Below are 57671 nucleotides of genomic sequence, written 5' to 3' on the forward strand. Positions count from 1 at the left end.
TCAAAACCATTCTCAAAAATTATAGGTATTGTATTCGGGCTCTTGTCTGTAATGGTTTTATTGTGGGCGAGTGTCATATATGGATTAACATACATAACGACTAGCGATGTGATCGATTCTTTCGTACGCTTCGATGAGTCGAATCAACATTACATCATTCAGGACACAAGGATTCCACGTGCATTGATTGCAGCTGCAGTCGGTTCTAGTTTAGCCATTGCTGGCGCAATCATGCAGGGATTGACAAAAAATCCGTTAGCCTCTCCAAGTATTTTCGGTATTAATGCAGGGGCTAGCTTTTTTGTTGTGATTGGTGTGACTTTCTTTGGGATTACTTCGATTACAGGGTTTACGTGGCTAGCATTTTTAGGGGCTGCGCTTGCGGCTGTAGTCGTGTATTCGTTAGGTTCAGTAGGTTCGGAAGGACTGACTCCTGTGAAGTTGACGCTTGCAGGGGCAGCGATTGCAGCTCTTTTTTCTTCATTAACTCAAGGGATGCTGACTTTGAATGAACGTTCTTTGGATCAAGTTTTATTTTGGCTCGCTGGAGCGGTTCAAGGGAGAGATCTCGATTTACTTGTATCCGTTCTTCCTTATCTAATAGTCGGTTGGGTCGCTTCGTTATTCATGGGAAAGAAAATGAATGTTCTGATGATGGGGGAAGATGTCGCAGCAGGCCTTGGTCAAAATACAATTTTGGTCAAGTTATCGGGAGCAGTCATTATCGTGCTTCTAGCGGGAGGAGCCGTTGCGATTGCTGGGCCAATTGGTTTTATCGGTATCATCATTCCTCATATCGCGCGTTGGCTCGTTGGGTACGACTATCGATGGGTGATTCCTTATAGTGCAGTGCTAGGAGCGATGTTGTTGTTGATGGCGGATATCGGCGCACGTTACTTGATCATGCCTCAGGAAGTTCCGATCGGAGTTATGACTGCGTTTATCGGTGCTCCTTTCTTCATTTATATAGCGAGGAGGGGAATCAATGAGTAGACACCGTTCGTTACGAATAGGAAAATCCTCCTTTTTAATAGATACTAAAGCAACAGCAATTATAACTGGATTGACAATCGGGATGGTCCTTCTGATGATCATCAGCTTAGGAATTGGACAATTACAGGTTTGGCCGATCGATGTGGTGAAAGCCGTGTTCGGTGCTGGTACGGATATCCAGAATCTGACGGTTCAACAATTCCGTGCACCACGTATTGTATTATCTGTATTTGCGGGGGCAGCTCTTGCAATGTCAGGAGCAATCTTACAAGGTATCATTCGAAACCCACTAGCATCACCAGATATTATTGGTATCACGTCCGGTGCCGCTTTAGCCACGGTCGGTTTCTTGACTGTTTTCAGTGATCGAGGTAATGCATTGACCGTTAGTATCCACTGGATGCCACTTGCTTCCTTGATCGGGGCGATCGTGATGGGGATATTAGTGTACTCATTAGCCATCACCAGAAATGGCGTCCAGCCGCTGAAATTAGTTCTGATTGGTATCGGTTTGGCTGCAGCCCTTGAGGCGATTACTACGATGCTCATGTTACTTGGACCAATTTTCACGGCAGCAAGAGCGAATATTTGGTTGACTGGGAGCGTGAACGGAACGAACTGGTCGGAAATCCAGACAATTGTTCCTTGGGTGTTAGGGTTGACGCTCATTCTATTCCTCTTGACACCAAGGCTGAACATCCAGGAGCTAGGGGACGAACTGGCGAAAAATGCTGGGGCATTCGTTCAGCGTGACCGGTTGATTCTGTTGTTTGTAAGTACGGCTTTAGCAGGTGGAGCAGTGGCGTTTGCAGGAGGCATCAGTTTCGTCGGTTTGATGGCTCCACATATGGCTCGCCGCTTAGTTGGTTCGGCATTCGGCTCGTTGATTCCTACAGCCGCTTTGATTGGCGGGATCATCGTGTTAATTGCTGACCTGGTCGCGCGTACTGCCTTTGCACCTCTTGAAGTTCCAGTGGGAGTTTTCACTGCGCTAATCGGTGCACCGTATTTCATTTATCTGTTATTCAAAAGTAAAAAGTAACATATTTTTTATTAAAGGGTGTGGGGAACTTGGCAAAATTGACAAAAGAAGAAAAAATAATTATGAAAGACTATTTCCGGATGGTCGATTATGCTGAGGAATTCTCTGCCCAATTATCTGACTTAATGGACGAAGAGAAGTTGAGAGATTATTTACACGAAATCAAGCGTGAATTCGGTACAGATAGTATCTTTGTGGCAGCTTCCCAGTTGATGAAGCGGCTCGGTTATAACTTAGCGCTTCCACCTTTATACATGATGACAGTCAAAAATGTGAAGTTGGATATGCCTCTTGATCAACTTTGGATTGTACCGAATGTTGTGGATGGTAAATGGCTACCCAATTTGTATATGGAAGAAATTAAAGTTGAAGAATTTGGGGAAGACAGGGAAGCTGAACGCCGTGAGTATTGTGAAAATCTCTTTCGTAGATTAGGAGAGTTGGTGCAATTAGTCTCAGATGTAGCGAGAGTTCCGAAACCTACGTTGTGGGAGAACATCGCGATTTATGTTTACTGGATCTATGAGAAGAAGTTGATGGAAGAACCATTCGCACAAATTCAAGGTCGTGTTAAAGAGGACTACGAGTTTTTGTTACGAGGTTTGGGTGCAGAAGCGTTTGACGACAACTGCAACCAGCTGAGGAACTTTTACTGGGGGCGCCGAGTAGAAGCAGATGGTACACGAATCCGCAGAACATGCTGCTTCTATTACGGAGCGAACGAAGAACGGAAACCATGCTCTACCTGTCCGAAAACCCCTGAAGAACTTGCAAGGCCAATACCTTTTGAATAAGTGAAAATCCTGCTACAGCAGGATTTTTTTCGTATTTAAAAAGATTGTTTGGTCGAATCCTCCACGTCACGAGTCGAACCCGCCATGTCACGAGTCGAACCCGCCATGTCACGAGTCAAATCCGCCACGTCGGAGGTTGAACCCTCCATGTCACGAGTCAAACCCGCCACGTCAGGAGCTTAACCCTCCACGTGGGGAGTTGAATCCGCCACGTGAGGAGTTTAATCCACCACAACTAGGGTTCAATCAACCATAACCAAGTTTCAATCCCCACCATAACTATTTCCAACTCTTCAAACCTAGCATTAACCCTGTCACAACAGTACTTCTCACCCATTGTCACAATGGGTGGAAAAACTTTTTAAAATAAATTACAAAAATCTATTTTTTTTGCATGAAAATTATAGTAGAATTCCCGGAAGGATATGTTATAATGTTTAACTGTTGACAAGAGAACGTAGAAATGGGGGACAAAGTATGAGAAACCAACTATCATTTGCGAGAATCAACTTCATCATAGGGATAGCGTTTTTGATCATCTCGTTGATGCAAACTGATCAAATGCATATTCTATCCTTCGCAGTGATTGGCTTATCTCTGCTATTTGTGAGCCACCTTAATCGCAAACCGCGACCACAAGGTTTTGAACGAATGACAAGGGAGTAACCATATGTTTGGAATTATAACAATTATTCTTATACTCCTAGTTGTCTATTTTACTGTGGAGAAAGAATCTAAGAAACTGAAAACAATAGTTAGTTTTTACTTCGGGTTAGTAGCTGCCATCTTTTTTGGCGGGGCAATTTATATAAACTTTAAATATCAGCTCAATACTGGTCCGGTACTTGAGGGCGGATTTCAAGCTTACTTCGAGTGGGTCAGCTGGTTTGCTGTATTATTCATTGTGCCACTAGCAATCTTGATGATTTACAAAGCCCACAAACTACTGACAAAACGATTTGTTGGAGCTTTTTCTCGATACGGATTACTAACGGGGTTCGTGATCATAATCACTCTATCATCATACGCTGCTTTCTATGGGTTTATTTTGACCGTGTATGGATTTGCTCCATAGAATAGAATTAAGTAAATAATCGTACTAACAAAAACACTGCACCCTCGGCGCAGTGTTTTTTAGCACTTATTTATTTTTCTTCTTGGTCATTTCTGTCATTTGTTGCCAAATTGAGCCTTGGGCTTCTTCACCTTCTTGGATTCTAGCGAGAGCCATCTTTGCTTGCATCCGTACTTCAAATTCCGGATCTTCCAGAGCTTCTTCTAGTGCAGGGAGGGCTGATTCATCTCCATATTCATATAAAAACATGGCAGCGCGCCAGCGGACGATTCGGCTTTTATCTTTTAACGTTTTAATCACTTCAGGAATTGCTTCCTTAAATCCTAAGTCTGAGAGACAGTCGCCAGCCGTTCGGCGCACGGTAACGGTCTTATCGTTCAAAGCTTTATATAGATAAGGAAGAACATTTCTGTCTTCAATCATTCCAAGGTAAGCTGTAGCTAGGCGGCGGACCGAAACTTTCGGGTCATCTAAAGCTTTATCTAGCACCGGTAGATCTTCTGTTGATGGATCCATCCGATCAAGGGCTGCATAACGATCTTTCCAGTCTTCAGCATCAAGCATGTCCAGTGTGACCTTTTTCGGTTCAATATCTCGCACTCGCTCATTATTTTTCGCCATATCAACCAAAGTCGTTAACCGATCTTCATTGTATGTTGCTTCGATTTCGGCCACAACATCAGGCCCGATTTCATCCATTTCTCCGTAACGGGGATGTTGTTCTTCCCATTCACGTTCCATCAACATGGCGGAAGAATCCTCCGATGCCTTCATCGCTGCGTCCGTAAATCGTGATGCCAAACCAAAACGCTTTTCAGTCTCATCTTCTTCAAGTTTCACTTGCATCGGGATCCCACGATACTTTTGGATGAATACGTGAACTTCACCAAAAGCCTCTTCTTCTTCATCACCGCTTGAGAAGTCACCCTCGACTGTATCTGCTGATCCAAGTACACGTTTCACTTCTGGCAAAATATCTTCCCAGTCTACTTTAGGGTTTCGTTCCAATGCAATGAAGTCGATGACGCGATATAACTCCTTCACGCCTTCAACTGCAAATAATTCTTTCACATATTGCGGCGCATCACTTAAGTCATCTTTTACAGAATAACTCTCAGTTTGTCCGTCTGGCAGAGTTTCATCCACATTTATTTTCATCGAGTATGGACTCGGTGTAGGTTCGATTGATGTAATTTTCATTTCATAAGCTCCTTTCATAAAACAAGTTTATCTATTATTATAATAACAAAACTCTAACAGAATATTTAACCGCCAAACATTCTGAATTCTCATAGGGGGTCTCTTCGTGTCTATTAAAGGAATCAATCACTTACTATTTTCTGTTTCTGATCTAAATGAATCTATTCAATTCTATAAACGGGTTTTCGGTGCGAAACTATTGGTAGAGGGGCGTAAGACTGCTTATTTTGACTTGAATGGATTGTGGATTGCATTAAATGAAGAAAAAGAAATTCCTCGGAACGAAATTGAACAGTCTTATACGCATACGGCATTTTCTATCGATGAAGACGATCTTATACCTATGCATGAAAAACTCGAAAAGTTAGGGGTCAGAATCCTTTCTGGAAGACCTCGTGATGAAAAGGATAAATCATCGATCTATTTCACCGATCCTGATGGTCACAAGTTTGAATTTCATACGGGTACAATGCAAGATCGCCTTGATTATTATAAAAAAGATAAAACACATATGAAGTTTTATGATTAAGAAATATTACTAAATTTTTACTTAATAGAAGGCACTTTTTCAATACTTCTCAAGTCCCGATCGATCAATGGAACTAATCCACAAATAGCAATCCATCCCCCAGCAAACAAGAATAAATAGCTCACATCAAACAAATCTGCAACATAGCCTCCCGCTAGTGCTAACGGTGGCATAAGGAAATTCGAGAGAGCTCCCACAAGTGTAAAAACCCTTCCTCTGACGTCGTCTTTCACTAGCAAAATGAGCAGTGATGCGAATAAGATATTCACTAGCACTGTTAAGGCTGTCATTATAAGAAAAAAAACGACTCCTATATAATAGTTAGTAGTCAATCCCATCCCTATAAATGCTACTCCGCCAATAATGAATTCTGCCCCGATGAGTAGACCAGGTTTCACTAACGGTAAAAATTTTCCTGCAACTAATCCGATTAATATCCCAACCCCGGCAGCTGAAGCGTTCATGAACCCGTACTGAATCGCATTCGCTCCGTACTGATCGGATACGAGTACTACCATTAGTGAACCTGCAATAGTCGTGACGTTTACTGCCATTACTAGGAAAATTAACTTGAACACAGTTTTATTTTTCTTCAGTGCTGAAAACCCCACCTTTAAATCTTTCCACACAGTAGGCTTCGTTTCTTCCATATTTTTCACTTCACTAGAAACATTCGTGATATTGATGACAAATATCAGTAGAATACTAGCCAGCAAATAAACAGCAGAGTGAGTCAGCATCACCCCTACAAAGCCGATCATACCAATAACAAAACCACTGATGGATTGTCCGATTAATTCACTTGTTTGACTCGTAGAAGTTATGTATCCATTTACCTGAACAATTCGCTTCTCCCCAACAATTCTGGGGAGAAGTTTGTTTTTTGCTGGTTCGATGAAAATCATGCATATATGTTGCAGGATAATAGCTACATAAATAAAAGCTATCAGAATATTTATTTGAAGAGCATAAAAAATACTGAGAAATATGCCTATACCTATCATGAGGGCATAACCGATTTGCATGGAAGTTTTTGGTTCGGTTCGATCGATGAACACCCCGATGAATGGGCCCACTAAGATTCGTGTTAAAGATGTTATTGCTGTGATAGCAGCGGCGGATAGAGCAGAATCTGTAAGTTGGTACACGTACCAGAGGATCGCCAAGTCGAAAATACTGTCAGCTAAGACGGTGAAAAATTGGTTGCTGACAATCAAACTCATATTTCTTTTAAACATAAAAACACCTCATATTTAAAATAACTTAAATATAATTTTAAATATATTTAAAATATAGTCAACCCATTATTTGTTAAATCTAATTTTTTTAAATAGACATACCTATCAAAAATGCTGAATATAATAGAATTAAAATTTTATAATCTACAAAATCCAAGAGTACATAGCTATAACAGTTGGGGTGAATTGAATGGAGCAAAAACCAGTATTGGATGTTGCAGGATTGAAAACTTATTTTTATTTGGATGATCAGATGGTCGCAAAAGCTGTTGATGGGGTGGATTTCACAGTCAATCCAGGAGAAACGGTCGCAATCGTAGGGGAATCTGGTAGTGGAAAAAGTGTTACATCATTGTCGATCATGCAGTTGATCAATAAACCAGGAGAAGTGATTGATGGGACGATCAAATTAGAAGATGAGAATTTATTGAACAAGTCAGCTAAGCAAATGACAAAAATACGCGGAAACGATATCGCGATGATCTTCCAGGAGCCAATGACGGCTTTGAATCCTGTCTATACGATCGGTAATCAAATCATCGAAACGATTAGGAAGCATAAGAAATTCTCTAAAGAAATAGCGCGTGAAAAAGCGATCGAACTATTAAAGGTGGTCGGTTTTCCAAGAGCAGAAGAAACGATGAACGATTATCCTCATCAGTTGTCTGGAGGAATGCGTCAAAGGGCGATGATTGCCATCGCAATTTCATGTGAACCTAAGTTACTCATTGCTGACGAGCCTTCAACCGCACTAGACGTTACGATTCAAGCTCAAATATTAGACTTGCTAGCAGAAATGAAGGAAAAGTTTGAGATGGCCATTCTTCTGATCACTCATGACCTGGGTGTAGTAGCGGAATATGCTGATAGAGTGCTTGTCATGTATGGTGGTCAGATTGTTGAAGAAACCACGGTAGAGAAAATATTTGAAGATACCAAACACCCATATACGATAGGGCTGCTTGATAGTTTACCAAGCCTTGAAAAAGAGATGACTAGACTAGGTGCGATTAAAGGAACCGTTCCAGCTGCACATAGTTTCCCTGAGGGTTGCCGATTCTCTACGAGGTGTCCCCACGTAATGGAACGATGTTATAAAAAAAATCCGGATCTCTTAGATGTCGAGGCTGATCACAAAGCTCGTTGCTATCTTTACGTAGAGGAGGCTACATAACATGCCACTTACTGACCAAAAAGTAGAAAAAAAGATTGATGAAGAAGTATTGGTTCAAGTGAAAAATATCAAAAAATACTTTCCTATAAAAGGTGGCATTTTGAAACATACAATTGGCCACGTAAAAGCAGTAGATGATGTGTCTTTAGATATCAAAAAAGGTGAAACCTTAGGTGTTGTGGGAGAATCCGGTTCAGGAAAGTCTACTCTCGGCAGAGTTATATTGCGTTTGCTTAACCCTACAGAAGGTGAAGTCTTATTTGAGAATCAAGACATTTCCCATTTAAGCAATCGAAAATTAAGAGAGTACCGGAAAGATATGCAAATCGTTTTCCAAGATCCTTTTGCTTCACTCAATTCCAAAATGAGTGTTGGAGAATTGGTTGAAGAGCCATTGCTTGTTCAAACATCTATGACAAGATCCGAACGCAAAGAGAAATGTATCAATCTTTTGGAAAAAGTAGGTCTTCGAGCAAGTGACCGTGGTAAATATCCTCACGAGTTTTCCGGAGGGCAGAGACAACGCATCAGCATAGCGAGAGCCTTAGCACTCAACCCGAAATTCATTATTTGTGATGAGCCAGTCTCCGCATTGGATGTTTCTATCCAAGCCCAAGTGCTCAATCTGATGGCTGATCTTCAAGATGAATTCGATCTTACTTATTTATTCATCGCGCATGATTTGAGTGTTGTTAAGCATATTAGCGACCGGGTGGCTGTAATGTATCTGGGTCGCATTGCTGAAATTGCACCGAAAAAGTCGCTTTACGATAACCCGCTTCACCCATATACACAAGCGTTACTGTCGTCTGTTCCTTCTACAGACGTCAAGAATCGGCGTGAAAAAATCCATTTAACAGGAGATTTACCGAGCCCTTCTGACCCGCCTACAGGATGTGCATTCAGGACGCGATGTCCTCAAGCGCATGATCGATGTGCAATAGAACGTCCTGAATTAAAACATAGGGGAGAAGGTCATTATGTGGCTTGTCATTTATATAAATAAAAATGCTTCATCATCGGAGGTGATCACCTAAAAATAAATCGTTTGTTGTTTTTTGTTTGGTCGAAAATTTAAAGGGGTGAGAATTTGAAGTTAAAAAGAAATTGGCTGTTGATGTTAGCGTTTGTGTTGATGCTTGGTATGGTGTTAGTTGCTTGTAATAATGATGATACTTCAAGCGAAGAAGAGCCTGAAGAGGAAGAAACAGAAAACGAAGAAAATGAGGAAGAAGAGGAAGAGTCTGAGTCTGAAGAGGAAGAAACGGAAGAAGAAGAGGCGAAAGATGATGGTCCTCAGATGGGTGGAACTGTAACTGGCGCGATGGACACTGCTCCAGCTGGAGTTTTCAACCCGATCTTTTATACAGAAGCGTATGAAGCTAACATTTTAGACTTCACTCATGAAGGGCTTCTTTCACAAAACGAGAATCTTGAGTTTGTTGAAGGCCTAGCTAATGACTGGCAAATCAACGATGATCAAACCGAAATCACTCTAACTCTCGAAGAAGGCGTGAAATGGCACGATGGCGAGGAATTCACTGCTGATGATGTAGTTTTCACTTATAAAGCAATTGCGAGTCCTGGCTATGTTGAGGCTGGGGGAGTTCGTACCGAGTATGCTAATAAATTAGTTGGTTATGAAGCGTTTAACACTGGAGAAACTGAAGAGTTTGAAGGTGTAGTTGCTGAAGATGATTATACAGTCACTTTTAAATTCGCAGAACCGAACGTGACAATTTTAAAAGATGTTGCATTCTCGATTATTCCTGAGCACGTTTTTGGTGAAGTGCCTGTAGAAGAAATCCCAGAGCACCCGGCAACACTTAATGCTGGAGAAGTTATCGGAACTGGACCTTTCCAGTTCACAGAAATGCTTGATCGTGAGCAATACGTACTTGCGAAAAACGCTGATTATTGGAAAGGTGAACCATACTTAGACCAGATCGTATGGCGTATCGTCGAGCAATCCGTCATGTTAGGACTGCTTGAAAATGGTGAGATTGACTTTATTTCAGATCCAAACGGGGTGCCTGCAGCAGACTTTGAAACTGTTGATGGCCTAGAACATATCGAAATCATTGAACAGACGGATTTCGGATATCAGTTGATGGGTTATAAGATTAACCACCGATCCGATGCTGAAATTGACAGTGGCGAAATCAATCCTGATAGCTGGGAGAAGAATAAAGATGTAGGTGAGCAATTAGTAAGGCAAGCGATGGCTTATGCAATCGACCGACAAGCCATTGTTGACAACTTATTATACGGCCACGGTTCTGTTATTAACGCACCGATCGCTCAACAATTCTGGGCGTATGATGAAAGTGCAACAACAGCTTATGAATACAACCCTGAAAAAGCAGGAGAATTGTTAGATGAAGCGGGCTATGTAGATACGAATGACGATGGATTCAGAGAAACGCCAGATGGGGAAGAATGGATCGTCAACTTGAACTACCCGACTGGTAACAAGCTCCGTGAAAATTCTGCACCAATTTTAGCTCAATTCCTTGAAGAAGTCGGCATTAAGATCGACTTGAGACAACCGAAGGAAATGACAGCGTATGTTGAAGATTTGATCAATGATAATGGTGATTGGGATCTTTATCTGATTGGTTGGAGTTTAGGCAGTGGAGATCCGGATCCATCAGGATTGTGGAACTCAACAGCAGCCTATAACTTCTCTCGTTGGAACAACCCAGATTCTGATCAATTGATTGCTGATGCTATAAAGGCACCAGATGCGTTTGATCAAGCTTACCGTGAAGAAAAGTATAGTGAGTGGCAGTCTGTTTTCTCTGAAGACTTACCAGCTTTACTCCTATATGCACAAAACAAAATTTACGGTTTCAACAAGCGTATGAATGGTGTTAGTCCAATGCCATACTCATTCAATAACGACCCAGAATTATGGTGGGTTTCAGAGTAAAGACATATAGCACAAAGGAAGAGCGTGCGAACATAGTTCCATGCTCTTTCTTTTAAATAAATTTTGTACAAGTTTTAAGTTTGTTGTTGATTCTAACGAATCGTTTGTCGGCGGACGCGTTCCTGGGGGCACGGATTCAACTTCCCAAAACTCACAATTCGCGAGTTTTGCGTGATTTTCAGCTTGTGCTGATCCCCTAGGAGTCGCCGCCTCTCACGATTCGTATAGTATAGAATCTAATCTTTCAAATTAACAAGTGACTTTAACATACCTAAATAAGATGTTGTTAAAGCTCAAATGAAAAAAAACTAATTAGAAATGTCCGGTTTTAGATCAGGGGGAATCTCATGTACAAATTCATTATTCGCCGCATACTTGTTTTCATCCCGATGCTTTTTGCCCTGACCATTATAGTATTCGGACTCGCTCAATTAGCTCCAGGTGATGCCTTGACGGGGCAATCACTAGCTGACCCAGATGTGAATCCGGAAGTATATGAACAACAACGTGAAGCATTAGGACTGAATGATCCTATTCCAGTTCAGTATGGAAGGTGGATCACCGCTGCTGCCCAAGGGGACTTTGGTAACTCATTGATATTCAAAGGAAGGTCAGTAGCTGATTTAATTGAAGCACGTTTTGCCAACACGCTTTACCTAGGGCTCTTTTCCTTAGGAATCACAATTATTGTCGCTATCCCGATTGGAATTTATTCTGCTAGGCGACCTTATTCATTACTGGATTACGGCGCGACAGGCTTCGGGTTCCTGGGGCTTGCGATACCGAACTTCTTTTTCGGATTAATCGCTATTTATGTTCTATCCATTCAATTAGGATGGTTTCCGGCTCAAGGTACGCTTTCTGCACCAGGAGTGACTGGAATCGAAGCATTCTTCGACCGGATCCATCATATGGTATTGCCTGGTATTACGCTAGGCCTAGCGGGGACAGCAACGTATATGCGTTACATGCGTTCTGAAGTGCTTGATGTGCTAGGAAGTGACTATATTCGTACTGCCAGAGCTAAGGGTATGACTGAACGGAATGTTCTTTATAAACACACCCTTCGAAATGCTCTGATTCCGATTATCACGTTGATGGGATTTGAAATTGGGGTTTTGTTAAGTGGTGCGGTAATTACTGAACAAGTTTTCCAATACCCAGGTCTAGGAACGCTATTTTTGAGTTCGGTCACGAACAGGGACTTTCCTGTTGTAATGGCAATCGCCATGATTTTGGGAGTGCTGATCTTAGTTGGTAACCTATTGGCCGATATTTTTTACAGTATCATCGATCCAAGAATTCGATACGATTGAGGTGAAAACATATGCAGTCGAATCCGCAAGAATCTGTAACTACACAACCAGAGAGTGGACCAGCTAAGTCGCAAGAAAGTAGAAGTCCGTTTCAATTGGCCTTGAGACGGTTCATGAAGAATAGATTAGCAGTGGTTAGCGTGTTCGTGTTATTTGTGATTGTCATCATTTGCATCATGGCTCCCTTGCTGACAGACCACGATCCGGAGAAAACCAACCTTTTACTGTTGGAAAAAGGTCCGAGTGATGAACATCTATTAGGAACTAATGGACAGGGGCAGGATAATTTTTCTCGCTTGTTGTACGGGGGACGTATTTCCTTAATCGTGGGATTTAGTGCAATGTTTTTCACCTTGGCCATAGGTGTCACATTAGGTTCAATCGCTGGATATTATGGGAAAAAAGTCGATAACCTCATCATGCGAGCTGCAGATATTATGCTGATGCTACCTTTCCTTGTGCTTGTCCTTACGATCATGGCAATCATAGATAAAGTGACCATTGGAATTTTTGTGACGATTATTGCACTGACATCGTGGCCGAATCTGACTCGTATTATTCGCGGGACGTACTTGTCGCTACGTGAGCAAGAGTTTGTGCTAGGTGCACGAGCAATAGGTGCAAGTGATTTCAGGATCATATTCAAACACTTTATACCGAATGCCATGGGACCAATCGTTGTTAACGCGACTTTGATGATGGCTGTTTACATTATCATTGAGTCTGGACTCAGTTTTATCGGCTTTGGGATACCGAACCCGACACCGACATGGGGGAATATGATTTCTGAAGCTCAAAATATTCGTATTTTACGCAACCATCCTGAGGCATGGATCCCACCAGGGGTTGCAATATTGATTACTGTCTTGGCCATCAACTTCATTGGAGACGGTCTCAGAGATGCATTCGATCCAAAAAGTAAAGCTAGATAATAAGGTGAGAAAGAAGTCTCCACTAGGTGGAGAAACATACAAAATATCACACTAATTAACAGACCAAATCTCATATGATTTGGTCTGTTGTTTTTTCCTTATATATCAATGTTTATTGGATATAAACACTTGAATTTGCATACAAGATCGCACCTCAAATAACATAGCGCCAATATTGTTGTTAACGTGCTAATTACTAGTTTATTTGGTATGCCATTTGTTATGTCGATTTTATAGACTAATTAGGTAAATGTAATTTTATGTTAAAATAAACGGAGATGTGAAGGTTTTTTCTTAAAATAAAGAAGCAGTTTAATTTAACAAAAGTTTACTGGATATAGGGAGATAAATATAATGATTATAAGGGAAATAAAAACATCTGATGCAGAAAATTTAGCAGTTCTTATACAACAAGTTGAAGGAAGTTCTCAATATATGCTTTGGGAAAAAGGGGAAAGGAATTTTCAATCTGACAATCAACTAAAGATGATTGAGAGTATGAAGGATAACGAAAACTCTACTATACTTGTTGCAGAAGTTGAAAATGGATTAATTGGGTACTTGCTGGTAATTGGTGGGAATACCAAGAGAAATAGACACTCTGGTTCTATCGTTATTGGAATACTTAAAGGTTATAGAGGAAAAGGTGTTGGAACTCTGTTATTCGGAGAATTAGAACAGTGGGCATCTAAGCATAACCTACGTCGATTAGAATTAACGGTAGTTACTCGTAACAAAGCTGGTTTGTCCCTATATAAAAAGATGGGGTTTGAAATCGAAGGAACAAAAAAAGGTTCATTATATATTGATGGAGAATACCTTGATGAATATTATATGTCAAAAATTTTATAATGTATATTTCACTAACGGCTGCTTTAGTTTAATAAGGCAATAATGAAAACGCTTGGGTATTTTATTTACCCAAGCGTTTTTGTTTGGAAATTGTACAGTTATTTGTGGTGATAAACATAGTGTGTTTTAGTTTGTCATTTTAACTGTTATTTTAGATTTTCTCCACGGTATCGGAACTACTTACACTATGTGAAGGGTTCTTTTTTTGATTAGGTCTAGAAGATTCAGTTCAGAGTAGAAGAGTAATTGCGTCGTTATTTAACTGAAAACCTCAATTTTGCAAACTTATAGTGGAATAAATTCATATTTTTAGTTAATATTGCGCCATTAAATCCGATTATTGCTCCATTATTAATCTTTTAAGGAAAACTATTTAAATACTATTACATATTTTTTAAATAAGTTAAAATATAGATAGAATCGAGGTGCTTGGATGCAAACGATCGGAGAACAAATCAAAACTATACGGAAAAATAAAAAATTGACACTGACTCAAGTGGCTGGAGAAAAGATGTCTGCCGCTATGGTTAGTTTGATTGAAAACAATAAAACAAAACCTACCGTTGAAACGCTTCAACATATAGCCCGTACTCTGAACATCGATCCCCAAGAAATTATGGGGGGCATGACGAGAGAAGAGTTGGCTAGTGAAATAGAACAGATTTCGGAATGGACGGAAGATTACGAACTGGAAGGCTTCTTAAAAGCAATTGATCGAATGGAAAATTTGTTACCTCACCTTTCGAACAATTATGAATCTGCGAGAATCTATGAAAAACTAGCCAAAATCCTATACTTTTTGGAACGTTTTCATAAGGATTCATATGAAGAACTATCTATTCAAAATTACTTCGATTACACCAAAAGAGCGAAAGAAATCTATCATAACTTACAAATGAAGACTTATGCACTGGAAGTCGTTTTATTCGAAGCGAATATCGAACACTCTAACGGTAATTTTAAGAAAACCCTTGATATTCTGAATGAGTCAATTGAGTCGCTAAAAAATGAAACTCGTTCTGATATGAAAAGTTTGTATGTGAAATTCCTTTTATTCAGAATCCATGCAGTTTCAGCAAGCGGAGACTTTAAACAAACATTTGATCTTTTAGATGAAGCGATTGAATTTTCCAAGAAGCATGTAATCATGGATGTATTTTATGAATTACATAACACATATGCATTATTGTTGTTCAATGAGAATCAGAAAAAGCAAGCCAATAAACACTTGGAAACAACAGAAAAGTTGATTGACCTTACTGAAAACACTATGTATAGAATCAATACGATGGAGATTAAAATTCATTTTCTAGAGTATTTTGAGAACCAACTTGAAGAAGCCCTAGTATTAGCTGATGAATTAGAAGAGGAATTGAAGCGAGCAGATCCTGTGACTAAGGAAGTTACTGAAGCACTTCACGTTCACTTGTCTGATGCTCGTGCAAGATGCTATACGAAATTAGAGCAACCTCAAAAAGCGTTGCCACTTTTTCAAAAAATCGATGAGAACTTTCATTTTATGAAAGAAAGGCACCCGATCGATAGCTCACTTGATTATCTTACCCCAAGTTATGAAGCTCTCTGTTACCTGCAATTAGGTGAGTTTGATAAGGCTCAAGAATTAGCTGAAAAAGGTGTCGAGCTTCAGCGTGAATTCCCACACTTACAGTATTATCAATTTTCTAAAGAAGTATTGAAGACTGTAAGAGAGAGAGTTTCATTGAAATAAGTAAATTAAAAACCGAGTTCCCTCTACAAGGAACTCGGTTTTTAAGTTTATGTGGTGCTGACTGCATTGGTTCTGCGGTGTTGCATGTAGTTTAATACGAACATGAACCCGACGACCACGAAGCCGATAATGTCAGATGTTACTTCTGGTAGGATTAGGGCAAGTGCCCCTGCCCCAAGAACGATCCGGTAAATAGGATTCATAGGAGTCTTCAAAAAACCTTCCAGTGCAGAGCTTAAAGCTACAATTCCGATAATAGCTGTCACCACAATCAGAACCACGTCCATGATCGGTGGAACTCCGAACTCAGTCGCATTTGTCGCAACCCCTTCTGTATCAATGAGGAGCATTGCGGGATTATAAACGAACAAGTAAGGAATGATGAATCCGGCTAAAGATAGTTTCAATGCTTGGAAGCCGGTACTCATCGGGTTTCCTCCTGATACCCCGGCACCTGCGAATGCTGCTAGGGCAACCGGAGGTGTAACATTGGCGAAAATACCAAAATAGAAAACAAACATATGCGCAACTAATATAGGTACATCGAATGCAGCTAATGCAGGTGCAGCCATCGTCGCAGTAATGATATAAGCCGGGATTGATGGAAGCCCCATACCTAGTAGCATCGAAGCAATCATCGTAAAGAACAATGTCAGGAATAGAGAACCTGAACCTAGGCTAGCGATAGATGATGTCATCACTGTACCGAAGCTTGTCAGGCTTACGACACCGATGATGATTCCTACGACCGCACAGGCGATCATTACAGCTAATGACTGACGAGCACCTTGTGCCATTGCATCTAGAATATCTTTTATAGACATGCGTGTAGATTTACGTAGCGTAGCCACAATGACCGTCAAGACGATAGTGTAGAACGCTGCGTAACCGACAGGAACGTTCTGATATAACATGACAATCAGACCGACGATCGGTAACAACAGATGTCCGCGTTCTTTCATGACCTCTTTTACTCTAGGAAGATCTGCTTTAGGAATACCACGTAAATCTCTTTTTCCTGCGCGGAAGTGAACCTGCATAATTACGGCTAAATAATAGAGGACAGCAGGTATTAATGCAGCTAGCGCAATCGTCCCGTACTGAATTCCAGTTGTCTCAGCCATGATGAAGGCACTGGCCCCCATGATTGGAGGTAGAACCTGACCACCGACGGATGCACTTGCTTCAACAGCTCCCGCAAAGTTACGGTGGTAACCGATTTTTTTCATCAATGGAATGGTGAAAGCCCCAGTTCCTACGACGTTTGCGACCGCAGCACCATTAATGCTTCCCATGAAACCACTAGAAACGACTGCCACTTTCGCTGGACCACCTTGTCGATGACCGGCGAGTGCAAGCGCAATATCGTTGAAGAACTGTCCCATACCTGATTTCGCTAAGAAAGCGCCGAACAGGATGAATAAGAAAATAAAGTTAACCGAAGCCCCGATGGCAGTAGAGAAGAGGCCTTCAGTTTTCAAAAACATTTGACCGAAGATATCGCCTAGATCGAAGTCACGTGTCATCAACCTGAACGGCATGAATTCCATATGACTGATGAAAGGATAGGCTAAGAAGATCAATGCGAAAATCGGTAAAATGATTCCTGTTACACGTCGTGCTGCTTCTAAAACGAGTACGACAGTGATGATCGCGACAATGATATCCATGTTTGTCGGGATACCACCACGTTCTGTGACAATCGCGTTGTATTCGTACATTAAATAAACAGTAGAAAATATACTGAGAGCAAATAAAATCCAATCATAAAAAGGGATTTTTGCTCGATCTTGTTTAGCGAATGTCGGATAAATCAAGAAAATCAGTGCCAAACCAAATGCTACGTGCAAAGACCTTTGCTGCAACGCTGGTAAGGGGTTGAATGTAATGTATAGGTGAAATGCCGAATAGGCGATCGCTAGCATGAATACAAAATAGATCATCTTTTTATTAGTAAAAGATCTGATCTTCGATTCGCGGCTATATTTTTCAAGTATTTTTTTATCTTGTGCACTATTTTCGTCGCTTTGGTCGGAAGGTTGTTCTGTCGATGACTGGGATTCCTTCAGCTTGTTTCTCTTCTGACTCATTTAAACGTCCCTCCAATGTATTCCCAAAGATGAAGCTGTTCGATGGAAATCGATACTGATTCATATTCTTGGGCTAATTTGTATAAGTCGATCGTTTTTTCTTCTGTATGGATCTTCGTTTTAACGTTATTTGAAACGGATATGTTCAACTCAGGTATGGATCGGTTCATTTTCATATGGACATAACCATCATCTGAATGGATCACTTCACCGTCAGCAGGTACTCCTGCACCATACGTTTTGAAATATGTTTCTGAAAGGAAGAGGTCTTCTCCGTCCTTTTCATACACTTCGAACCACTTTTCGTTTTCAACAGAGTGGATCCAAGAAAGCTCGAAGCGGTCTTCTTTTAAGTAAAAAGTTTCCTCGTCGAGATGAACTTGAATAACTGGAATTCTGTACAAAAGAAAAATAAGGAGCACGATGATGCATGCGCTCCCTATCAATCGTTTACTGTTCATTGTAATAGCGTTCTGCTCCTGGATGTAGTGGTGCAATGACACCCTCTTGAGCGTTTTCTAACGAAATGTCAGATGCTGCTTGGTGAGCGTTCTCTAGTTGATCCAAGTTTTCAAATAATGTTTTTGTCAGTTCGTACACATCATCTTCGCTTAAATCAGAGCGAACAACCAATGCGTTCATGATTGCCGCAGTTGGAATAGCTTCCTCGTTGCCGTACGTATCTGCTGGAATTTCTAAAGAAACGAAGTACTCTTTATCTTCAGCAATGCGTTCAACGTCTTCTTGTTCGATACGAACGATTTGTAAGTCAACGGAATTTGCAAGTTCCATGACAGATGCGTTTGGAAGACCACTAGTTAAGAATGCTGCGTCAATTTGTCCAGAACGCAATCCATCTGCTGCCTCAGCGTAGCCAAGGTAATCAACTTCGATATCATCATATGTAATATCGTGGCCTTCTAAAAGAGTACGAGCGTTCACTTCCACGCCAGAGTTTTGGTCGCCGACTGCAACTCGTTTACCTTCTAGGTCAGATAATGTTTCAATTCCAGAATCTGCAGTTGTTACAACTTGTACGTAATTTGGATATAATGTACCGATTTGGCTGACATTGTCGATTGACTCATCGAAGTTTTCAACACCATTTACGGCTTGGCTAAGTACGTCACTCATCATAAATGCCATTTCAACTTTTTCTTCTTTCATTAAGTTAACGTTTTCAACCGAAGCACCAGTAGTCTGTGTTTTAGAGTTAACACCTAGTTCTGATGTATATGTTTCTGCTAAAGTTGTAGCGATAATATTGTAAGGACCTGAAGAACCACCAGTCGCAATCGTAGCGATATTAGTATCTAATCCTTCTCCATTACCTTCTCCTGATCCACCTTCTTCGCCACCACAAGCTGCAAGGGTCATAGCAGTTGTCAGCATAAGAATGAAAGCGGTTAAAATTTTCTTGTTCATCATTTCAATTGTCCTCCTTCTAGATGTATAAATCTTCTGTATTTTAGCAACAGTTTCGAATTATAGCACAGGAGGAGTATGAAAAATATTGTTCATATGCAGTAACATTTCAACGAAAAATTGTGTATTTGCCCAAGGTAAAAAATTGAAGGAGTCGTATAAGCTGTCAGGTTCAACTTTTTCAAATAAATAAAATGCAGATATTGATGATAAATAAGTTATTTCTACATTAAATCAGGGAAAAAGTACTATTACGACATTAGAAGGGGAGTAAACATACATGATGAACACTTTGAAGGAAATACCTGCTAGAACATATATAATGATATTTATCGCTTTGACCGTTATAGGTGGCGGTTTCTATATCTTCTCTGAGTTGGCAGACGAGGTGCTGGAACAAGAAAAGTTCATCATTGATCAATGGGCTTCAGAATTTGTGGCGCAGTTCAGCAATCCAACTCTGTATACTTTTTTGGGATGGGTGACTGAATTAGGTTCGGTTTATACCCTGACGTTTGGTTCAATTGTGCTAGTGGCGATTTTAGCTATTTATTATAAAAGAAGAACATGGAGAATTGTCTATTTTATTATTGCAATGGGAGGTATAGCACTACTCACAACAGGTTTGAAGAGTGCTTTCTCAAGAGATCGACCGAATATCCTCGAGCAATATGACGGCACTGGGCACAGCTTTCCAAGTGGACATTCGACAGCCCCGATGGTTTTTTATGGATTCATCATTTATTTGATCATTCGTAGCCACCTAAACAAAGCTGCCAAGTGGGCCCTCAACACTTTCTTGGTCATATTGATCCTTTCGATCGGATTGAGTAGAGTATTTTTAGGCGTCCACTTTATAACAGACGTGTTCGCAGGTTTCCTGCTAGGACTAAGCTGGCTCGTAACCTGTATATTGATATTAGAATACACCCTTTGGAGAAAAGGGCGAGACATTTAACCGAGGAGAGAGCTCCTCGGTTTTTTTGTTGCGATTTATTTAAGTGAAGCTGAAGGGATGCTTCACCTAAATAATAAAGTCACTTGGGAGACAAATGTTAGTAAAGAAACAGAAAAAATATTGAATGAATAAAAATCACACTCAAAATATTTTGAATTTTATGGTAATATTATAAGGTGTAACCTCACAAAAATGTATTTATATGGAGGGTTTATATGTATTTACAAGATATATTGCCAAAAATGTCTAAGCTTTATCTTGGAAGGATAGTAGATAGTTTTTTAAAAGATGTTCGCATGGAAACAGAAGAAGATATGAGAGATGTAATTCTTCGGAACATCGATGAATTTCAAAACAAAGAAAGAGTAACCCGAAATCTGAATTTCAACAAAGAGAAACGTGATATAGCATTAATCAACGAAATGATTCTCATGTCTTTAATGGAGCAACAGGGTTACTCACTAAGTGAAACGGACCTCTTCAAAATGGTTCACAAACTAGAAACAGAAATAGTAGAGCAAAGCAAGGATGATGATTATATTAATACAGCAATACCTGCGTATGAAGAAAGAGTTTATAGTGCGGTATTAAACGAGTCATGGAAAAAAGATGATTCACTCAATGAACATGAAATTAACATTTTGAATGTCCTTAGACAGGAGCTTGGTTTGACTAAGAGAGACCATCATCTTCTAGAAAGTAGGATCGGCCGTTTTCCACAGAAAGCTAATAAATTACATTCAACTAAACAAATTGAAAGGTCTTTAAAAAATCTTCAATCTCGTGGTGTAATTTTAAGGTTCAAAGAAGATACATCTTATTATATAATTCCAAAAGAAATAGCAAGGGTCGTTCGTTATGAAATGGGTGGTGAGCTAAGGAATGAAGTATATGAATCATTACTAGATGATTTAAACGTTTCACAACTTAAAGCTATCCTCCACAACTTAAATGTAAGTATTGGAGGTAAAAAAGAAGATCTAGTTTCAAGGATAATTAAACATAATATATTACCATCTACAGCTCTTTCGACATTTAGCTCAAAAGAACTTTCTGACATACTTAAGGGTCTAGAAGGTGCAAAAGTAAGTGGAACTAAAGAAGATAAAATCCAAAACATCATCGATTACTATGAAAATCTATCTACGCCAGAATCTTCGGACCCGACCGATGAACGAGCAAGGTTATATGACTTTTACGAAGAACTTGCATCGAGAGATTATAAAGCTTTAAGAGTTAATAAAATAATCGATAAAGATATTAAGACTGAGAGATACTTTGAAGAAGCTACTCATTATTTATTCGAGAAAAAACTAGGTGTAGAGACGACTGACATGAAAGGCTCAAAACATGCAGATGGAAAATTAAGGTATTCTTCCAAAGAAACAATTTTATGGGACAACAAAAGTACGGAGCAACCCTATCATTTTCCGGAAGAACATTTTAATCAGTTTCTTGGATATATTCGCTCAGAGGAAAGTAGAGTTACCTTATTCTTGGTAGTTGTATACGATTATACAAAAGAGGCAGTGGCGCAAGCTCAAAAGCTTAAAGCCTTTTCTGATCAAGATACTGATGTGGCTTTAGTAAAGGCCTCCGATTTAAAATATGTAGCCGAGAATTGGATGAATTATTCTACAAAAAAACAGCCTGTTTTCGATCTTCAAGTGTTTAATTTAACCGGCGAATTAACAAGGAGTATGTTGATTAGTCGCATGGAATGGGCGCTCTAGGATTTATGAAATCGTTTCTAAGCATTACAACCTTCATCATTTCATTCTATTTTTTCTCAAGTTTCTTTTATTCAGTTTTAGCTGATATTTTTACTGAACCAATAGGGATGGCTAGATTCATAGTAATCTTTTTTGGATTTATCATTTCGATTATCATCTCAGGTACCTTTTATCGTTTTCTTGAAGACCGTGAGCGTACATGGTTCCCACCTAAAAGAAGGTTGCTAGTTACTGCTGGTATCATTTTCTTTTTAGTTGCGGTTTTCGGTATCGACTATTGGAATGATTATAGGGAAAAGCCTGTGCTTGCTGCTATGAAGGTAAATGTTGAGAGTGATAGTCCGTTTTATTTGCTTATTGATCGTAACGAGGAAAGACTTAAACTGACATCGGAAAAAGACATCAAGCAGTTTTTTAGCTACTTTGAGGAAGTAACTGTACAGAGGGTAAAAGAAGATGAATGGCAATTAGGTAAGGCTTATAGTTTGCATCTTTATAATGAAAAAAATGGTCATAGATCATTCATCATTTCAAACGGATTTATCATGATCGGTGAATCTTTATATGAAGTGATAGATGGTGATTGGAATCCCATGGGAGTTATGAAATTTTTAGAAGAAAAAACCTGATATTAATAAATCGAAAGGTTGGATATTTCATGTATTCTCTAGGCACTTTACCTTCATTTGTAAAAGAAGAGAAGTTATTGAATGCGATTGGAGAAAATATTATCTTTGCTGACGAAAATTATGATATTGTATGGCTCAATTCGAGTGCGGTCAACCTGTTGAAGAAGGTGATCTCTTTATTCGATGTAGATTCCGTAGAGGACATAATAGGAATTAGTATGGACCACTTTCACAAAGAGCCTGCTTATCAAAGAGAACTTATGGATCCATTAACTACATCACATAAAGCAAGAATTAATATTAAAGATACTTATATTACAGACATCGTTATCAACCCTATTAAAGATAATGATGAGGTAAAAGGTTATGTCGTCATGCTGATGGATGTAACAACCAAAGCCCAAGAAGAGGAAAGAAAAGAAAATCTCATTAAAGAGCTCTCAGTCCCAGTGATGGATATTTGGGAAAAGACTGTTGCGGTACCATTAGTGGGAACGTTCAGTAATAAGAGAATCGATTTTGTCATCTTGAAGTTGCTAAACGTATGTAAGGAAAAGGATACAGATTATTTATTGTTGGATGTGAGCGGTGTTACAGAATTAATTGAGAAGACCGGATCTCAATTAGAGAAGATGATAACTGCCCTGAACACGATGGGTACGGAAGTGATTATAGTAGGGATAAGTCCAAAGTTAGCTATTCATTTAAAAAATTATTCATTTAACGCTAAATTTATATCATCCACAAAGGAAGCAACAAAATATATAATGGCGGTTCAAGATAAAGAGAATCGGACTGAAAAAGTATTGGAAGAAAACTTTTAAAGATTAAAATTAGTCTTTAGTAGGTAAGCATTTCCCCTGCACGCAATCTAACGTGCAGGATTTTTTTTGCAAAAACATCATCCATTTACTTATTATCAACGTATACTTAGTGAATCCCCTATAAATTGAGAAAGGCTGATCACTCACTTATAATAGTATTTATTAACTTTGTGCAAAAAGGAGACTAATATGAGCGATCGGGATTTAGAACTATATGACGCAATCCAAAGCGGCGACAAACGTGCGCTCGGAGAACTGTACGAGAAGTATGAAAAGCTCCTGTATTCTTTTGCTTTTAAGATGACAAGAAATAGAGAGTTGTCGGAGGAAGTGGTGCAGGAAGTATTCATTAAGATTTGGACCAAGAAAGGGATTTACCAGAAAAAGAGAGGGAAGTTTTCTTCTTGGATTTTGACAGTAGCAAGAAATATGGCAATCGATATCATGAGAAAAAAGAAGGTTCAAACCTATACGTTAGAAGAGAGAGATTCGGTGTATAGCGAAGAGCCATTAACTGAAGAGCTGTTCGAGTGGAAAGAAGATGCTGGTAGAGTTCGGGAGGCCATGGGTAGATTGAATGAGGATCAACGAGAAGTCATTCATTTATTCTACTTTGATGCATTGTCTCAACAAAAGATATCCGAACGACTCGGCATCCCACTCGGAACAGTCAAGGGGAGAATACGATTGGCATTAAATCATCTAAAGAAACATCTGGCGACAATCGACGAAAGGGGGGGATCGCGTGATGAATAGAGAAGAATGTAATTGGTTGATAGATTATTTTAACGGGGAGTTATCAATAGAAGAACAGAAACAATTTGAAGAACACTTGAAAAATTGTTCTGAGTGTCAGCAGGAATTGGCTGAGCTGAATGCATTGCACGAAGATCTCCCCTTCGCTTCTGAGCCTGTCGATCCTCCAGAGGGGATGAAAGACCGCGTGCTTGCGAATGTATTCGCAGCTGGTGAAGAAGAGTCGACTAATGAAAAAGAGACTGTAGAAGATAGAACGTCTAATGAAACAGATCAAAGAGTGACATCAATTAATGAACACGAGCCAAGAAGGAAGGTTCAGAAAAAGCAGGGTCTATTTTATACTCTCGCAGCAGTTCTGTTCTTATCGATTGCGGGGAATGTTTATTTTCTGATGGAGATGAGTGATACAGCTGAAGGTCCTAGTCCTGGTGAAGAGACTGAAAATCAGACAGACCGTCTCGTTCAGTCAGTTACTTTAGGCGCTACTGAAGTGATGGACGCGAACGGTCAGGCATCGATTTTAGAAAATGAGAATGGCCGCACTTTATTAGTGCAAGCAGATAATTTAGAGGCTGTGTCTGGTGATCAAGCATACCAAGTTTGGTTATTAGAAGGTGAACAGCCATATCGAGCAGGGACTTTCGTTCCTGGTGAGGATGGAAGTGGAGCCGTCTCATTTGATTTGGATCAACTCGAAGGCGTGAACTGGGATACGGTCGCGATTACACTTGAGCCGACCCCTAATAGTGAGCTCCCACAAGGGGATATCCTGTTAGCCGCCGGTTTGTAAGTGTTGTAACCAGCATCTGCCCGTGTCGCATTACTTCTTATTTGTTGAAGTGATGCGGCTCGAGGCAGATGTTTTTTTATGAAAAGAAGTTTATAATTAGATTGATCTTCTTTATGCCCCCCTATGATCCCCTTCCGAAAAATATCCCCTAAATTTGAATTGAAAAAATGAACTAAGGAGGTTGTTAGGTGATTCTGAAGCAACCTAAGTTTTCTATTTATCAGAAGATGTTAGAGTGTGCAGATTTTCGCATGAAAGATTTGAGCAAGCGTAGTTATGTTGATGGGTTGTTGTACAACGAACGTAGCGGATTGCTCGGCGAGGAAAGCTTGTTGTTTCCGATTAGTAAGATTGATTTTCCGTTTGTCGCGTTGTGTAATTTGCGGCTGATTTTGAAAGGTGTTGTGTTCCAGATGGATACGATTTTGTTGTCGCCGCGTTTCGCTTTGATTATTGAGGCGAAACATTATACGGGGCAGGTCTGGTTCGAATGCGATTTTGACCAAGTTCGGCAAGTGAGGCCAGGCGGTGAGGAGCGAATTTACGATGACCCAGTTCTTCAGGTCGAGGAACAAAAGTATTTGTTGGAGCTATGGTTGCAACTAAATGGATATGAAAACCTCCCTGTCGAAACCGTCGTTGTCATGACGAACCCCAACGCCCAATTGAAACTCCAGAAACCCTCTGAACTCCACAAAAAGAAAGTCATCACCCTTCCACGATTGTCCAAACGATTCCGAGAAATTTCCGATTACTTTGATGAAGAGTTTTATAGCATGGATCAAGTGCGTAGTTTAGGTGAAAGTTTGCTGCGCGCCGACCGCCCATACTGTCCAAATATATTGGAGCGGACTAAATTAAGTTCAGATGATTTTAAGAGAGGCGTGTGGTGTGTGAATTGCAAAGATTTTTGCATGAAGCGCGCGAGGTTGAGTTGGGAGTGCGATAGATGCGGGCTGCGAGATCGAAATGCCCATCTCCCCGCGCTGAAAGATTACTATCTACTGTTTGGGGAGGAGATTAGTAATTCACAATTACGCTGGTGGTTGGGATTGGAATCCTCGGACGTAGCTGGCTATCTTTTAAAAAAGTTGAATTTGAAGAAAAGAGGGCGTGGGAGATCGCTCAAACACCTTCTGGGCTTTGACTACTACAAGGATTTCGACTATATGGATGCCAGAAGGCACGAAAAAGATAGAGGTTATTAGAAAAGTAGATTTGAAAGATGATAGTCTAGGTTATTTTGCAAAAAGTTACGGAATTGGGATTGAATTCACGTGCAAATGTAGAAAGTCACGGGAAAGGGGATCGAATTCACGGGAAAGAAGCAGAAAGCCACGGGAAAATGGGTCGAATTCACGGGAAAGAAGCTGAAAGTCACGGGAAAGGGAACTGAATTCACGGGCAAATCCAGAAAGTCACGGGAATGAGTACCGAATTCACGGGATTGGGTGTCCAAATGAGGATCTACAGCTAGACTTTGTATTCAATAGAACCCCGTCCCACCAACACCTCAACAAAAAATTCAAAAAAATTTTAAAAAATAGTGATCCAATTGATCAACCCCTCCGTATGCTTAGTGAAATAAATAAAAAGGAGAGTGTTGAATAATGAATTGGAAAAGAGGATTAATGGTTGTACCACTTGCAGCGTCGTTGGTGATTCCGGGGACGTTGACGGTAAACGCAGACGATCACGACAGTCAGAATATGGAGCCTACAGTACAGAACGAAGCGATTGACCTTCGAGCGACTTTGGATCACTACTTAAGTGAACACGCGTTCTTAGCAGTTGAAGCTATGCGTAAAGGTGCTGATGGTGCTGAAGATTTTGATGCCATCGCAGCAGCACTCAACGAGAACACGGAAGACTTATCAGGAGCAATTGCTTCAGTATACGGCGAAGAAGCTGGTCAACAGTTCAATCAAATGTGGTCTGAACACATCGGTTACTTTGTTGATTATGTAACGGCTACTGCCGAGGGGGATGAAGACGGAAAACAAGCAGCACTTGATGAACTTGCTCAGTATAAAAATGAATTTTCTCAGTTCCTCGAGACAGCAACTGAAGAACGTCTAGAAGCTGACGCACTTGCAGAAGGTTTGCAAATGCACGTAAACCAACTGATCGGAGCATTTGACGCTTATGTAGCTGGCGATTATGAAACGGCATACGAATATGAGCGAGAAGCAATCGGTCATATGTATATGGTAAGTAAAGGTTTATCAACAGCAATTACGGATCAATTCCCAGATAAATTCAACGAAACGTCACCAACAACTAAAGCTGCGGACCTACGTTCAGACTTGAACAATCTATTATCTGAACACGCTGGACTAGCAGTAATGACGATGCAGAATGGAATTGACGGTTCAGAAGATTTTGATGCTTCAGCTGCAGCACTTAGCAACAACACGAACGATTTAGCAGCAGCGATCTCATCGGTCTATGGTGAAGAAGCGGGACAGCAGTTCAAAGAAATGTGGGCTGCACACATCGGTAACTTTGTTGAGTACGTTCAAGCAACAGGAGCTGAAGATGAAGAAGCGAAGCAAGCGGCGCTAGATGCACTTGATCAATACCGCGCAGACTTCTCAACTTTCCTTGAAACTGCAACAGAAGAACGCCTACAATCTGACGCACTAGCTGAAGGACTTCAAATGCACGTGAACCAATTGGTCGGCGCATTCGATAGCTATGTAGCAGGTGATTATGAGATGGCATATGACAACACTCGCGAAGCATATGCACACATGTTCAACCCAGCTGAAGGCCTATCAGGAGCATTCGTTGATCAGTTCCCTGAAAACTTCCAGGAACAATCACCATCAGATATGCCTAAGACAGGTCTAGCACCAGCAGATGAAGGCATGTCAGCTCTAGGGTTGACTACACTGTTCGGAATCCTTGCATCAATCATAGCAACAGGATTCTATATCAGAAGATCCGAACAATAAATTAAATAATCAAATGTAGAAGGACCGTCCACCCCCGGGCGGTTCTTTTTTGATGAAAATATCCTCAGCCTGCCTTCCAGTAACTTTTCGCATTCCAATATTCCACACTCATCATCCACCCCCCCAAACACTAGCAAAAGCAGCCGAAACTTAGCGCCTGATCATCCTAGTGGACATCTGGTACTTTTTTAACACAAAAGACTAAATAATAAGTCGCATTCTGTCGATAATAGACTTAGTTTATAAACGTGTGAAAGAAAGAGGTGTACATATGGAAAATGTTTCAAAGTATGTTCTGTTTCAATTAGATGATGAACGATTAGGTGTGAATATCAATCAAATTCATTCGATAGAAAGAGTGCCTGGACTAACGAAAATGCCTGAGGCACCGGAATTCGTCAAAGGGATTGTGGAACTTCGTGGTGAGATCACGACGATCGTCGATTTCAAGCAAATGATCCAAGGGGTGGATACTGATTTGACTCAGGAAACCCGCATACTGATTTGTCAGCTAGATGGTTTGAAAATCGGATTGTTGGTTGAAGCTGCCAAGGAAGTGGTTGATATCCCAGCAGATCAACTGGAAGAACCACCGAAAATGGTCGGGGGATTGAAGAAAGAATACATTAATGGCGTGGCCAAGCTGAATGATCGATTAATCATCTTGGTAGATTTGGACCGGATTTTCAGTAAAGAAGAAGTTGAGGAAATTCACGCAGTACAATAGAGATAGAAAGAGGATGAGTATGAATTTTAAAAGTATACGAATGAAAATTTTAGCAGGATTCCTGATCATCATTTTGTTGGTTGTGTCTCTAGGTGCATTTAATTTTTATTCGATCAGTCAAGTGAATACGAACACAGAAGATATCGTGGATGAACAGTTGCCGGTCTTACTCGCAGATGAGAAGCTTGCATTTAATATGGCTCAGCGAGTAGCTTTAGCGAACGCATACATAACATACGGTAGCGATAAGTATAAAAAAGGTTTCCAAGAATACACGGAAGATAGTGTAGAAGCACAAGAATTCCTTTTAGCTGAGAGTGGTTCAGAAAAGGTCGCTTCGCTGATCGAGCAAAGCAAGGAATGGAGACAGTATGTGGAGGAAGAAGTCTTTGCCACATATGACTCGGGAAGTGAAAGTCTTGCTCAAGATTTTATGGAAATAGAAGGGCAATCAAAGGCAAATGACATCATCACTGGTTTCGAAGAGATTTCAAATGAAAGAAGAGCATCAATGGAAGCTGATGGGGAAGAGATCATTGCAAATGGTAATAACTCATTATTGTTGGGAGCAATCGTCACACTCGCTGTCATTGTATTAGGAATTATTATTGCTTTATACACTGCTAGAATGATTACCAAACCACTTAACCAAGTGAAAAATCGAATGCAATCTGCAGCTGATGGGGACCTGACTCAGGAGCCACTTGAGACAAAATCGAAAGACGAGCTCGCACAGTTGATCGTGGCGACTAACGTCATGATGGAAAATAACCGCCAGTTACTTCAGAAAATTTCAGAAGTATCTGAGTCTGTTTCTGCCCAAAGTGAAGAGTTGACTCAATCCTCCAACGAGGTTAAAGAAGGATCTCAACAGATCGCAAGTACGATGCAAGAATTATCTTCAGGTTCAGAAGCACAAGCTGATCATGCAAGTGAATTATCAGAATCAATGAACAGATTTTCTGACAAAATGAAATCAGCGAATCAAAATGGTGAGATGGTTTACGAAAGTTCACAAGAGGTTCTAGGTATGACTGAAGATGGTAGTAAAGTGATGCAAGAATCCGTTCAACAGATGAGTACAATTGATGAAATCGTAAGAGATGCTGTAACGAAAGTGAAAGGTTTGGATAGTCAATCACAAGAGATTTCGAAACTAGTTCAAGTGATTCAGGACATCGCTGAACAAACCAACCTTCTGGCTTTAAATGCAGCGATAGAAGCGGCACGTGCTGGCGAACATGGAAAAGGTTTCGCGGTAGTTGCTGATGAAGTGCGCAAGTTAGCGGAACAAGTGGGGAATTCAGTCACGGACATCACGAATATTGTCGGTAGCATTCAAACAGAATCCTCCACTGTAGTAGGATCTCTACAAAATGGATATGAAGAAGTTGAAAAAGGTACAGCACAAATGAAATCGACAGAAGAAACCTTCGAAGGCATTCAATTTGCCGTTCAAGAAATGGCGACGAATATCAAGAGTGTTACTGAGAGCCTTACAGATATGACGCAAGATAGTCAGGAAATGAATGCATCTATCGAAGAGATTGCTTCGATTTCTGAAGAGTCTGCAGCAGGAGTCGAACAAACTTCAGCCTCAGCTCAACAATCAACAAGTTCGATGGAAGAAGTATCGAGTAGCGCTGATCAACTGACAGAGCTAGCAGAAGAACTGAATGATCTAGTGAAAAGATTTAAAATATAGATTGAAATTAATACTGAATTATAATTGTTAAGTGAAGAAAGCAATTTATTTTTGTTAATTAACTTTTTTTTCAAGAGTGAAAAAGGAGATGATTATACATACACCAGGGAGGATCATCATGAAAAAGGGAAATGGAAAGAATTTAAAAAAGGTTAAGTTAGGTTTGCAGATAAAGATATTTTTAGGTGTGTTTCTCAGCTTATTAATCAGTTCCCCGATATCAGCTTATATAAATTCTTTTATAACTGATATTCTGGATTGGAATGTTGGAGTTTATATAAATACGATTGTATCACTCCTAGTAACTTCGTTAATCATCATGCTATTTGTCCGTTTCATTATTACGAATCCTATTAAAAAGATTATTAACTCTGTCGCGGAGACAACTGAAGGTGATTTAACAGCTGAAATAAACCATAAGTCCAGTGATGAATTAGGTCAATTAGTAGATGCTGTTAACACCATGCAACAAACGTTAAGAAATAACATTGGCAAAATGGTTGAAGAAGTAGGCAAAGTATCAGATGAGGTGTCCGAACAAAGTGTCGAGCTTCAACGCTCAGCAAACGAAGTGAAAGAAGGTAGTACCCAAGTCGCTTCTACTATGCAGGAGTTGTCTGCTGGAGCAGAATCCCAAGCGGAAAACGCCAGTGATTTATCATCTGTCATGATGACTTTTACTGACAATGTGAAAGACGCTAATGAGAATGGGAAGAAGATCCAACAGTCTTCCGGTGAAGTGTTGCAGTTAACAGATGAAGGTAGCTTATTGATGAAAGCATCCGTGGAACAAATGAGTACTATTGAAGGGATTGTCAAAGAATCTGTCAAGAAAGTTCAAGGTTTAGATACACAATCCAAGGAGATTTCTAAACTGGTAAATGTGATTAATGATATTGCTGAACAGACGAATCTATTGGCTTTGAACGCTGCCATTGAAGCAGCAAGAGCTGGGGAACATGGAAAAGGTTTCGCGGTTGTTGCTGATGAGGTTAGAAAGTTAGCTGAGCAGGTGTCAGGTTCCGTAACGGATATCTCTGAAATTGTAGAGAGGATTCAGAGTGAATCCTCTCTAGTGGTAGACTCTTTACAGAGTGGATATGCTGAGGTTGAAAACGGAACTGGGCAGATCAAGTCCACTGGTGAGAAATTCGAAGGAATAGAACTTTCTGTAAAAGATATGGTAGTAGGAATAGAGGAAGTGACTAATAGTCTTACTGTCATCTTAAGGAATAGCGAAGATATGACAGCTTCAATACAAGAAATTGCCTCCATTTCGGAGGAATCAGCTGCAGGAATAGAAGAGACATCTGCTTCTACTGAACAAACTACCAGTGCAATGGAAGAAGTGGTCAGCAGTTCAACGGTATTAGCAGAGTTAGCCAATAACTTAAACATCAAAGTACGACAGTTTAAAGTATAACCAAGATACCTAAAAAAAGGCAATCGCACTCAAGCGATTGCCTTTTTTCTATTCTTTCAGTTCTGTATAGACTACTAGACGATCTTCACGCTCTGTTGTTTCTTCATCATATTCTCCCTCGCACGTAATCAAGTTTAGGAGACTACGATGGGAATAGCCAAAAATCTCTTTCACTGGTGAGTCTTCGCGAGGGTAGACTTCTTTTTCAAACACTTCAAATGTAAGTTTCTCACCATTCTCATCGGTTACAATGACTTCATCTCCAGGTTCAAGCTTGTGTAAATCATAGAAGACAGCTGGATTGACTGTATCATCCACATGTCCAGCGATAACTGAATTACCAGGAGCACCTGGTTGTGTCCCCGGCTCGAACCAAGCGACATTATCAGGGCCATCAGGTACATCCATCTGGCCATTATCTAAAAGCCCGACATGTTCGATGACTGTATCCACACCAATGGCTGGGATTTCAATACGCGTAGGTGCAATGCCTGTACGTTCATCTTTGATAATATCGCTACTTGAAAAAGAACTCTCGACTTTTTCATCTTCTGAAGTATCTTTTTCATCCTCTTTCACAATTTCTTCGGATTCATCTTTCTCAGGCTCTTCATCATTCTGTTCATTAGTGGTAACTTCTGTTTCTTCAGAAGCGCTTTCTGAATCAGAAGAGTCACCTGAATTCGATTGGTTTTGTGCTGAACTCGTACATCCAATTAAAAAAATAAGGAAGAATAATAGACTGAATAAACCTATTTTGCGTTTCATATCACATGCACTCCTCTTTTTCTTGAGATCTATTAAGCATACGATTTCATAAAAGGTTTGGATCATATGATTTTTAAATTGTACCAAGTAAATGGACTATGATATTATGACTGGGTTAAGAAGTGAAAAACAATTTTCCAAAATAAAATGAGAAGCATATGCATGAAAAGCTTTAGTCATATTTTTTAGGAGACTAACGAAAAGTTAGGAGGCACAATGTGTTATCCAAAGAACAATTACAAAAGATTGAACGGCTACAACTAGCAGTAGAAGGTCACGACAAAGTCGAACTGAAACTGAACTGGTATTTCTTGCGTACAAGAACGAGTGAAGAGGACGACTTCTTCTATTATGATGGTGAAAAACTAGTCGGATATCTAGCTTTATATTATATGGGTGGGGACTATGAAATGTGTGGAATGGTCCATCCTGATTACCGAAGAAAAGGAATTTTCGAAGAATTATTCCACCGTGCTTTACACGCTTTAACTGACAGAGAATTCGATAGGCTATTTATCAATGCTCCAGCAGACGCAACCAATGCGAAACATGCATTAGATAAAGTGAATGCTAAGTATGATTATTCTGTCTACCAAATGCGCTGGAAGAAGCAAGAGCTTCCTGAGCCCGACCAATCTGTTAAACTACGTAGAGCTGAATGGAAAGACGCCGAAAAAATGATTGATATCGATGTTCAATCATACTTTTTGGATCGTGAGGGTGCTTACGAACTGAATCACTCCTTGAATCAAGAACAAGGGCAACGAGCATACTTGATTGAATTTGACGGAGAGGATATCGGGAAAATCCGTATTAAAAAAGAAGGTATGGAAAGTTATATTTTCGGGTTTGCGATTTTACCAGAATACCAGCGAAAAGGTTATGGTAAGAAAGCATTGATTGAAGCGGTACGGATGGAACAATGCGAGGGTCAATCCATTTTCATCGAAGTGGAAACCAATAATGAATTCGCTTTGAATCTTTACCAATCAGTCGGTTTCAAAACGTTACAGACACAAGACTTTTACCTATATATGCGAGAAGTTTAAAGAACGAAGAGCCTTAATTCTTAACTAGGATTAAGGCTGTTTTTTTGGGAAATATGTTAGAATATTACTATTGAATAGCTTTTGGAATGAATCGGTGGATATAACATGATGAGGGGTGGGCGTAGGGTGGAACACAACAATCATATTAAAAATATTTTAAAAGAAAGCACTTTATTCCGTTTATACTTTATATTGATGAGTATCCTTGCTGTGGCTTATGTTTCTATAGAGACTTATAAAAGTGAGATTAATAAACCTTTAATCGAAAAATCAGGTTTAACTAAATCAGAATTCTTGGAAGCACATAGTTTAACTATCCTAGCAAATAACGTGGAAATCGCATTAGTTGTTTTAGCGTTGCTCGGTGTTTGGGTGATTTATTTAAAAAAGTACCGTCCTTACATGGGGAGCTTTCTCATCAGTCACATTATTTTTCTAGCAGCGATATTTTTAATGGGTACCGTCGTAGCAAAAATCTTTGATGCGCCCGTTGGGAATTTAACTGAAATCGTATTCTCCACCGCAGGACCTGTGCTTTTACTGCTTATTATATACATCGCCCTGTCGGTAAAGAAGGGGTTGAGTGTTTTAACCAGTAGTTGATCTTTTCAAATCCTTTTGATTACTCTTTGCCACATGATTCCTCCACCAATTCCGATACTTGCATAGATGAAAAGATTCAGACCTATGTCCCAAAACACTGTACGTTTCAAATCGATCAATGCAAAGAAAATCATGATGAAGGATAGCACAAGTAATGGTCCGAACACCCACAGAAAAATATCTATGCGAGTGAAACTTTTTAGTTGAATGACTCGCAGAACCCCCGTTAAAACAAGTACTATGAATAATAAAACGACATGCTGTCCAAAACTCACATCGACCGGCTCCTTTAAAGTAGTACTACCATTTTACGTGAGAGGTCATAAAAAAATTCACCTTCTTAGATGGAAGAAGATGAATTCTTTTTGTGTTGATAAAAATACCACAGGTGAAAAAAGATATTAGCCGCTAAAATACCGTAGACCATACTAGCGATATAAGCATTGAAATAGGATTGGGTAATCCCTTGATTTACAGCGATGTAAAAAATGAATCCGGCTACTGCCCCTGCCGCTGAATAAGAAGTCATTTTAGCTGAATAAATAAAGTATTTTGAACCATTTTTGATACGGTCCAACCATCGATCCAGCAGAATAGAGACAGGTAACCCGAACAAAACATAGACAGGTGCTGAGTAGACTAGTGCAAATGTAAATGTTTCAAAAAAGCTGAAATAATATACATTTTCCATACGGCTGCCCTGTGGGACATAGTTAAGCCCTGATAATATAAGAGCAAATATAACACTTGATATCAATAAAATAATAACCCTATATAGCATGGTAAACTCCTTTATAAACGCCCAGTCCGCTTTTTACCTTCTTCAGTTACAGCAAACTTTCGCTTCATGTTTTTAATCTGATCCGTCTTGCGAAAACGTAGCGCCGACCAATCATCGTCAATGGCAATCTGACGAACAGGTTCAAATCCGTCTGTTGACAGCATGGAACCAACAGAATCACGGCTCGCATCTGATCCTTTATACTTTTTAGATGATTTCTTAGGATAACATAGCCACAATATACCATTTAGAGCCAAGTGTTCAACAGCGAGCTTTGCAAAACGCGCAATTTCCTCATTATTTTCACCAAAAACCTGAATGAATGGATAACGCTCTTTTTCCGGGTTTAAGTGCACTTCCTCAGGGAAGTGAGGCACCACTTCTTGTTTATATGATTCTGGGGCATTCAAAACCAACACAGGTTCTTGTTGAAGTTTAAATTGTAATTTTTTGATTACTGGATGTAGCTCAGTCATACGATTACTCCTTCTCAGAATTCGATTGATCTTCATCCGATTTATTTTTAATACCATGTTGGAAAGCGAGTCCGAAAGAAATCCCTACCCCTATTCCTATTGCGGCCCCAAGAGCCATTGAATCCAGAGCGACCCCCAATGATGTTCCTAAACCTATTCCAATAGCAATTCCCGCACCCATTCCTTGTTTTTCGTTCAAATGATCAGCCCCTCTTTAATTGGCAGTCCCTGACAGAATTATTACCCTAATTGTATCCTTTTCAAGATGAAAGTAAAGATTTGAAAGCAAATTCATTTTGGAAAGGAAAATGTGTAGATACGGTGTGAGTCTGCGATTACGGGCTGTGAGTCTGCATTTATGGCCTGCGAGTCTGCATTTAGCTCAGAAAAGTCTGCATTTACGGTCGATTAGTGCGCGTTTAGCCCAAAAAAGTCCGCGAATAGCACCGAGGAGTTCTCAAATCCAGAAAAGTTACAAATTAATCCAAAAATTAGATTTGAACTGTGTTATCCTTACAATAATTAAATACATAATTATCAGAAAATATGAAACGCTCAACTAACAATATTCGTATTATTATTAGTCAATTAATCATTTATATAGTGAAACTACACGTGAATTTAGAAGAGATTTATACATATTCGCAATTGTTTGAGTTGTAAGTGAGCTTTGAGCTCTATATGGATTAAGGGAGGCTTGTCATGGTAGAAAAATTCATCTTGATTGCAATAGCATATCTCGTGGTTACATATATTCTCGAGCTTGTTCTAGTCAAACTTTTCGACGTTGATAAACCTGAAGAGCGGGACGAAAGGTATGTGAATAATTTCCATCATTACCTTCACAGAGGGTTGTTAGTTTTAAGCTTCCTAATCCTGTTTTTCGGTTTTTATTATGAATCTAAATATGGTTCATTAAGTGTATGGTGGATCCTAGCGACGGGTTTCGCACCTATTTTTGTTGGGCTATTGATCGACTTGGTCATGCAATTAAAATATCAACCCCAATTCAGGAGACACATCTTATCGGCATTTCACATCATTTGGTTAACCGGGACTGTGTTTACTTTTTTCAATATCATCACCTAAAGGAGTTTTGGGTATGAACGTTTTTTACGCAGCCATGATTTCTTTGTTTCTTCTTTCGGTCTACGATTTCTGGATGAAAAAAATTACTGGAATTAAACGACGCAGAGAGTCTATAAATTCCTCACAAGAGAAAACGGAGTCCGTTCTATTGATTATTTTTGCATTCATTTTCATTGCAGCGATAGCAATTCTCCAAGAAAATTTGTTCAGCCTTTTTAACTTCTTCATTTTCCTTGGAGCGTATGGACTTATAATTCAATTGATAAATTTCAGTTTCGAAATGAAATATGCACCACAAGAAAAACGTTATCTAAGATTAATCCCTGACAAGATGCTTTTTGTTACATTCATACTCGTTATGCTCAATTCTGTTTAGGGAAATTAAGGAGTTGATTCAATGTTTTGGCCTTTACTATGGATTTTGGGTTCGTTTATTTTGTCAATCTACATCGTCAATACCATTTTAAGGAATAAATACAACATCCAAAAACGAGATTGGACTGATTTTGATAATAACCACGTCAATGGAACTCATAGAAAAATCTCTTTTTTTATGTTTATTATCACTGCTCTAGTGTTTATAATTGTCGTTTATTTGAGGTTTCCAAAAGATCCTACATATATCTTTTTTGGTTTTGCGATTGTGACTCTGTTATTAAATGAAACACTGAAAGTCTATATGGAATGGAAACACCGAAGACAAGAGAAGCACTACATCTTGGATGCTAGTAATCTAGTATTATCTCTGATTTTCACCGTGATATTCTATGTTTATGCAATCAGCAATTTCCCATCCCCCTACTAATAAGGAGCAACATTCATGAACCTACAGCTCATCGGTCTATTCAACATCATTACTCTAGCCGTCATCGGCTGGATCTCATCAACCAACATATATCTACTCATCTTGACCGCGGCCCAACTCATTTACGTACCAATGATCTTACACCTTTTACTTCGTGAAAATGGGGGTGTCTTCTCCAAATGGTTACCGAGAATCACGATTGGCGCCATGACAGCGGTAGTTGCAACACTCCTAGTCGGAGATGACGTCACCACCACTTGGTTGGCTATGGCTTATTGGGTCTTCACCATGGCGGTTGCATTATTTGGGATCAGCCGTCTGTTGCAACCTCGTTACCGTCGTATCGAAGAAGTGATGATCAATATCGGCATGATTTATCTTGTCATTGGGGGAGGGTGGTTCCTTGCCTCAGAAGCGGGAATTGATACGGGTTTCTCACCAATCATTACATGGCTGACGGGTGTTCACTTTCACTATGCAGCATTTCTTTTTCCGATATTCACCGGGTTCCTTGGACGACTTCATCAAAGTAAATTGTACCGTCGAGCGGCGATTGTAGTTGCTATCGCTCCTATTTTCGTAGCTCTAGGAATCACGTATTCTGTCACGCTTGAACTGATTTCTGTTTTGTTATACATATTTGGGATTTATAGCTTGATTTTGGTCGCTTTCCGTACGAAATTTGCGAATCGACTTCAACGTTGGTTGTGCCGCATATCTTTTTCAGCTCTAGGTGTGACGATCCTTTTTTCACTAATGTATGCGTATGGGAATTGGTCGGGTCAATTTACAATCACAATCGATTTCATGCTGCAATTCCATGGGGTGACGAATGAGCTAGCCTTTGGACTATTAGGTGTGATTGGGTGGTCGCTAGCGGTGCCTTCCGCAAAGCCTTTTGAACAAAAGATTCCGGTCAGTCATATCAGAGGTGGATGGAAAATTGGTGAAGGGGTTGTTCGAAAACATGAAGATTCATCGAAGTCATATGCTGGTCTCGTGGATGATATGGCGGTTTTTTCTGAACAAGCGAGAGAAGAGAAATCTGTGATTGATGACTTTTATGAAAACACAGTAAATTACCGTCTTTACGCACGTGTGAAATGGCTAAATTGGTTTAAACCATTTGCAGCTATTTTTCGTCTTATCAGTAAAGGGATGCAGCAATTGAATCTACCTTTGAGAAGTGAGCGTGTCGAAATGACCGGTGATATCTTAGCAATTGATGATGCGAAAGACAGTCGCCAAAACGTCCGAGCATGGATCAGGAAAGTCGATGGTGATACGGTTTTCGTGGCGCTGTATTCGATTCATTCAAACAACGGTATCACATTTACGAACATTGCTCTTCCTTTACCTTTCTCCACCATGGTCGGTGTGTTGAGACATTCTAAAAAGGGTAAAGGTATACAACTGACGAGTAAAAAATCAACTGACGATGCAGGAATATATTTGGCAGGTAAAAAGATGTTTTTCCGCTTACCGATTGACGAAACATTCTATGTTGAGGAATCGGAAAAAGGGCATCTGACCGCCACTCATCGAATGTGGATTTTTTCAATTCCATTCTTAAGAATTGAATATGATATAGAACGAAAACGAGGGGAGGAGATTTGATGATTCATAGTGTGAATCCTTATCTGATATTCGAAGGAAATGGAAAAGAAGCGGCTTTATTTTACGAAGAAGTACTAGGGGCGGAACGAATAGGGATGCAGATGATGAGTGAATTACCTCAAAGTGAGTATGGGCCGTTTTGCGATGGTGAAGATCAGCTCCTTCATGCCCACTTGCGAATTGGGCAAACAGATTTAATGCTCACAGACGGTCAACCTGGAGAGCGATTGGCTGTTGGGAACAATGTCACCGTGGCAGTCGCTGCTGATGACAGAGAAGAAGCAAGGCAGTTATTCGACCGATTAGCAGAAGGTGGCGAAGAACTTATGGCCCTTCAGGAAACGTTTTTCAGTCCCGCCTATGGCCAGGTTACTGATCGATATGGGGTCACTTGGCATGTATCGACGCACGCACAAAAAGAAGAATCGATCGATGAAGTAAATTTGTAGAGGGAAGGGAAACTTTCATGCGTTCTGAAAAAGAAATGATGGATATGATTTTAGGGTTTGCTGAAAAAGATGAACGAGTTAGGGCTGTGGTGATGAATGGGTCACGCACGAATCCCAATGCCAAACGAGACATCTTTCAGGATTACGACATTGTTTATGTAGTCACTGATGTAACCCCGTTTACTGCTGACCATAGCTGGATAGACCTTTTCGGTGAAAGGATCGTCATGCAAATGCCTGATTTGAATGATTTTTCGGGGGCTCCTGGAGAAAATGGAAGATTCGCTTATTTGATGCAGTTCGCAGATGGTAACCGGATTGATTTGACGTTGATTTCCACGGCATTAATTGACGAACATATCGGGCAAGATCCACTTGAAATGATTTTATTGGATAAAGACGAAAGATTGCCTGACTTACCACCACCGACAGACCGAAGCTATTGGGTGAAGAGACCGACTGAAGAAGATTTTCGAGGCTGCTGCAATGAATTTTGGTGGGTGACTCCATATATCGCCAAAGGATTATGGCGAGGAGAAATTCTATATGCAAAAGGCATTATGGATGGACCGATCCGTTATGCATTCAATCAAATGCTCGATTGGAAAGTCGGAATAGCACACGATTTCCAAGTTTCAACCGGGAAATTCAGTTCGTATCTGAAGGATTACTTAGATGAAGAAACTTGGAATAGAGTGTTAAGGACGTTTTCTTCGGCGGAAGCAGAAAAGATATGGAATTCACTGTTCGTAATGTGTGAATTGTTCAGTGAAATTGCACAAGAGAATGCGAAAAACCTTGGCTTTTCTTACAACCGAGAAGAGGAGAGGAAAGTGAGAACGCACCTACACCATGTTCGTAAGCTCCCAGACGATGCGACTGAGATGTACTAGGTTCTTTGGGTGTTTCGCCAATTAGTAGGGCGATGAGTTGAACTGAAATTTACTTTTCGTGCAGTTTGAGAGGTTACATATTTTAATAACGATAAAAGGAGGGATCTTGTTGGGGGGGCTTCTCGTTTTATTTGCGTTTTTCGTAGTTGTCATGTTGGTCATGATTAACTCGAAACTTAATAAGTTGATTCGTCATCATAAAGTGGGCGAAATTGAAAAGTTAAGTGATGATGAAATTGAAAAAGAATTGCAGCGATAGGCTTAAATCTAAGGGAAGCAGGTGGCTTATACTAGATACCTATCTTTTTTTCATTCATAATGGTAATAACTACTAGCTTTTATGACAATAATCGAGGTTTTGTTGGAGAGAGGGAAACAACAATGAGCAAAGTCTATAAATTCATTCGAATCGTTCTCATACCAGTTATTTTGACACTTTTGATTGTTATTCCTAACTACGATGATTTGCATTCTGAATCATTTTATTACTATACATTGATGGGGCTCATTCCTGCGCTCCTTTTCCGTGAAGTTTGGAGAAAGATGTTCGATGAATGGTTTTATGAGCGTTGGAAAACTGAGAGAAATAAGCCGATGACCTATCATTATGCAAAAGGGGCAGCTATTGGCTTGGGCCTTATTTTTATTGTCGCTTCTTGGTACCAATATGTTTTCAATGGTTTGACCCCATGGGATATTATCATACGCTTGAGTGACGTTGGTTGGGCGCTGATGATACCCGCGATATTAATTTTAGGTGGCTTATTAGGTTGGATCCAGAAGCCGTCCCAAGAGCGTAGATTCAGGAAAGTGGAGAAGCGGATGGCTGAGGATAAGGAAAAAGATTAGATAAAGCTGAAACGTATCCTTTCGTCGAACGTAATGTTAATAAGACATTATGTACGATTGAAAGGGTATTTTTATGTGGAGAAAATGGTTCGAATTCATATTCACGTTAGGTTTGCTGGTTTTACTTTTAACAATTCCTGATCGAAATGAGGTAGCATATCCTGTCATTTATTATGTGACAGTGATTGTTCTCTATGGGATCGTTTTGGTTCAAATTGTGCGCAGTAGGAACAGTGATCTAAAATTTTTTTATAAATGGAAAAGAACGAGGGATTACCGATTCTGGTATCATTTTATTAGGGAATTCTCGAAAGCTTTTCTCGGTGTTTTAATTTTTGGAGTTTTTCATGCGTGGGTTCTCCATGGAAGAAACCCATTCGAGGTAATTTTTATTTTTTATGTGGCACTGATTATGGGTGTACTTGCTGGGACTTTTTCCTGGCAGTTAAACGAAAGTAAATATATTAAAATCTATGAAAGCCTCAAAAAAGAAGGGTACTTTGATCAGTCGCGGTAATGTATGAAAGGCTCGTAATTTGTTAAAATGATAAAAAGCATACTTGGTGAGGAAGTGTTTATATGTCTTCGAACAACGGTTTCGATGGTAAAAAATTAGTTTGGGTCATTATCTTTTCAGTAATTGCAGTAACTATTATCACTTATGGAATGTATTACTATATGCAACAGAATGAAATGATCGATGAAGATCTTAAAGAATCTGAAACTGTAAATGTATATAGTTAGTTTAAACCCCCTATGTTACAGGGTAAAATAGTACTAGAAGATTTCTATAGGGGGTTAATCCAATGAATATTCATCAAGATGGTAATGAGTTTTACTATGGTGATCAAGATGACAAAAAAGCTGAAATTCATTTTGTCGAAAGAGATGAGGACCATTTAGAAATTGATCATACGTATGTAGCGGAAGAACTACGTAACCAGGCGATTGGACAAGCTTTAGTGGAAAAAGTTGTGCACTACGCACGTGAAGTGGATAAGAAAATCATTGCGACGTGCCCTTACGCAAAAATGCAACTTGAGAAAAATGAGGATTATCACGATGTTATTTCGCTAGACGGAGTAGAAGGGGCTGAGTAAAGCCTCTTTTTTATGTAATAACTGATAGTTTGTATGGTAAAATTAGCTCAAAAGTGTAAATGGTGAGGAGAAGTATGATGGGTTTACCTACATGTGATAGTTGCGGCCATCAGTGGTCTTGGAAGAACGCATTCAAAATGAATTTTCGTTTTGGTGGGGGCACGAGATGCAACAATTGCGGTGAAAAACAGTATATGACGACAAAATCTTTTTGGAAAACATGGATGATTTTGTTGCCGATATTCTTGATTGTTCCGACTTTCATAGCTATAGAAATCGCGGCTTTTGTTGTGATTCTGCTTGCTATCGGAATACTTTGTGCAACGCCTTATTTTCTTGAATTATCGAGTGAAGAAAAACCGATGTGGTAATAATGAAGGCGACTCATTTGTTGAGTCGCCTTTTTTGGTGCAATGAAAACTTTTTTTATATTTGAATTTAACCGAACCTAATTTACGTTTATCCGAACTAAACTAAAAATAATTGAACCTAATTTCGGATTAACTGTACCTATCACCGAAACAACTGAACCTAACTTGCATTTAACTGAACCTATTTTCAAAACCGCTCAAATTAAATCTTTTTTATTTCAAAAAGTTCTCTTGCACATATTCTTTCACGGCTTCATTTGTGGATTGGGCTAAAATCTTAGGACTAGCGGTTTTCGTCTCCTTGTAGCTAAGTTCTTTCAACTGGGCGCGTGCTTCTAATATTGATGAAGCACTCATGCTGAATTCGTTTAACCCTAACCCTAGTAATACAGGTATAGCAACTGTATCCCCGGCCATTTCACCGCACATGCCTGTCCATTTTCCTTCTGCTTTCGCAGCTAGAATGACTCGCTCGATTAACCTTAGCACTGCGGGATGATAAGGCTGATACAAGTACGAAACGTTCTCGTTCATGCGGTCTGCTGCCATCGTGTACTGGATCAAGTCGTTCGTTCCGATGCTGAAAAAGTCGACTTCTTTTGCGAATTGGTCAGCTATCATTGCAGTGGACGGGATTTCTACCATGATTCCGACTTCTATTGAGCCGCTGACTTCATGTCCTTCGCCTAAAAGATTCTGCCGTTCTTCCTCTAGTAATGCTTTAGCTTCACGAAATTCTTCTAATGTAGCGACCATCGGGAACATGATTTTCAAATTCCCGTAAGCGCTAGCTCTCAACAATGCACGCAACTGGGTGCGGAATAAGTCTGTGCGTTCAAGACATAGACGAATCGCACGGAAACCTAAGAATGGATTTAGTTCTTCAGGTAAATCTAAATAAGGTAGATCTTTGTCTCCGCCGATATCGAGCGTACGGATGACGACGGGGCGTCCAGCCATTTTTTCTAACACTTCGCTGTACGCCTGGAATTGTTCGTCCTCAGTCGGAAGGCGATCGCGATCCATGTATAAAAATTCAGTGCGGAATAAGCCGATGCCTTCAGCACCATTCGCTAGGGCTACATCGATGTCTTTCGGCGAGCCGATGTTAGCTGCGAGTTCCACCTCGTGCCCGTCCTTGGTGGTTGATACATCGTCTACGAGTTGTTGTAATTCTTCCTCACGTTCACGCTGTTCTTCCACCTTTTTTTCATAAAAAGAAGTTTGCTCTTCGCTAGGGTTAAGCAATACTTCGCCTTCTGCTCCGTCTAAGATTAATGGCGTTCCAGCTTCGATCTGCTCAGTAGCGTCACCGGCACCAACGACTGCAGGGATGCCCATTGAACGTGACATGATCGCGGAGTGAGAGGTGCGCCCACCGATGTCGGTCACAATTCCTTTGACAAAGGCTGGGTTGAGCTGTGCTGTATCAGACGGTAGCAAGTCATGTGCTACTAGAATAACTTCTTCTGTAATGTCGCTAGTTGAAGCGAGTGGTAAATCCAATAAATAGGATAAAACACGTTTCGAAACATCTCGAATATCAGCTGCGCGTTCTTTCATATATTCATTATCCATCGATTCGAAGATGGTTACGAACTGATCGGCCGTATCTTGCATCGATTTTTCGGCGTTAGTGCTGTCACTCTCGATCTTTCCTTTGACTGTGTTAAGTAACTCCGGATCTTTTAATACTAAAATGTGGGCTCCAAAAATTTTCGCATGTTCCTCGCCCATTTCTTTTTCAACATGAGCTTGGATTTTTTCCAAATCAAGAGTCGCTCGTTCAATTGCTTGGTTGAAGCGTTCTAACTCTTGAGCGTGATCTTCAACTTTATGTTCTGGAATCTCTATATTAGGGTTTTGCACAACGAAAGCTTTTCCGATGGCAACGCCGTTCGAAGCGGCAATCCCGTTCAATTTTGTCATTGGTCGATCTCTCCTTCCAGTCTGAATTTTATATAAACAATCACAAATGAGCAATAAATGCGCATGAATTTTTAAAAATAACTCTTTGACACCGCTTTCACCTTCTATTATAATCATAAATAATCACATTCAGTCAATAATGAGCATAAAAAATCATCGCAAAAGAGAAGTAGGTGATGTATTTGTTATATAGTGAAGAACGTAAAAATCAAATAGCTACATTCGTCCAAAAACAATCAAGAGCATCGGTTCAAGAATTGAGCGAACATTTCGGTGTGTCGGAATCAACCGTCCGAAGAGATTTGAAAGAGTTAGAAGATGAAGAAATGTTGAGACGGACACATGGCGGAGCCATCGCTACAGAAACAGTGAATTTCGAACCGACTGTTTTGGAAAAGTCGGATCGTCTAAAGGAAGAAAAACAGGCGATCGCACAAGCGGCACTTTCCTATATCGATGAAAACGACACGATCCTTTTAGATTCAGGGACAACGACATTACAACTCGTTCCGGGCTTGAAAAAGTTTCAATCGCTGACGATCGTTACGAATTCAGTAGAAATATCGGAACATTTGAGGGATGCACCGCATCTTGAAGTGGTCGTTCCGGGTGGAAAGTTACGACATGAAACACAAGCACTTGTTGGGCCATTGACCGATCAAATTTTAAAACAATTATATGTTGACAAAGCGTTTATCGGAACGAATGGAGTTGATCTAGCACACGGCTTGACGACACCCAACTTGATTGAATCAGCAACGAAGCGAACGATGTTGGAGCAATCGAAGGAAGTAATCGTTTTATCTGATCATAGTAAATTCGGGAAAGTAAGCTTCGCGGCATTCGGTTCTATTATTGACCAAGTCGACGTTTTAATTACGGACGATCGTGTACCACAAGACTTAGTAGAAGAAATGCGAAATGAAGGAGTTAATATCGATATCGCGACACTGCAGGGGGATCCATCATGACATCAGTAATTACACTCACCTTGAATCCAGCTGTTGATCGTACGATAACAGTTCCCAAGTTAGAACTTGGAGGACTCCATCGGCTGGAAGAACAGCCTCTAATGGATCCTGGTGGAAAAGGTATCAACGTTGCCAAGGTGCTCAGGAAATTTAATGTTCCAGTCACGGCGACAGGTTTTCTAGCAGGTGCACTAGGTGAAAAAATGCAGCAAGAGTTATCAGTTTTGGGTATTGAATCGGATTTCGTTCAAGTAAAAGGGGAAGTTCGAACAAACCTTAAAATCGTTGACCTGGAAAAAGGACAAACGACAGAGATCAATGAACCGGGCTTCGGGGTTGAAAATGAGGAAAGTTTACAACTAGATCAACACCTAGAACGGGACTTACAAGAGGCAGAGTACCTTGTGTTGGGTGGCAGCACTCCCCAAGGTATAGACGATTCTATTTATCATAAATACGTAGAACTCGCGAAAAAACACAGAGTTAAAACGATTCTAGATGCGAGTGGGAAAGCACTCGAAAAAGGAATCGAATCTAAACCTTTTGCGATCAAACCGAATTTAGAGGAACTAGAACATCTTTTTGATAGACGGTTTGAAAATGTTCAGGAAATCACTGAAGCTTCGAATAACCTAATCGAAAGTGGTATTGAATTAGTTGTTGTTTCACTTGGGAAAGAAGGTGCGTTGTTTGTAACTGAAGACGCGCAGGTTTTGGCTAAACCTTTTCCAATTGAAGCGAAAAGTACAGTGGGAGCAGGAGATTCAATGGTAGGAGCTATGATTTATAGTTTATTGAATGGATTCTCGCTAGAAGAAATTGCGAAGTGGGCGACAGCGGCAGGAACAATTACCGCGTCTAAACCGGGCACAAAGGTTTGCTCACTTGATGAAGTAGAGGCATCGAAAGATAAAGTCCACATAGATCATATTTAAATACGAGGAGGTTTTATTATGAAAAAGCTAGTAGCTGTAACTGCTTGTCCGACGGGTATTGCCCATACATTCATGGCCGCAGAGTCGTTGGAGAAGACAGCGAAAGAGAAAGATGTACCGATGAAGGTCGAGACGCAAGGGAGCGTCGGTGTCGAGAATGAATTGACTGAAGAGGATATTCGTGAAGCACACGCCGTCATTTTGGCAGTAGATACGAATGTCGATGAAAGTCGTTTTGAAGGTAAACCAGTCATTCGAGTTGCGGTTTCAGAAGCGATCAAGAATGCTGGAGATTTGATCGACCGCGCATTGGCGAAAGAAGCGATGTCAGCGGAAGACTACGCGGATAATGTTCAACGTAAAAAGGCTGAAAAGGGAGAAGAACGTCAAGGTTTCTACAAACACTTGATGAATGGTGTTTCGTTCCTAATCCCGATTGTTGTAGCGGGTGGTATCCTAATGGCTTTATCATTTTTCGGTGGTTTAGACCCGGCGGAAGATAGCTTCTTTGCGCAGTTGGGTGTAATTGGTAAAGCTGCCTTAGGATTAATGGTACCTGTACTTGCTGGTTTCATTGCTTACTCTATTGCAGATAAACCCGGACTCGCGCCAGGTTTGGTTGTCGGTATGATGGCCAGTAATAACGGTTCAGGTTTCTTAGGGGGTATCATTGGTGGTTTCGTCGCTGGTTATGTTGCGAAACTGATCAAAGATAAATTCCCTTTACCAAGGTCTTTGGAAGGAATTCGCCCTGTATTAGTCATTCCTGTTCTAGCTACTCTAGTTTCAGGGATACTGATGGCGTATGTGATCGGCGTTCCAATTGGTGCTTTAATGACAGGACTTGAAAACTGGTTGAATTCATTAACTGGAGCTAACGCGATCCTATTAGGCTTGTTATTAGGTGGAATGATGGCCGTAGATATGGGTGGACCTGTTAACAAAACAGCTTATGCCTTTGGTGTCGGTCTAATCGGAAGTGAAATTTTCGGACCGATGGCTGCGATTATGGCTGCTGGTATGACACCACCGCTTGGACTTTTCATCGCAACACAAATCGCTAAAAATAAATTTTCTAAAGAAGAACGTGAAGCAGGTAAAGCGGCAGGAGTTATGGGTATATCCTTTATTACTGAAGGGGCGATTCCGTTCGCGGCAGCCGACCCATTCCGAGTAATACCATCGTTGATTGCTGGTTCAGCTGTTGCCGGTGCATTGTCAATGGCTTTCAATGCTGGGCTTCGTGTACCGCACGGTGGTATATTCGCGATGGCCATACCGGATGCAGCACAAAACGTCTTTTTATACGCACTAGCGATTATTATCGGTGCGTTAGTTACAGCGGTTCTTGTTGTTATCCTTAAGAAAAAACCAACCGAAACTGCTGCAGATATCACAAGCTAATACTTTTAACTTTTAATCAAAAAGGGAAATGTATAGACATCTAAGAAGAAGGAGCTGTAATCAATGAGCTTAGCAGAATTACTGAAACAAGAACACGTTTTACTTGGATTGCCTAGTGAAACGAAAGAGGATACAATTAATAAGATGGTTGAAAAAATGCAAGAAACAGGAGTCGTGACTGAGCCTGAAACATTCAAAGAAGCAGTCAACGCTCGTGAGGTTGAAGGATCAACTGGAATTGGATACGCTGTTGCAATTCCACACGGAAAATCAACAGGAGTAGCTGAAGCATCTTTAGCATTTGCGCGCTTGGCAAATGAAGTGGATTGGCAATCACTCGACGGCAATCCGGTTTCATATGTATTCTTAATAGCGATTCCAGAAGAACAAGCAGGAAAAGAACACTTGCAAATCCTTTCACAACTATCAAGAAAATTAATGCATGAAGAGTTCAGAGCAAAATTAGCAGAAGCTGAAGATAGTAAAGAACTCATCGCAGCATTAGAAGAGTAAGGAGGGATTTTCATGGCAAAAGTAGATATTGAAGTAACAAACCAAACAGGTCTTCATGCGCGACCAGCACAACAACTCGTGCAAGAAGCGAACAAATTCACATCTGACATCAAAATCGTCAAAGGTGATAAAGAAGCTGATGCCAAAAGTATTCTTGGCGTCATGACTCTTGGTGTAGAACCAGGTACGACAATCACTTTGACAGCAGATGGCGATGATGAAGACGAAGCACTAGAAAAATTAACGAATTTGATTAAAAATAACTTTAATGAGTAGTAAATTGGAGGCTGTTTTCCGAAAAGGAGGCAGTCTTTTTTATAATTCTTGTATGTATAACTTTGTGGATTGGGTGCTGTGTTCAATGCACCATAACGCGAGTTTAATCCATCGTAACAAAAGTCGAACCCGCCACGTTGAGTTTTGAATCCTCCACGTCGGGAGTTGAACCCGCCGCGTCGGAAGTCGAATCCTCCACTTCGGGAGTTAAATCCTCCACGTCAGGTTTGTAATCCTCCATGTCAGAAGTTGAATCCTCCACGTCAGGTTTCTAATCCTTCACGTCAGGAATTGAACCCTTCACGTCAATAGTTGAACCCTCCACCAAGCACGAGCGGAACCCCCACCATTCGAGAGTCCGCTTATTTTCGGGAAATCCCCCTTAAAGAAAATCCGTCAAAACAGGCTTGAGTTTCCGCTTGACTTCCTTGCCCCAGCCCTTTACCGCATCCACAGTTACATCCCCTTCAAAAGCAATTTCCTTATAGGACTTACCTTCGATCAGGCGCTTTCCGACGAATATCCACTGCTTATCTGTCAGGGCATTACGAACCACCTGCCAGAACTCAGGGTCGAAACCTTCAAGACGTCCATCCCATGCACCCTCATCCTCGTTCATTTCCGAAGCCGTCTCATTCTCTTGGATGCGTCGACTCTTGCGGATTGTATCGATCAATCGACTCCGGATCGTAATGTATGCAAGCTTTGGAAACGTGTCGAAATCCGCATACTTCCCATGTGCCTCCCATAACGCCACCATGCCCTCCTGATAGAAATCACCATGAGGATCCTTGATATTCAACTTATGAATGACATGATGAATCATCTTTTTATATTCAACTAACACCTTCTCGAAATCATCTGTATATAATTCTTCCCCCGTAACATCATTCATCGATTTCCCCCTAATTATGGAGGCCGGCCAATATTTATCTATATCAAAAAGAGCACTCTTTGGTAATTTACAAATATTCTAACAATTTGTCACATGTGGAAATCAACACAATCCACCCAGATAATGCGAAAAACTCGCGGTTTTTTGCAAAAATCAACAAAAACAAGTCGGATAATGCGAATTTCAAATAAAATCTTTTTTTATGAAAATTTGAGCTCTACTACCATAATCGGAAAATAATCCAAAAAGGGGGAGTGCTTATCCAAATACTAACAAAAGACGCCTAGTCCGAGGGGGAACTAGACGCTTAGCGACTGAGTGTATCTAGGTTAGACGATGTCATGTTTGAACGCATATACGACTGCCTGTGTCCGGTCGTGAACCTCGAGCTTTGAGAGAACATTACTGACATGGACTTTCACCGTTTTAAGAGCAATAAATAATTCATCAGCGATTTCTTGATTGGATTTGCCTTGGGCGATCAACATCAAGACTTCTTTTTCCCTTTGTGTCAGAGAATCGTGAAGAGGTTCTTCTGTAGGTGTGCGCATCCGGTTCATCAGTTTTCCTGTTACTTCTGGCTCTAGAATTGATTGACCTTGGTGGGTTGCTCGGATGGCTTCAGCAATATCTTTTGCCTTGGATGTTTTTAATAAATAGCTGGTTGCCCCTGCTTCGAGGGCTGGATATAATTTATCATCGTCCAAGAAGCTTGTGATGATGACTATTTTTGCTTCGGGCCATTCATTTAGAATTCGCTTTGTGGCCTCGACTCCATTGACGCCCTCCATTACGAGGTCCATCAGTATAATATCGGGGCGGAGATCTAGTGCCAAACGCACACCGTCCTCACCGTTATCCGCTTCGCCTATTACGTCAATATCTTCTTGAGCTGACAAATATGAAGATACACCAATCCGTACCATTTCATGATCATCGACAAAAACAACTTTAATCAACTGAATGCCCTCCTCGTGCAGGAACTTTTATTTCAATTTTTGTGCCGTAATCTTCTAAGCTGATCACTCGCGCTATGCCACCGATCTCGTAAGCACGCTCTTTAATGTTCATCAATCCATATGACTTCTCAGCTTCCTCTATGTCAAAACCTATACCATTATCAACCAAACGTAAAATGACAAAACCATCTCGTTCTATGAGCAAAGTGTCGATGGCTCCCGCCTTTGCATGTCGCAAGCTATTGGATACACATTCTTGTAAAATACGGAACAATTGATCCTCGATATCTTTATCCATCGAAACATCTTCTATTTTCCATTTCAAATCTATCGGTACGCGTTGCATCAAATCATTCAAGAAAGACTCCACGCCTTCCTTCAAAGACTTGTCGCGTAAGGCAATCGGTCGTAACTGAAGTAATAAAGCTCTCATCTCAAGTTGCGACTGTTGAATCATTTCTTCAACTTTTTTCAATTGTTGATCTAAAGCATCATTACTAGATAATTTTTGCTCGGTTATGGAAGAGAGTAGCATGGAGGCGCCGAACAGTTGCTGGCTAACGGAATCATGTAGCTCTCGAGCGAGTCGGCTACGTTCTTTTTCTAAAATATGATCTTCATTGACTGGATCTGTTTCGATCGATGCCAATTCATTCGCAAGGTAGCGAATTCTCTTCATGCGGTCTTGTTTCTCGGCTTCGATTTTCTCCATCCACTCGAACGAAGGATCGTCCCAACTTGAGCGTTCCCGTTCATTTTTATATAGAGGTTGATTTTTCAAAATCCGCTCTAAGCCGATTAAGATTTTACGACGTTTAATAGAATAGACGCCTCCTAGAAAACTCGCTAATAGAAGCGTAACTATGATTGTTCCTCCAAGAAGATAAAAAGGTATTGGAACAGAATAATAGGTGGCATCCATCAAGTCTGAGTAAGTGATAGCTTCGAATGACTGCATCAGAAGAAACGTGAATCCCCATATTGTTGTGGCCACTACCAAAATGATTGTTAGGAAGAGATACTTGAACATACTCATGTGCGCACAACCTCCAAGCGTCCGAATATCAGTGAAGTCATAATTTTTACTCTAGGTTGCCCAAGGTCGAAGTCTTCAGTTTGATACGCGATAGTTTCATTGACGACTCGTCCTAATTTTTCATTAAAAATAGTTACTTCACCTAAGAGAGTGGAGTGATGTACACTCACTTCAATTTCATAAGGAACGAGTACTTGAATTTTACCAAGACCATGTCGGATCGAAATGATCGCATCATCTTCTGGTAGGAATGTTTCTGTCAAGTCCACCGTACGATCACCGAATACCCCGGTGATATGTATATCTCTCCATGGGTATGGTTCATCAGGAGTTTTTTGGTGGGAAATCAATGACTGTCTTAAAAGTGTAGAATCTTTTTGAAATTTATCAGAATCTGCTAGGTTTTCATCATCTGCCTCATTCGTTGAAAATGAGGGCCGAACGGTCTTAGGTTGTTTACGAGATTCATAATAGTAATAAATGAAATAACCGATAATTGCGATTAAAATAAACTTAACAACCATCATGTTCAAAATCGAAATAATTGCTGTTACTACACCTATCCAGAAAAAGATTTTCCCTGATTGACGTTCATATCGCTGATATCCCAGATAGATCAATATCGCTGAAATACCAAGTGATACAACAAGTCCGCCATCAAATAGGACGATTTCGATCGCGACTAGAATAATAGCTATGATAATGATTGCATTGACGATTTCCGAGTTGACCTTGTCGAACACAGGGCGAACCTCCTTTTGTGTATATTTTACCATAATCAAAGATCGGTCCTCTTTAAAAAAGAGGACCGGCATGATTAAGCTTCGTGCTTCATATCTTTTTCAAGCTTAGCGATTTTATCGTCAAAAGTATAATGTTCATAGTCTCGATTAACGCGCTGTTCAAGTGACTCCATATAGCGATCGATTTCGTCGAACTTTCTAGACGATTGTTCATTATTGTGGCTCAAGACTTGGTTCATACGATGGTTCAGTCGGATCATATTTTCTTTACCCATCAACTCCAACCGCTTGTACTTCATATCTTTCAATTTGTGTTTCATGTCACGATATTTCACTTCCAGCTGATCGATGGATTGCTTGATTTCTGTTAAAGAAGATTGAAGCTTATCAGCTTGCTCTTCATATTGCTCTTCTTCTCTTCTTGCAAAATCATAAAGAGACTGCTCGTCCGCTTTTTTGGCGACAATTGCTTGTTTTTCACGCTTTTCTTTCATATAAGAAGCTTGCTCGAATTCTTTTGTGAACTCATCGCGTAATTGACGCTGACGGTCCATCATCTTACGTATTTTCTCAACCTCTTTCTCGCTTTCTCTTAAATGTTGATTAAGCATAGCGATCGGATTCTTTTGTTCCTTTTCATCCATCCAGTCATGTAAATCTGCAGATACTGCGTTTTTCATTCTAGTAATGATATTACTCATATCCATCTCTCCTCATAAATTAGTATTTCGATAATTCTTTCCATTGATTTTCAAAATTCGTGAAAGGGTCATCATTTTCCGGCTCTTCATCCACGTCGTCTTTCTTCTGGTACATCACATATAATCCGTATGCAGCAGCGATCCCGATAATAGCGTAACTATTAGCAATGGCGATACTGACCAGAATTGCTCCTACAACCAATATGAGCACCTTTGTAGATGTTGAGTCTGTGCGGAACCATTTTCTGAGCAATAAATAACCGAACCATAATGCTAAACCAAGTACAATCATCGGACCTAAGTTAGCGAGTACCACAATTGCCAATACGATGGCTAGCACGATCCATAACCATTTAGGCATGTCTATTCCTCCTTTCGTCTTGTCTGTAATTTAAGATTAATCGATAGAAAGGATTTCAGTAATGATCCTGAGCTATATTTTTGACTAAGACCTTAGGCTTATTTGAAGCTTAGCTTTGATATAAAATGGATATAAAAAAGGGGAGAATGATTGAGCTCTTTTGCTTTAAGATTAGACTAAGTATGTTACGATGTACTTAGTCGATTTATGTTTGATCGTTACTGGGAGAGGTTATATTATGCGAGGGTTGTCTCGATTTATGGACGTCCATGACCGATACATATTGAAATGGCAGCAAGCGTTGGATTCCGGAGATGCGTCTTCATTAGATTTTATGGCGGATGAATACTACGTCACCTTCTTTTGGGGAGAGGATAATCGGCCCGTTTATTACGAAAGACAGGAAGCTTTTGATGGAATGATTCAATCAGTTTCTCAACTTAGAGGAGCTAAGAAATTATTTGAACATCGAGTTATTCGTATGAGGGACGATGATCATGCAGTTGTCTTCTTTGAACAAATTATTCAAATGGGCAACCGGGTTTTAGCGCGAATGTTGACGGTGGAGAATTGGGCGATCATTGAAAATCAATGGTTGATGACGCGTGAAGTGGAAGAACATCTTTAAAACGAAAGGTAAGGTAACAGGGGGTAACTGTTACCTTTTTTATACTTTAAGAATGTTTAACTTTGTTAATCTCATTGTTGATAATTTGGAGATGCATTTGTCAACCCTCGTTGATTTTACGAATTGCCTGAGGCGACGACTCCTAGGGGAGCAGCACGAGCTGAAAATCACGCAAAACTCTCGAAGGCGAGTTTTGGGAAGTTGAAGCCGTGCCCCCAGATCGGCTAAAGTCCGACACGTCCTGTATCGAACGCCGATATTTGACCATCCAGATCGTCAGAAAGCGGCGTCCGCCTCTAAGCGATTCGTTAGAATCAACACTAAACGTTAACAGCTCCAAATATTAAAGAAAAGAATTAAACATCTTCGCAGCACTCTTCGCCAAGAAGTTACCTTCATTTAACCACTTTTCATCTAGCGGAACAGAATCCATCAGATCCTTCTCGTAAAAGCTACGTATTTCTTCAATCAATCCTTTGTCAAAAATCAACAAATTAACTTCCTCATTTATAAATAGACTCCTTTTGTCGAAGTTCGCTGTACCAATGTCACAAATCTTATCGTCAATAAATATAATTTTAGCGTGATAAAATCCATGGGTGAATAAGTGAATCTTAGCACCGGCGTGATGCATTCTACGTAAATATGTTGAGGATGCTTCTTTAACAAGTAAATGATCCGATTCGTGTGGATATAAGACTGTAATGCTAACCCCATCCTGAGCTTTCTTTTCGAGTAATTCCATAATTGCTTCACTCGGGATGAAATAGGGACTTCCTATTAGTATGGTTTGTTTTGCTTCATCAATCAAACTCAAAAACGTACTTTCTAAAGTACCATGTGCAGACGGTATCAGTTGAGTTTCAATGCTACCTCCAGGCTCGGTTGATGCCCCGTGATGTAGGCTATGGCCATTGTTTAGTTTGAAATCGCGACTGAAAAGGTCATAAATATCTTGGACGACTTCTCCTGTCACCCTCAAGTGGTAATCCCTCCAAAGTGAAAACTTCGGACTTTCATTAATGTACTCATCAGCAACGTTATAGCCTCCAATGTAAGCAATTTCTCCATCAACTACCGTAATTTTTCTGTGATTGCGTTGGTTGATTGAACGAAATGGATGTCGCCAATCGAAGCGATTACACTTTATGATGGTTCCTCCAACTGATTTCAGCTCTTGTATTAATTTCCGGTCAATTGTAAAGGAACCCAACCGATCCACCATTAGGTAGACAGGGACACCTGCGTCAGCCTTTTCGATTAGAAGCGTGAGGAAATCTCGACTGAAACGGTCTTTTTTAATAATGAAAAATTGTACACAAATAAACTGCTCAGCATCCCGGATATCACGAAAAAGCTGTTTGAACAGAAATTTTCCATTGTTGAAAAATTGGATGTCTGCCTTTCGGGTAGGGTAGGAGCTTATTATGGATTGGTGGATTGTTCGATCTTTCAATAGAACAAAAATGATGATGAGAATAATAATGACAAACACCCACATTAGATAATCTCCTTCGACTACGAGGTTGTGGTAAGGAACTCGATATTTTAATTAAACCGTTGATTTATTAGCGAAAGATCAAGAATAAATAGCTTAAAGACCTTGTGAAACAAGATTTCTACGCAAAAAGTAAAATCAATATTTCCTACCTATTATATATAGTTTCGGTAACCTTATTCGACAATTTCTTTGAAAATAGATTGACTGAATGCTCATTCATTGTATAATATTAATTAATAAGAATTGTAGCTCAATTGAAAGGGTTTTCATGTTAAGATAGAAGATAAAGTTTGTCGATTTAAAACGACACATCATCGATAATACGTATTGGGGGGAGCATTGTGGACACATTTTTGTTGATTAACTGGATCGCTTTCTTAGGCGTGACGTTATATGCACTTTTCTTGTTTGTGCAGATTGTTCGTACGCGTATAGCTTACATCAAAATGGGTCGAGAAAAAGAGTTCGATCAAGATATGAAACAACGAGTAAAAGATATCTTGGTGTTCGTGTTCGGTCAGAAGAAATTACTTAAAGATAAAAAATCTGGTGCGATACACGTCATGATGTTTTATGGATTTCTATTAGTACAGTTCGGTGCCATCGATTACATATGGAAAGGATTGGCGCCAGGCTCGCATCTGCCACTAGGAATATTCTATCCAGGATTTACTTTCTTCCAGGAAATAGTAACTCTGACGATTTTAGTAGCGGTCATTTGGGCCTTCTACCGTCGTTATATTGAAAAACTAGTTCGCTTGAAGCGTGGTTTTAAAGCTGGACTTGTATTAATTTTCATCGGAACGTTGATGTTGTCTGTTCTTGCAGGTAATGGCTTTGAAATAATTTGGCATAATAATGAAATGACTTGGACAGAACCTGTCGCCTCAGGTATAGCTGCAGCGTTCATGTGGATGAATCCTGAAGTAGCAGCGGTTCTCTTCTATGTCATGTGGTGGATCCACTTGTTCGCGTTACTTGGGTTCTTAGTGTATGTACCTCAATCTAAGCACGCGCACCTGATTGCGGGGCCAGCTAACGTATTTTTAACAAAAGATAAAAAGCATGGTAAATTAGAAAAAATCAATTTCGATGTAGACGAAGACGCTGAAGATGCGGAAGAAGTCACATTCGGTGTCGGTAAAGTAGAAGACTTGGATCAACTGCAGTTACTCGACTTATATGCATGTGTCGAATGTGGTCGTTGTACTGACGTTTGTCCTGCATCCGGGTCAGGTAAGATGCTTTCACCGATGGATATCATGGTCAAGATCCGTAACCACTTGACTGAAAAGGGTGCAGCCGTAACGGGGAAATCTGCTTGGGTTCCGAGCTATGCTTTTGCAAACACTCAAGGTAACCAAGTTGCAGCAGACCCTAATAGTTCATTAGCTCAACAAGTTATGGAAAAAGATTTGATCGGTGACGTTGTAACTGAGGAAGAATTATGGGCTTGTACGACTTGCCGTAATTGTGAAGATGCATGTCCTGTAATGAACCAACACGTAGACACAATCATTGATTTGCGTCGTTACTTGGTATTGACTGAAGGGAAAATGGACGCTGACGCACAGCGTGCTATGTCGAATATTGAACGTCAAGGTAATCCATGGGGTCTTTCTAAGAAGGACCGTGAAAACTGGAGAGATGCTGACGATAGCTTACATGTACCTACAGTTAAAGAATTAAATAAAGAAGAAGAAGAATTTGAATATTTATTCTGGGTGAGCTCAATGGGATCTTATGATAACCGAAGCCAGAAGATTGCAATGGCATTCGCACGTTTGATGAATAAAGCAGGCATCAAATTCGCAATCTTAGGTAATAAAGAGCGTAACTCGGGAGATACAGCAAGACGTATGGGGAACGAATTTTTATTCCAAGAACTTGCTGAAAAGAATATCAAAGAATTTGAAAAGAACGATATCAAGAAAATCGTTACGATTGATCCACATGCGTACAATGTTTTCAAAAATGAATATCCTGATTTCGGCTTTGAAGGCGAAGTATTCCACCATACTGAATTACTTGCGGAATGGATTAAAGACGGATTATTAGAACCAGAACAAGCGATAGAAGAAAAAATAACTTATCACGATTCATGTTATTTAGGTCGCTACAATGAAATTTATAATCCTCCACG

Annotated in this window: 64 protein-coding genes (2 of these 64 cut by a window edge); 45 read left to right on the forward strand and 19 right to left on the reverse strand. The window is 40.2% G+C overall.

The genetic code is table 11. The annotated features are described in order from the left end of the window. The 5 genes from CEY16_RS06880 to CEY16_RS06900 form a co-directional block, all read left to right on the forward strand. On the forward strand, positions 1-993 hold the 3' portion of the coding sequence (locus tag CEY16_RS06880) for a FecCD family ABC transporter permease (protein ID WP_101331261.1). The gene continues 6 nt to the left of window position 1, outside the view; 993 of the gene's 999 nt are visible here — the last part of the coding sequence; its start codon lies off the left edge, out of view; it ends in the stop codon at positions 991-993. Beyond that, positions 986-2035 (forward strand): FecCD family ABC transporter permease, encoded by a 1050-nt coding sequence (locus CEY16_RS06885; protein ID WP_101331262.1) that lies wholly within the window; start codon positions 986-988, stop codon positions 2033-2035. Before CEY16_RS06880 ends, CEY16_RS06885 begins: the two co-directional genes overlap by 8 nt. Before the next feature lie 29 nt (positions 2036-2064). Beyond that, the gene (locus tag CEY16_RS06890; protein WP_101331263.1) at positions 2065-2829 is read left to right on the forward strand and encodes a hypothetical protein; all 765 of its coding nucleotides are present in this window, start codon (positions 2065-2067) and stop codon (positions 2827-2829) included. 477 nt (positions 2830-3306) lie between these two features. Continuing rightward, positions 3307-3495 (forward strand): hypothetical protein, encoded by a 189-nt coding sequence (locus CEY16_RS06895; protein ID WP_101331264.1) that lies wholly within the window; start codon positions 3307-3309, stop codon positions 3493-3495. A gap of 4 nt (positions 3496-3499) precedes the next feature. Then, positions 3500-3904 (forward strand): hypothetical protein, encoded by a 405-nt coding sequence (locus tag CEY16_RS06900; RefSeq protein WP_101331265.1) that lies wholly within the window; start codon positions 3500-3502, stop codon positions 3902-3904. Between the two features lie 66 nt (positions 3905-3970). Here the strand turns inward: CEY16_RS06900 and CEY16_RS06905 are convergent, their stop codons facing one another. After that, positions 3971-5104: a conserved virulence factor C family protein gene (locus CEY16_RS06905; RefSeq protein ID WP_101331266.1), complete on the reverse strand. Its 1134-nt coding sequence runs from the start codon at positions 5102-5104 to the stop codon at positions 3971-3973. A 106-nt stretch (positions 5105-5210) separates the two neighbouring features. Here CEY16_RS06905 and fosB point away from each other — a divergent pair, with 106 nt between their 5' ends. Further along, on the forward strand, positions 5211-5633 hold the full coding sequence (fosB, locus tag CEY16_RS06910) for a metallothiol transferase FosB (RefSeq protein ID WP_101331267.1): 423 nt from the start codon (positions 5211-5213) through the stop codon (positions 5631-5633). Positions 5634-5650: 17 nt separating this feature from the next. Here fosB and CEY16_RS06915 read toward each other — a convergent pair whose 3' ends face one another. Then, a complete protein-coding gene (locus CEY16_RS06915) occupies positions 5651-6871 on the reverse strand; it encodes an MFS transporter (RefSeq protein WP_101331268.1) in 1221 nt (406 codons plus the stop codon). Between the two features lie 190 nt (positions 6872-7061). Here CEY16_RS06915 and CEY16_RS06920 point away from each other — a divergent pair, with 190 nt between their 5' ends. The 7 genes from CEY16_RS06920 (at position 7062) to CEY16_RS06950 (ending at position 15806) form a co-directional block, all read left to right on the forward strand. Then, positions 7062-8045 carry an ABC transporter ATP-binding protein gene (locus CEY16_RS06920; RefSeq protein WP_101331269.1) on the forward strand — a complete coding sequence of 328 codons (984 nt, stop codon included), beginning with the start codon at positions 7062-7064 and terminating at the stop codon, positions 8043-8045. Between the two features lies 1 nt (position 8046). Next, positions 8047-9051, forward strand: a complete 1005-nt coding sequence (locus CEY16_RS06925; protein ID WP_101331270.1) for an ABC transporter ATP-binding protein — start codon at positions 8047-8049, stop codon at positions 9049-9051. Between the two features lie 84 nt (positions 9052-9135). Further along, positions 9136-10977 (forward strand): peptide-binding protein, encoded by a 1842-nt coding sequence (locus tag CEY16_RS06930; protein WP_338015901.1) that lies wholly within the window; start codon positions 9136-9138, stop codon positions 10975-10977. A gap of 347 nt (positions 10978-11324) precedes the next feature. After that, positions 11325-12293 (forward strand): ABC transporter permease, encoded by a 969-nt coding sequence (locus CEY16_RS06935; RefSeq protein WP_101331271.1) that lies wholly within the window; start codon positions 11325-11327, stop codon positions 12291-12293. Between the two features lie 11 nt (positions 12294-12304). Beyond that, positions 12305-13225, forward strand: a complete 921-nt coding sequence (gene opp4C / locus CEY16_RS06940) for an oligopeptide ABC transporter permease (protein WP_101331272.1) — start codon at positions 12305-12307, stop codon at positions 13223-13225. A gap of 354 nt (positions 13226-13579) precedes the next feature. After that, entirely contained in the window at positions 13580-14077 is a 498-nt protein-coding gene (locus CEY16_RS06945) for a GNAT family N-acetyltransferase (RefSeq protein ID WP_101331273.1), read from the forward strand. Positions 14078-14510: 433 nt separating this feature from the next. Then, on the forward strand, positions 14511-15806 hold the full coding sequence (locus CEY16_RS06950; RefSeq protein ID WP_101331274.1) for a helix-turn-helix domain-containing protein: 1296 nt from the start codon (positions 14511-14513) through the stop codon (positions 15804-15806). 47 nt (positions 15807-15853) lie between these two features. Here the strand turns inward: CEY16_RS06950 and CEY16_RS06955 are convergent, their stop codons facing one another. The 3 genes from CEY16_RS06955 to CEY16_RS06965 all read right to left on the reverse strand — a co-directional run bounded on the left by CEY16_RS06955 (position 15854) and on the right by CEY16_RS06965 (position 19321). Next, complete coding sequence (locus CEY16_RS06955) at positions 15854-17749, reverse strand: TRAP transporter permease (protein ID WP_420795526.1); 1896 nt, start codon at positions 17747-17749, stop codon at positions 15854-15856. A gap of 143 nt (positions 17750-17892) precedes the next feature. Next, a complete protein-coding gene (locus CEY16_RS06960) occupies positions 17893-18393 on the reverse strand; it encodes a DUF1850 domain-containing protein (RefSeq protein WP_238378791.1) in 501 nt (166 codons plus the stop codon). Beyond that, the gene (locus tag CEY16_RS06965) at positions 18347-19321 is read right to left on the reverse strand and encodes a TAXI family TRAP transporter solute-binding subunit (RefSeq protein WP_101331764.1); all 975 of its coding nucleotides are present in this window, start codon (positions 19319-19321) and stop codon (positions 18347-18349) included. Before CEY16_RS06965 ends, CEY16_RS06960 begins: the two co-directional genes overlap by 47 nt. Positions 19322-19601: 280 nt before the next feature. Between CEY16_RS06965 and CEY16_RS06970 the strand changes: the two genes are divergently transcribed. From CEY16_RS06970 to CEY16_RS07020, 12 genes are all read left to right on the forward strand, one after another. Then, positions 19602-20279: a phosphatase PAP2 family protein gene (locus CEY16_RS06970; RefSeq protein WP_101331276.1), complete on the forward strand. Its 678-nt coding sequence runs from the start codon at positions 19602-19604 to the stop codon at positions 20277-20279. Positions 20280-20494: 215 nt separating this feature from the next. Then, a complete protein-coding gene (locus CEY16_RS06975; RefSeq protein ID WP_101331277.1) occupies positions 20495-22012 on the forward strand; it encodes an SAP domain-containing protein in 1518 nt (505 codons plus the stop codon). Positions 22013-22017: 5 nt separating this feature from the next. Then, complete coding sequence (locus CEY16_RS06980; protein WP_143484599.1) at positions 22018-22641, forward strand: hypothetical protein; 624 nt, start codon at positions 22018-22020, stop codon at positions 22639-22641. 29 nt (positions 22642-22670) lie between these two features. After that, on the forward strand, positions 22671-23465 hold the full coding sequence (locus tag CEY16_RS06985) for an STAS domain-containing protein (protein WP_101331279.1): 795 nt from the start codon (positions 22671-22673) through the stop codon (positions 23463-23465). A gap of 189 nt (positions 23466-23654) precedes the next feature. Then, complete coding sequence (locus CEY16_RS06990) at positions 23655-24221, forward strand: RNA polymerase sigma factor (protein ID WP_101331280.1); 567 nt, start codon at positions 23655-23657, stop codon at positions 24219-24221. Next, positions 24214-25014, forward strand: a complete 801-nt coding sequence (locus tag CEY16_RS06995; RefSeq protein WP_101331766.1) for an anti-sigma factor — start codon at positions 24214-24216, stop codon at positions 25012-25014. The genes CEY16_RS06990 and CEY16_RS06995 overlap by 8 nt, the downstream gene beginning before the upstream one ends. Positions 25015-25202: 188 nt before the next feature. Beyond that, entirely contained in the window at positions 25203-26222 is a 1020-nt protein-coding gene (locus CEY16_RS07000) for a nuclease-related domain-containing protein (RefSeq protein WP_101331281.1), read from the forward strand. A 53-nt stretch (positions 26223-26275) separates the two neighbouring features. Then, positions 26276-26410, forward strand: coding sequence for a hypothetical protein (locus CEY16_RS15495; protein WP_274379930.1), 135 nt, complete (start codon positions 26276-26278; stop codon positions 26408-26410). Between the two features lie 214 nt (positions 26411-26624). Next, positions 26625-27971, forward strand: a complete 1347-nt coding sequence (locus CEY16_RS07005) for a copper amine oxidase (RefSeq protein ID WP_101331282.1) — start codon at positions 26625-26627, stop codon at positions 27969-27971. Between the two features lie 271 nt (positions 27972-28242). Beyond that, a complete protein-coding gene (locus CEY16_RS07010) occupies positions 28243-28698 on the forward strand; it encodes a chemotaxis protein CheW (RefSeq protein ID WP_101331283.1) in 456 nt (151 codons plus the stop codon). Between the two features lie 19 nt (positions 28699-28717). Then, entirely contained in the window at positions 28718-30403 is a 1686-nt protein-coding gene (locus tag CEY16_RS15500; protein ID WP_274379931.1) for a methyl-accepting chemotaxis protein, read from the forward strand. Positions 30404-30521: 118 nt separating this feature from the next. After that, positions 30522-31826 (forward strand): methyl-accepting chemotaxis protein, encoded by a 1305-nt coding sequence (locus CEY16_RS07020; RefSeq protein WP_101331285.1) that lies wholly within the window; start codon positions 30522-30524, stop codon positions 31824-31826. A gap of 48 nt (positions 31827-31874) precedes the next feature. Here the strand turns inward: CEY16_RS07020 and CEY16_RS07025 are convergent, their stop codons facing one another. Then, positions 31875-32594 (reverse strand): class F sortase, encoded by a 720-nt coding sequence (locus CEY16_RS07025; protein ID WP_101331286.1) that lies wholly within the window; start codon positions 32592-32594, stop codon positions 31875-31877. Between the two features lie 218 nt (positions 32595-32812). On the opposite strand from CEY16_RS07025, the gene CEY16_RS07030 reads away from it, so the two are divergent. Together CEY16_RS07030 and CEY16_RS07035 are read left to right on the forward strand one after the other, a co-directional pair. Further along, entirely contained in the window at positions 32813-33643 is an 831-nt protein-coding gene (locus CEY16_RS07030; protein WP_101331287.1) for a GNAT family N-acetyltransferase, read from the forward strand. 126 nt (positions 33644-33769) lie between these two features. Next, positions 33770-34246, forward strand: a complete 477-nt coding sequence (locus CEY16_RS07035) for a hypothetical protein (protein ID WP_143484600.1) — start codon at positions 33770-33772, stop codon at positions 34244-34246. Between the two features lie 5 nt (positions 34247-34251). Here the strand turns inward: CEY16_RS07035 and CEY16_RS07040 are convergent, their stop codons facing one another. The 4 genes from CEY16_RS07040 to CEY16_RS07055 all read right to left on the reverse strand — a co-directional run bounded on the left by CEY16_RS07040 (position 34252) and on the right by CEY16_RS07055 (position 35702). Beyond that, on the reverse strand, positions 34252-34521 hold the full coding sequence (locus tag CEY16_RS07040) for a hypothetical protein (protein ID WP_101331289.1): 270 nt from the start codon (positions 34519-34521) through the stop codon (positions 34252-34254). 65 nt (positions 34522-34586) lie between these two features. After that, complete coding sequence (locus tag CEY16_RS07045; protein ID WP_101331290.1) at positions 34587-35027, reverse strand: hypothetical protein; 441 nt, start codon at positions 35025-35027, stop codon at positions 34587-34589. 11 nt (positions 35028-35038) lie between these two features. Beyond that, positions 35039-35503, reverse strand: a complete 465-nt coding sequence (locus tag CEY16_RS07050; protein WP_101331291.1) for a DUF3052 domain-containing protein — start codon at positions 35501-35503, stop codon at positions 35039-35041. A 4-nt stretch (positions 35504-35507) separates the two neighbouring features. Next, positions 35508-35702 carry a glycine zipper domain-containing protein gene (locus CEY16_RS07055; protein ID WP_101331292.1) on the reverse strand — a complete coding sequence of 65 codons (195 nt, stop codon included), beginning with the start codon at positions 35700-35702 and terminating at the stop codon, positions 35508-35510. Positions 35703-36205: 503 nt separating this feature from the next. Here CEY16_RS07055 and CEY16_RS07060 point away from each other — a divergent pair. From CEY16_RS07060 to CEY16_RS07105, 11 genes are all read left to right on the forward strand, one after another. Then, on the forward strand, positions 36206-36592 hold the full coding sequence (locus tag CEY16_RS07060; protein ID WP_101331293.1) for a DUF4181 domain-containing protein: 387 nt from the start codon (positions 36206-36208) through the stop codon (positions 36590-36592). 13 nt (positions 36593-36605) lie between these two features. Continuing rightward, positions 36606-36968 (forward strand): hypothetical protein, encoded by a 363-nt coding sequence (locus CEY16_RS07065; RefSeq protein WP_101331294.1) that lies wholly within the window; start codon positions 36606-36608, stop codon positions 36966-36968. 21 nt (positions 36969-36989) lie between these two features. Next, complete coding sequence (locus CEY16_RS07070; protein WP_101331295.1) at positions 36990-37397, forward strand: DUF4181 domain-containing protein; 408 nt, start codon at positions 36990-36992, stop codon at positions 37395-37397. A gap of 15 nt (positions 37398-37412) precedes the next feature. Continuing rightward, positions 37413-39014 carry a YndJ family protein gene (locus tag CEY16_RS07075; RefSeq protein ID WP_101331296.1) on the forward strand — a complete coding sequence of 534 codons (1602 nt, stop codon included), beginning with the start codon at positions 37413-37415 and terminating at the stop codon, positions 39012-39014. After that, positions 39014-39463, forward strand: a complete 450-nt coding sequence (locus CEY16_RS07080; RefSeq protein WP_101331297.1) for a VOC family protein — start codon at positions 39014-39016, stop codon at positions 39461-39463. Before CEY16_RS07075 ends, CEY16_RS07080 begins: the two co-directional genes overlap by 1 nt. 17 nt (positions 39464-39480) lie before the next feature. Next, positions 39481-40356, forward strand: coding sequence for an aminoglycoside 6-adenylyltransferase (locus CEY16_RS07085; RefSeq protein ID WP_101331298.1), 876 nt, complete (start codon positions 39481-39483; stop codon positions 40354-40356). Positions 40357-40465: 109 nt separating this feature from the next. After that, positions 40466-40615 carry a hypothetical protein gene (locus CEY16_RS15185; RefSeq protein WP_162297882.1) on the forward strand — a complete coding sequence of 50 codons (150 nt, stop codon included), beginning with the start codon at positions 40466-40468 and terminating at the stop codon, positions 40613-40615. 122 nt (positions 40616-40737) lie between these two features. After that, positions 40738-41205, forward strand: coding sequence for a hypothetical protein (locus tag CEY16_RS07090; RefSeq protein WP_101331299.1), 468 nt, complete (start codon positions 40738-40740; stop codon positions 41203-41205). Between the two features lie 579 nt (positions 41206-41784). Then, positions 41785-41949, forward strand: coding sequence for a hypothetical protein (locus CEY16_RS15190; RefSeq protein ID WP_162297883.1), 165 nt, complete (start codon positions 41785-41787; stop codon positions 41947-41949). 62 nt (positions 41950-42011) lie between these two features. Further along, positions 42012-42305: a GNAT family N-acetyltransferase gene (locus CEY16_RS07100; RefSeq protein ID WP_101331301.1), complete on the forward strand. Its 294-nt coding sequence runs from the start codon at positions 42012-42014 to the stop codon at positions 42303-42305. A gap of 77 nt (positions 42306-42382) precedes the next feature. After that, positions 42383-42676, forward strand: coding sequence for a TIGR04104 family putative zinc finger protein (locus tag CEY16_RS07105; protein ID WP_162297884.1), 294 nt, complete (start codon positions 42383-42385; stop codon positions 42674-42676). Positions 42677-42889: 213 nt separating this feature from the next. Here CEY16_RS07105 and ptsP read toward each other — a convergent pair whose 3' ends face one another. After that, entirely contained in the window at positions 42890-44605 is a 1716-nt protein-coding gene (gene ptsP, locus CEY16_RS07110) for a phosphoenolpyruvate--protein phosphotransferase (protein WP_101331303.1), read from the reverse strand. Positions 44606-44781: 176 nt separating this feature from the next. Between ptsP and CEY16_RS07115 the strand changes: the two genes are divergently transcribed. The 5 genes from CEY16_RS07115 to CEY16_RS07135 all read left to right on the forward strand — a co-directional run bounded on the left by CEY16_RS07115 (position 44782) and on the right by CEY16_RS07135 (position 48704). Further along, complete coding sequence (locus CEY16_RS07115; RefSeq protein ID WP_202908614.1) at positions 44782-45576, forward strand: DeoR/GlpR family DNA-binding transcription regulator; 795 nt, start codon at positions 44782-44784, stop codon at positions 45574-45576. Then, a complete protein-coding gene (gene pfkB, locus CEY16_RS07120; protein ID WP_101331304.1) occupies positions 45573-46511 on the forward strand; it encodes a 1-phosphofructokinase in 939 nt (312 codons plus the stop codon). Before CEY16_RS07115 ends, pfkB begins: the two co-directional genes overlap by 4 nt. Before the next feature lie 18 nt (positions 46512-46529). Then, positions 46530-47915, forward strand: coding sequence for a PTS fructose transporter subunit IIC (locus CEY16_RS07125; protein ID WP_101331305.1), 1386 nt, complete (start codon positions 46530-46532; stop codon positions 47913-47915). 63 nt (positions 47916-47978) lie between these two features. Further along, positions 47979-48428: a PTS sugar transporter subunit IIA gene (locus tag CEY16_RS07130; RefSeq protein ID WP_101331306.1), complete on the forward strand. Its 450-nt coding sequence runs from the start codon at positions 47979-47981 to the stop codon at positions 48426-48428. A gap of 12 nt (positions 48429-48440) precedes the next feature. Next, entirely contained in the window at positions 48441-48704 is a 264-nt protein-coding gene (locus tag CEY16_RS07135) for an HPr family phosphocarrier protein (protein ID WP_101331307.1), read from the forward strand. Between the two features lie 103 nt (positions 48705-48807). Here CEY16_RS07135 and CEY16_RS15195 read toward each other — a convergent pair whose 3' ends face one another. The 7 genes from CEY16_RS15195 to CEY16_RS07165 all read right to left on the reverse strand — a co-directional run bounded on the left by CEY16_RS15195 (position 48808) and on the right by CEY16_RS07165 (position 53399). Further along, on the reverse strand, positions 48808-48945 hold the full coding sequence (locus CEY16_RS15195) for a hypothetical protein (protein WP_162297885.1): 138 nt from the start codon (positions 48943-48945) through the stop codon (positions 48808-48810). 141 nt (positions 48946-49086) lie between these two features. Continuing rightward, positions 49087-49599 carry a sigma-70 family RNA polymerase sigma factor gene (locus tag CEY16_RS07140; RefSeq protein WP_101331308.1) on the reverse strand — a complete coding sequence of 171 codons (513 nt, stop codon included), beginning with the start codon at positions 49597-49599 and terminating at the stop codon, positions 49087-49089. Between the two features lie 329 nt (positions 49600-49928). Beyond that, a complete protein-coding gene (locus CEY16_RS07145; RefSeq protein ID WP_101331309.1) occupies positions 49929-50558 on the reverse strand; it encodes a LuxR C-terminal-related transcriptional regulator in 630 nt (209 codons plus the stop codon). Beyond that, complete coding sequence (locus CEY16_RS07150; RefSeq protein ID WP_238378792.1) at positions 50551-51594, reverse strand: sensor histidine kinase; 1044 nt, start codon at positions 51592-51594, stop codon at positions 50551-50553. Before CEY16_RS07150 ends, CEY16_RS07145 begins: the two co-directional genes overlap by 8 nt. Further along, positions 51591-52337, reverse strand: a complete 747-nt coding sequence (liaF, locus tag CEY16_RS07155) for a cell wall-active antibiotics response protein LiaF (protein WP_162297886.1) — start codon at positions 52335-52337, stop codon at positions 51591-51593. Before liaF ends, CEY16_RS07150 begins: the two co-directional genes overlap by 4 nt. A gap of 74 nt (positions 52338-52411) precedes the next feature. Continuing rightward, the gene (locus CEY16_RS07160) at positions 52412-53038 is read right to left on the reverse strand and encodes a PspA/IM30 family protein (protein ID WP_101331311.1); all 627 of its coding nucleotides are present in this window, start codon (positions 53036-53038) and stop codon (positions 52412-52414) included. A 19-nt stretch (positions 53039-53057) separates the two neighbouring features. After that, the gene (locus tag CEY16_RS07165) at positions 53058-53399 is read right to left on the reverse strand and encodes a lmo0954 family membrane protein (protein ID WP_101331312.1); all 342 of its coding nucleotides are present in this window, start codon (positions 53397-53399) and stop codon (positions 53058-53060) included. Positions 53400-53637: 238 nt separating this feature from the next. Between CEY16_RS07165 and CEY16_RS07170 the strand changes: the two genes are divergently transcribed. Continuing rightward, entirely contained in the window at positions 53638-54027 is a 390-nt protein-coding gene (locus CEY16_RS07170; protein ID WP_101331313.1) for a hypothetical protein, read from the forward strand. Between the two features lie 343 nt (positions 54028-54370). Here the strand turns inward: CEY16_RS07170 and CEY16_RS07175 are convergent, their stop codons facing one another. Beyond that, entirely contained in the window at positions 54371-55528 is a 1158-nt protein-coding gene (locus CEY16_RS07175; RefSeq protein ID WP_101331314.1) for a phospholipase D-like domain-containing protein, read from the reverse strand. Between the two features lie 341 nt (positions 55529-55869). On the opposite strand from CEY16_RS07175, the gene CEY16_RS07180 reads away from it, so the two are divergent. Beyond that, positions 55870-57671, forward strand: partial view of a heterodisulfide reductase-related iron-sulfur binding cluster gene (locus CEY16_RS07180; RefSeq protein WP_101331315.1) — the 5' portion only. It continues 319 nt past the right edge of the window; 1802 of the gene's 2121 nt are visible here — the first part of the coding sequence; its start codon is at positions 55870-55872; its stop codon lies beyond the right edge, outside the window.

Source organism: Halalkalibacillus sediminis, assembly GCF_002844535.1.
Lineage (GTDB): Bacteria > Bacillota > Bacilli > Bacillales > Alkalibacillaceae > Halalkalibacillus_A > Halalkalibacillus_A sediminis.

Bases quoted from the DNA above. Each gene is read 5' to 3' on its own strand.
- pfkB (WP_101331304.1), top strand. From the start codon at position 45,573: ATGACATCAGTAATTACACTCACCTTGAATCCAGCTGTTGATCGTACG.
- CEY16_RS07105 (WP_162297884.1), top strand. From the start codon at position 42,383: ATGGGTTTACCTACATGTGATAGTTGCGGCCATCAGTGGTCTTGGAAG.
- CEY16_RS07115 (WP_202908614.1), top strand. From the start codon at position 44,782: ATGTATTTGTTATATAGTGAAGAACGTAAAAATCAAATAGCTACATTC.
- CEY16_RS06985 (WP_101331279.1), top strand. From the start codon at position 22,671: ATGTATTCTCTAGGCACTTTACCTTCATTTGTAAAAGAAGAGAAGTTA.
- CEY16_RS07010 (WP_101331283.1), top strand. From the start codon at position 28,243: ATGGAAAATGTTTCAAAGTATGTTCTGTTTCAATTAGATGATGAACGA.
- CEY16_RS07025 (WP_101331286.1), bottom strand. From the start codon at position 32,594: ATGAAACGCAAAATAGGTTTATTCAGTCTATTATTCTTCCTTATTTTT.
- CEY16_RS07100 (WP_101331301.1), top strand. From the start codon at position 42,012: ATGAATATTCATCAAGATGGTAATGAGTTTTACTATGGTGATCAAGAT.
- CEY16_RS06885 (WP_101331262.1), top strand. From the start codon at position 986: ATGAGTAGACACCGTTCGTTACGAATAGGAAAATCCTCCTTTTTAATA.
- CEY16_RS07045 (WP_101331290.1), bottom strand. From the start codon at position 35,027: ATGCTATATAGGGTTATTATTTTATTGATATCAAGTGTTATATTTGCT.
- CEY16_RS07125 (WP_101331305.1), top strand. From the start codon at position 46,530: ATGAAAAAGCTAGTAGCTGTAACTGCTTGTCCGACGGGTATTGCCCAT.
- CEY16_RS06965 (WP_101331764.1), bottom strand. From the start codon at position 19,321: ATGAACAAGAAAATTTTAACCGCTTTCATTCTTATGCTGACAACTGCT.
- CEY16_RS06925 (WP_101331270.1), top strand. From the start codon at position 8,047: ATGCCACTTACTGACCAAAAAGTAGAAAAAAAGATTGATGAAGAAGTA.
- CEY16_RS15195 (WP_162297885.1), bottom strand. From the start codon at position 48,945: ATGGAGGATTACAAACCTGACGTGGAGGATTTAACTCCCGAAGTGGAG.
- CEY16_RS06995 (WP_101331766.1), top strand. From the start codon at position 24,214: ATGAATAGAGAAGAATGTAATTGGTTGATAGATTATTTTAACGGGGAG.
- CEY16_RS06945 (WP_101331273.1), top strand. From the start codon at position 13,580: ATGATTATAAGGGAAATAAAAACATCTGATGCAGAAAATTTAGCAGTT.
- ptsP (WP_101331303.1), bottom strand. From the start codon at position 44,605: ATGACAAAATTGAACGGGATTGCCGCTTCGAACGGCGTTGCCATCGGA.
- CEY16_RS07050 (WP_101331291.1), bottom strand. From the start codon at position 35,503: ATGACTGAGCTACATCCAGTAATCAAAAAATTACAATTTAAACTTCAA.
- CEY16_RS07020 (WP_101331285.1), top strand. From the start codon at position 30,522: ATGAAAAAGGGAAATGGAAAGAATTTAAAAAAGGTTAAGTTAGGTTTG.
- CEY16_RS07090 (WP_101331299.1), top strand. From the start codon at position 40,738: ATGAGCAAAGTCTATAAATTCATTCGAATCGTTCTCATACCAGTTATT.
- CEY16_RS07005 (WP_101331282.1), top strand. From the start codon at position 26,625: ATGAATTGGAAAAGAGGATTAATGGTTGTACCACTTGCAGCGTCGTTG.
- CEY16_RS07065 (WP_101331294.1), top strand. From the start codon at position 36,606: ATGAACGTTTTTTACGCAGCCATGATTTCTTTGTTTCTTCTTTCGGTC.
- CEY16_RS07160 (WP_101331311.1), bottom strand. From the start codon at position 53,038: ATGAGTAATATCATTACTAGAATGAAAAACGCAGTATCTGCAGATTTA.
- CEY16_RS06895 (WP_101331264.1), top strand. From the start codon at position 3,307: ATGAGAAACCAACTATCATTTGCGAGAATCAACTTCATCATAGGGATA.
- CEY16_RS07135 (WP_101331307.1), top strand. From the start codon at position 48,441: ATGGCAAAAGTAGATATTGAAGTAACAAACCAAACAGGTCTTCATGCG.
- CEY16_RS07140 (WP_101331308.1), bottom strand. From the start codon at position 49,599: ATGAATGATGTTACGGGGGAAGAATTATATACAGATGATTTCGAGAAG.
- CEY16_RS06920 (WP_101331269.1), top strand. From the start codon at position 7,062: ATGGAGCAAAAACCAGTATTGGATGTTGCAGGATTGAAAACTTATTTT.
- CEY16_RS15190 (WP_162297883.1), top strand. From the start codon at position 41,785: ATGTCTTCGAACAACGGTTTCGATGGTAAAAAATTAGTTTGGGTCATT.
- CEY16_RS06975 (WP_101331277.1), top strand. From the start codon at position 20,495: ATGTATTTACAAGATATATTGCCAAAAATGTCTAAGCTTTATCTTGGA.
- CEY16_RS06980 (WP_143484599.1), top strand. From the start codon at position 22,018: ATGAAATCGTTTCTAAGCATTACAACCTTCATCATTTCATTCTATTTT.
- CEY16_RS15500 (WP_274379931.1), top strand. From the start codon at position 28,718: ATGAATTTTAAAAGTATACGAATGAAAATTTTAGCAGGATTCCTGATC.
- CEY16_RS06970 (WP_101331276.1), top strand. From the start codon at position 19,602: ATGATGAACACTTTGAAGGAAATACCTGCTAGAACATATATAATGATA.
- CEY16_RS07150 (WP_238378792.1), bottom strand. From the start codon at position 51,594: ATGAGTATGTTCAAGTATCTCTTCCTAACAATCATTTTGGTAGTGGCC.
- CEY16_RS07075 (WP_101331296.1), top strand. From the start codon at position 37,413: ATGAACCTACAGCTCATCGGTCTATTCAACATCATTACTCTAGCCGTC.
- CEY16_RS06900 (WP_101331265.1), top strand. From the start codon at position 3,500: ATGTTTGGAATTATAACAATTATTCTTATACTCCTAGTTGTCTATTTT.
- CEY16_RS07070 (WP_101331295.1), top strand. From the start codon at position 36,990: ATGTTTTGGCCTTTACTATGGATTTTGGGTTCGTTTATTTTGTCAATC.
- CEY16_RS06915 (WP_101331268.1), bottom strand. From the start codon at position 6,871: ATGTTTAAAAGAAATATGAGTTTGATTGTCAGCAACCAATTTTTCACC.
- opp4C (WP_101331272.1), top strand. From the start codon at position 12,305: ATGCAGTCGAATCCGCAAGAATCTGTAACTACACAACCAGAGAGTGGA.
- CEY16_RS07175 (WP_101331314.1), bottom strand. From the start codon at position 55,528: ATGTGGGTGTTTGTCATTATTATTCTCATCATCATTTTTGTTCTATTG.
- CEY16_RS06935 (WP_101331271.1), top strand. From the start codon at position 11,325: ATGTACAAATTCATTATTCGCCGCATACTTGTTTTCATCCCGATGCTT.
- CEY16_RS07165 (WP_101331312.1), bottom strand. From the start codon at position 53,399: ATGCCTAAATGGTTATGGATCGTGCTAGCCATCGTATTGGCAATTGTG.
- CEY16_RS06905 (WP_101331266.1), bottom strand. From the start codon at position 5,104: ATGAAAATTACATCAATCGAACCTACACCGAGTCCATACTCGATGAAA.
- CEY16_RS06950 (WP_101331274.1), top strand. From the start codon at position 14,511: ATGCAAACGATCGGAGAACAAATCAAAACTATACGGAAAAATAAAAAA.
- CEY16_RS07060 (WP_101331293.1), top strand. From the start codon at position 36,206: ATGGTAGAAAAATTCATCTTGATTGCAATAGCATATCTCGTGGTTACA.
- CEY16_RS06955 (WP_420795526.1), bottom strand. From the start codon at position 17,749: ATGATCTATTTTGTATTCATGCTAGCGATCGCCTATTCGGCATTTCAC.
- CEY16_RS06990 (WP_101331280.1), top strand. From the start codon at position 23,655: ATGAGCGATCGGGATTTAGAACTATATGACGCAATCCAAAGCGGCGAC.
- CEY16_RS07085 (WP_101331298.1), top strand. From the start codon at position 39,481: ATGCGTTCTGAAAAAGAAATGATGGATATGATTTTAGGGTTTGCTGAA.
- CEY16_RS07170 (WP_101331313.1), top strand. From the start codon at position 53,638: ATGCGAGGGTTGTCTCGATTTATGGACGTCCATGACCGATACATATTG.
- CEY16_RS07080 (WP_101331297.1), top strand. From the start codon at position 39,014: ATGATTCATAGTGTGAATCCTTATCTGATATTCGAAGGAAATGGAAAA.
- CEY16_RS07130 (WP_101331306.1), top strand. From the start codon at position 47,979: ATGAGCTTAGCAGAATTACTGAAACAAGAACACGTTTTACTTGGATTG.